Origin of the sequence: Streptomyces sp. NPDC096193 (genome assembly GCF_040302905.1) — a bacterium.
Lineage (GTDB): Bacteria > Actinomycetota > Actinomycetes > Streptomycetales > Streptomycetaceae > Streptomyces.
In genome coordinates this window covers 1-57,671 of sequence record NZ_JBEOSJ010000011.1, presented here as the reverse complement: position 1 = coordinate 57,671, position 57,671 = coordinate 1, and the positions used below count along the sequence as shown (strand labels likewise).

Here is a 57,671-nt window from a genome sequence, read left to right as displayed (position 1 = left end):
GCTGATGTTCCTCATGCTCACGGTGGTCAGCGACACCGGCGCGTACGCCGTGGGCTGGCGCTTCGGGAAGCACAAGCTGGCACCCCGTATCAGCCCCGGGAAGACGCGCGAGGGGCTGCTCGGCGCGGTCACGTTCGCGATGGCGGCCGGTGCGCTGTGCATGCAGTTCCTCATCGACGACGGCACCTGGTGGCAGGGCCTGCTGCTGGGCTTCGCGGTCGCGGCCAGCGCCACCCTCGGCGACCTGGGCGAGTCGATGATCAAGCGGGACCTCGGCATCAAGGACATGGGCACGCTCCTGCCGGGGCACGGCGGCATCATGGACCGGCTGGACTCCCTCCTGCCGACGGCACCCGTGGTGTGGCTCCTGCTGGTGATCTTCGTGGGCAGCGGCTGACCGCCGCCGACCCCTGTTGTTCTGAGGCAGTGACGGGCCCCCATCCGGAACGTTCCGGAAGGGGGCCTCTCGCATGTCCGCGCGGAATTCCTCGTCAACGGAGAAATTCCTTCCCGGCTCACTCATACGGGGACGGCGTGCGTCCCGTCCCTTCCCCGAGCGGAATCACTGGCCTCCTTCCCGATTGCGAGGACACCTCTCCCGAGACCAAGGGCCGTGGCGACGCAACAAACAGGTCACCGGACTGCGGAAGTCGTCGCAGGCAGTCCGGTAACAGTCGTGTCCGGCACGTTCTCACCGAATATCGTTGGCACCGCAAGTGAGGGGCCGCGACATCGGAGGACGACGTTGGAGGTGCGCCTTCTGGGCCCCGCCGAGGTGTGGGACGGACATCGGCGCATTCCGCTGAGCGGCCCCAAACCGACGGCGATTCTCGCGGCTCTCGTCGTCAATCTCGGTGAGGTGCTTTCCACCGACCGCCTCGTGGACCTGGTCTGGGAGGAACAGGCGCCCGTCACCGCGCGGGCCCTCGTCGCCTCGCATGTGTCGGCACTTCGCCGGGCGCTGGCCGGGGCGGGGGACGACACCGCGATCCGGACCCGTTCACCCGGTTACCTCGCCGCCTTCCCGCCGAACCGGATCGATGCCCACCGGTTCGAGGAGGCGCTCGCGCTCGGTCGGCGTACGGCCTCCGAAGGGCGGTCCGCCGAGGCCGTCGAGATCCTGCGGGACGCGATGGGTCTGTGGCGGGGACAGGACGCGCTGGAGGGCCTCGACCAGTCCTTCGCACGGATCGAGGCCGCGCGTCTTGCCGAACTGCGGCTGGTCGCTCAGGAGGCGCGATTCGCCGCGGAACTGGCCCTCGGGTGCCGGGCGGAGCTCGTCGCGGAACTGCTCGCGCATGTGGCCGCGCACCCTCTGCGGGAGCGGCCCCGGGGGCAGCTGATGACCGCGCTCTACCGGACCGGGCGGGTGCCCGACGCGCTGCGGACCTACCAGGAGGGGCGCGAACTGCTGCGTACGGAGCTGGGGATCGACCCCGGTCCGGACTTGCGCGCGCTGCACCAGGCGTTGCTCACCGGGGACACGGCGCTGCAGGCCGTGGGGCAGGAGTCCGCCCCCGCCGGGACCGGGCCGGGCGCCGAGCGGGCGCCGCGCGAGGCAACGTCGGGGGAGACCGTCCCGCGCGAGGGCTTACGCCGTCAGGCCGGGCCTCGCGAGCCCGTAGCGCGGGCTGGCGTACGCCGCGAGACGGTGCCGGACGCGTCCGGACACCCCACGCCCTCCCATCTGCCGCCCGATGTCTCCGACTTCGTCGGCCGGACCGAGCAGATTGCCTGGGCCACCGCCCTGCTGGACAGAGTCAACGACCCGGCGAGCACAGCGCCGCCGATCGGAGTGATCTCGGGGCGTTCCGGTATGGGCAAGACGACGCTCGCCGTGCACATCGGCCACCGCCTGGCGGCGCTCTTTCCGGACGGGCAGCTGTTCCTGGACCTGCGGGCGTCGGACTCCGCGCCCGTACAGACCGCCGACGCCCTCGCCAGGCTGTTGCGGGCTCTCGGGGTCGATCCCGACGCAATGCCCGCTGACCTGGAGGATCTCGTCGGGCTGTATCGCACACACATCGCCCGCCGCCGGATACTCCTCATCCTGGACAACGCCGTCGGCGAGACCCTGTTGCGGCCTCTTCTGCCGCCGGGATCCGGATCCGCCGTGCTGATCACCAGCCGGCGGCGGCTCGTCGCGCTCGAAGGGGCGGCCCATCTGGACCTCGCGGCACCCGGAGAGCAGGAAGCGCTGGCCCTGATGGCCAAGGTCGCCGGACCCGGGAGAGCCACCGCCGAGCCGGGACAGGTCGCCGAGATCGTCGCCCTGTGCGGCAGGCTGCCGCTGGCGGTACGGATCGCGGGCGCCCGGCTCGCCGCGCGCCCCCACTGGACACCCGCACGTCTCGCTGCCCGGCTGCGCGACGAGCACCGCCGGCTCGACGAACTCCAGGCCGGTGACCTGGAGTTGCGGGCGAGCCTGGAGCTCGGTTACGCGGACCTCGGCGAGCAGGAGCGCCGCGCGCTGCGCCGACTGGCGCTGATGGATCTGCCGGACTTCGCCGCATGGGTCGCGGCCCCGCTCCTGGACGTGGGTGTCGACGAGGCCGAGGAGGCCGTCGAACGCCTGGTGGACTGCCACTTCATCGACCTCGTCGGGGTCGACGAGACGGGGCAGACCCGCTACCGCATCCACGATCTGGCCCGTGAGCACGCCCGTGAGCGCTGTCTGACCGAGGAGACCGGGCAGGACCGCCAGGATGCCGTCCTGCGGCTGGTCTCCTGCTGGTTGTCGCTGGCGAAGGAGGCGGCGGCGCGCGGGCCGGGCGGGGCCGCGCGGCTCTTCGCCGGCAAGAGCGCGGATGTGACCCTGGACCCGTTCGTCGTACGGGAACTGCTGGCCAGGCCCGCCGCCTGGTTCGCGTCCGAGCAGCCCTGTCTGGTCGCGGCCGTCACGCACTGCGCGGATCACGGACTGGCCCGGGCGGCGCGTGATCTCGCGGCCGTGCTGATGGCGAGCTCGGCGGCGCTCTACAACCAGTTCGACGCCTGGTCGCGTTCACACACCGTGGCCCTGGAGGCGGTCCGCCGGGGCGGTGACGCCGAGGGCGAGGCGTGGTTGCTCAGCGGGCTGGGCCAACTCCGCCTCGAACAGGACAGCTTCGAGGCGGCGTACGCGTACTTCAAGGATGCCCTGCGGCTGTTCGAGGAGACGGGTGACGCGCGAGGTCGCGCGGGCGGCCTGGCCGGCATGGGCTCGGCGCGACGCGAACAGGCGCGGTTCGCCGAGGCCCTGGACCTGCTGGGACGGGCGCTCGTGCTGTGCGGTGAACTGGCCGACACCACCGCCGTGGCCCAACTGCACTACGGCGTCGGCGCTGTGCACCGCGATCTGGGACGGTACGCCGAGGCCTGGGACGAACTGTCCCTGGCGCTGCAGCTGTACCGGGAGATGAACGACCGGCACGGCGAGGGGCTGACCCTGCGCTCCCTCGGACTGTGGCACCGGGCCAGGGGCGAACTCAATGACGCCGAGCGGTTGTTGTCGCACTCTCTGGACATCTTCGAGCAGACCGGGGACACGTTCGGTTCGATGTACGCCGGCCAGTCGCTGGCCAAGGTCCATCTGCGGCAGGGCCGGCTGCCCGAGGCGCGGGAACGGCTCGAACGGTGCCTGGAGGTGACGCGCGAGCGCCAGGACCTGTTCGGCGAGGCGCTGGTCCTGCGGTCGCTCGGCGAGTGGCACCTCGCGGCGGAGCAGTGGGACGCGGCGGAGTCGGAGCTTCAGCGCTCGATCGTCCTGTGGGAGAAGCTCCAGTTGCCACTGTGGCGGGCCCGTACGGTGAGGGACCTGGGGGCGGCGGCGGCCGGCAGGGGCGACGGGCAGGCGGCCCGGGCCGCGCGGGCCGAGGCGCTCGAAGTGTTCCGCGACCTCGGCAGCCGGGAAGCCACCGAGGCGGTCACCGCGGAGACGGTCGATACGGGGGAGGCCGGTCGGGACCAGTCTTCCTGACCGGAGCCGACACCGTGTAAGGGCCCTTCGGGAGGTCCGGCACGGCGTCTTCTGCATGACCTCGTGCAGGAGTGCCCAGACGTATACACCGTGATGCAGAGGGGCCTGCAGAGGATCTGCATCGCTTCTGCAGCGCCCCGGGGCACGCTGATGAGCGTGACAGAGATCATCCTGCTCTCGGACCGCCGAGTCGCCGCAACGCCCGTCGTGGACAACGGCGAGCCGCTGGTCGACGTGCGCGAGGTCGCCGGGCTGCGCGTCGACACCCGGCAGGCCGACGGCGACGGCTCGTACGCCCATCTGCGGGTGGACGTGGTGCGCCGGCTGCTCATCGCCCAGGACGAACTGCCCGCGGGCATCCGCCTGCTGCTGGTGGAGGGCTTCCGTCCGCCTCAGCTCCAGGGCCGCTACTTCCAGGAGTACGCCGCCGTCATGCGGGCGGCCGAACCGGACGCGTCACCCGACCGGGTGCGCGAGCTGACGAGCGCGTACATCTCCCCACCGGAGGTCGCCCCGCACGTCAGCGGAGGCGCGGTGGATCTGACTCTGTGCACCGAGGACGGCGTCGAACTCGCGCTGGGCACCGAGGTGAACGCCACCCCGGAGGAGAGCGAAGGCGGCTGCCGTACGGCCGCGCCCCGCATAACCGGTGAGCCCCGCGCCAACCGGGATCTGATGTGCCGTGCCATGACAGCAGGCGGCTTCGTCAACTACCCCACCGAATGGTGGCACTGGTCGTACGGCGACCGGTACTGGGCGCTGCTCAGCGGAGAGCCGGCGGCCAGATACGGGCCCGTCGCGCGGGGCTGACGCACTCCGCGCATCCGGCGATCGTCCGAGGACCTTCTTCACATCACCACGCACCACCACGCATCGAGCCGATGAACCACACCGGCAGACGCCGGAACGCACCGTGACGACACCACCCGGGGGAAGTACGTGGAAAGCAGCACCTGCATCTCGCCTTCACCGACCACCGCGACGACGACCGCGACGGTGACGACCACCGCCTCGAAGACCGCGGGGACAACCGCGCCGACCGCCACCACCACCGACGCGGCCAACGCGGTGCGGACGGACGCGGTGACGACGACCGCCCCGAAGCCCACCCGGGCCGAGCAGCTCGCCCCGGAACTCCTCGCGGGCGCCGACCGGATGACCGCCGCCGAGTTCGACGAGGCCTTCACGGCCGTGATGCCGAAGCTGCGCCGCCGGCTGCTGGCCCTGACCGGCAACCCGCACGACGCCGACGACCTCCTCCAGGAGACGTATCTGCGGCTTTCCCGCCGCGCCCGCGCCCAGACCCTGGCCCGTCAGCGGCACCCGTACGCCTATACCTGCGCCGCCGCGCTGAACCTGCTGCGCGACGCCTGGCTGCACCCCTCCCGGCGCGAGCGGTGCACCGACCGGCTGCCCGAGCAGAGCTGGGACGGCGGGCTCGCCTCACGCGAGGCGGAGGCGGTGACGGTCGCGCTGCTGCGGCATCTGTCACCCAAGGAGGCGGCCGCCGTCATCCTCGTCGATCTCGACGGCCTGAGCCACGACGTCGCAGGTGAGCGGCTCGGCGCACACCGCGGAACCGTGCAGCGCAACCGGATGCGGGGGCTCGCCAAAATTCGTGCCGCTCTCGACGCATACACAACGGTCCCCGATCCCGTCCCCTCACTGAAGGCCGGTGCCACGAACCGCGCACCGGCACCGGCCACGACGAACGACGGCAGCGGGACCGCATGCTGCCTCCAGTTCAGCCGCAAGCAGTGGAACCGAAACGAGGGGGAACACACGTGCGCCGCATGAATCGGACGCTGGTGACGGTGGCGGGCGGAGTGCTTCTCGCCGCCGTCGGGACCACCGGCGTGGCGGTGGCCGACGCCTCACCGCAGCAGGCCCGTGCTCTGACCGCCGCCGCTGATTGCCGCCCTCTGACCGGCGCGTCCGCCCAGGCCACGGCCATCGTGAACGCCGCCTGCTCGCAGTTGGGGGTGCCCTACTCCTGGGGCGGAGGATCGATCCACGGCCCGACGTTCGGCCAGGACTATCCCGGCGGCGGTCCCGGTGCGCACGACAGCAAGGTGAAGGGCTTCGACTGCTCGCACCTGGTGCAGTACGCGGCCTGGCAGGGAGCGGGGATCGCGCTGCCCGAGGGCTCGTGGAACCAAGCCAAGTGGAGCGGTGCCAGTGCCCGCTTCACCCGTGCGCAGGGCCTCGCCCCGCTGGAGCCGGGCGACCTGCTCCTGTGGGCGTCGAGCCCCGGTAACCACGACACCGTGCACCACATCGCCATCTACCTCGGCAACGGCAAGATGGTCGAGGCCCGGGAGTCCGGGACCGTGGTGATGGTCAGCGACGTACGGCTGAACGCCCAGTACGCGGGTGCCCTGCGCATCACCAACCACGAGCAGCCCCCCGCGAACACCAAGCGCTTCATGACCTGGGGCACGGGCGTGGGCCTTCGTCCGGAGGCCGGCACGGGCAAGCCGCCGGTGACCCGTCTGCCCGGCCCCACGGCCGTCGACGTCCTGTGCCAGGCCTACGGGGAGACCGTCACCGCCGAGGGCTACACCAACAACGTCTGGTCGTACCTGCCCACGTACAAGGCGTGGATCTCGAACATCTACATCGACGACCCGGCCGCCTGGCTGCCCGGCGTGCCCGCGTGCTGAGTGACGCCCGCCGACGTCACTGAACCTCGACCCACCTTTTCCCGTCCCTGTTCGGAGGAAGATTCGCCATGCCCGTGATCAACCGCACCAAGTCACTCGGTCTGCTCGCAGCCGCGGCTGTCGCGTCCGCGCTGGTCCCCCTCTCCGCCGCGACGGCGGAGGCCGCGCCGGCAGGGCCCGCCGGTTACGCCGGTTCCTGCCCGACCGCCGGCACCGTCACCCAGGGCTGGCACTCCGGCCACGACGGCGTCGACATCGCCAACACCCGGGGCACGCCGATCTACTCCACCGGCGCGGGCACCGTCATCGTCTCCGGTACCGCCAGCGGCTACGGCCAGTGGATCCGGATCAGGCACGACGACGGCACGGTCACCGAGTACGGCCACATGTACGAGCGGCTCGTGTCCGTCAACCAGCGGGTGAGCGGCGGGCAGTTGATCGCGCGGATGGGCTCCGAGGGCCAGTCCACCGGTCCGCACCTCCACTTCGAGGCGCACAGCTCCACGTCCAGCACCCGTGGCATGAACCCCGTGCCGTATCTCGCGGAGCGCGGCGTGAGCCTGCCGTGCACCCCGGGCGGGAGCAACCCCGGCACCAACTTCACGACCTGGGGCACCTCCGTACGCGTACGGGCCGACGCCAAGCTGAATGCGGCCGTCGTCCGCACCCTGACCGGGCCGACCCCCGTCAACGTCACGTGCCAGAAGCGCGGCGACATGGTCACCGCCGAGGGCTACAGCAATGACGCCTGGGCCTACATCCCGGCGCTCGGCGGCTTCATCACCAACATCTACATCGACCACAAGGACGCCTGGCTGCCGGGAGTTCCCACGTGCTGACCGGCACCAAAGCCGGTTCGAGGGGCATCGCGGCGGCGGCTCTGGCCGCCGTGATGCTCCTCGCTCCCGGTTTCACCGCACCCGCGCACGCCGCCGACTCCGCGCCCTGCACCCCCTATCCCGGGTACCCGGGCACCTACAAGTGCCCGATGTGGGGAACGGACGTCAATCTGCGATCCCACCCCGATCCGAATGCCCCGGTGAGCGCGAAGTCCCCCGATGACGGGTTCATCCGGGCCGTCTGCCAGGTCAAGGGCGGCCGTGCCACCTACGACGGCTACTGGCACACCTGGTGGATCAAGACCCCGGCGGTGGGCATGGCGCCGTCGTCGTACATGAGCGAGATCTTCCTCGTCGGCGGCGGCGACGACGAGCGCGACTCAGGTCTGCCGATCTGCTGAACAACCGCTGTGTCTAGAGCACTTCGCCCCCGGAACCGTTGGACACGGTGCCGGGGGCGAGGTATGTGACGGGGTGGGGTCAGGTGGGGCAGACCTCGATGCCGGGGGCGGGGTCGGCGCCGACGTTGACGTTGCCTCCCCAAGCCCACACGAAGTAGTACGAAGGCCCCGGGAACTGGACATTGACCTGGTACCAGACGTCCGTGGTGTAACCGCCGGCCGTGACGCGTTCACCGCGCCCGTAGCACTTCGCCACTCCGGGGGCTCCCTCCGGTCCGCTGGTGTTGAGGATCCTGTAGGACGTACCGGGCCCGGTCCTGATGTTGCTGTTCGGCTGCAGGATCGGGGAGGACCGGACGGTGCCGGGAGCCGGCTCGGAGGTGCTGGGGCTGCCTGGGAGCTACCGGTCCCGCCGAACAGGGTGAACGCGGTACCGACCGCGAGACCGGCGGCGGTGACGGGCACGGGGCTTGAACATGGCGGACTCCCTGGTAGGCCGGTGTGGGGCAGCGCCCGTGAGACCGGGTGCGGCGCCCACGCCATATGAGGGACCGGGACACGAAGTCGCCCCCGGTGCCGCCGTGAACGGCGGCACCGGGGGCACGTGTTCCTCACCGCCCGCAGGCGGGCGCAGGTCAGATGTACTCGCAGTCGATGGTCGGGTCGTTCAGCGAGTCCACCGGGGCGCCGGGCACCGGGCCGTTGTTGTTGCCCCCGCTGACGTACACGGCGGAGATCCAGCCCAGGCTCCTGCCGGGCGTGATGATCTGCACCCAGTAGGTGTTGGTGTACGGCCCGTCGGTCACTCGTCCCTTCTCACCGTTGTCGATCTGGCAGTACGCCTTGACCCGCACATTGGTGAGCCGCTCCGTCGTCGCGAGGTCGCACGACGTGCTCTGGCAGGTGCGCACCCGCACGTCGCTGCCCCACACGTGGACCGACCCCGACGGCGGGTGGGCCGCGGCGGGCTGAGCCCCCATCAGGAACGCCGTCGGAATGACCGCGGCCACTCCCGCCGCCCGCAGTCCCCGGCGGGCGATCGTGCTGCCGCGCCGGTCCGTGCTCTTGCGTGACCACATCATGGTGAACCCCTCGTCAGGTCAGAACCGGGCTCGTCGCTCGCGGCCCGGTGGCATCCGCTTCCGCTCCACAGACGGGACTCGGCGCCTCGGCGTATGACCGTCCCGGAAGCACATACTTCTCCGCCCTGTTCTCATACGGCGCGCCGGGCGCGCCCGTCCCCTCGGTGGTGCGGGCAACGCACCCGACCGACCACGAACCCGTGACGGGCACGCGTCCGAACGGTCCGAAGGGGACGAGATGTTGAACAAGTCAGCAAGGCGCGGCGCCCGACTGGGCGGCGCGGCGGCGGTGTTGTGCGCGCTCGCCATGACCGTGGGCGCCGCGCCCGCCCAGGCCACTGCCGAACAACGGCCCGCGGGACCGGTCTTCACCACCTGGGCGACGGATGTGAACGTCCGCAAGGACTCGGCCCCGGGCTTCCGCTGCCCCGAGTTCCCCTCGCCCGGCAACTGCCCGCGGGTGATCGGCAAGGCACAGCCGGGCGATCAGCTCGAAGTGACGTGCCAGACGCGGGGCGAGACGGTCGGCGGCAACCCGAACTGGGTCTTCGTGGACAACCGGACCCGGGGCTTCGACGGATGGATGGCGAGTTACTACATCTCGCACCCGGACAACTGGCTGCCCGGCGTCCCGCAGTGCTACGGGCCGTGACCCATCGATACGACGCGGCCCGGCCCGGCCCCTCGGGCGGCGCTGCCCGAGATCTCACGCAGGGGACCGTCCCCGACCGTCCGGGCGACCCGACGCACGGTCCCGCTGCGGAGCGCCGCCGCAGGGCCCCCGAGCTCGCGAACACCCCGTCCCCCGATCCCGCTTTCCAGCGGCTTCACCTCTCGGAGGTACCACCACCATGGCTCGTCATCTCGGATCCGGACTCGTCCGCGCTCTGCCATGCCGCTCACACCGCACCGGGGACACCAGAGCCCCGGGATCCCGTACGGTCCGCCGCGCCACCTGGGCCGGGCTGCTGTCGGTGGGCCTGGCGGCGCTGATGTCCACCACCTCGGCGGCGTCCGCCGCGCCGCCGCCAGAGAAGCCCGCGCCCCGCGCGGCCCAGGTCGATGTGCCCGCGGGTGTCACGGCCGGTGTCGCGGTCTTCGACCGGCACACGGGCACCTTCACCGAGCAGGTGAACAGCGCCGGCCAGTTCCGGTCGGCGTCCGTGGTGAAGCTGCTCATCGCCCTGGACCTGCTGTGGAACCGCCAGCCCGGCGACCTCTCGGCGACCGACCGGGCCCGTGTCGACGCGATGCTGCGGAGCAGCGACGACAACGCGGCCAGCACGTTCTGGGCGAACAACGGCGGCGGCGCCATCATCGACCGCATGGTGCCGCGCCTCGGCCTCACCGACACCGCCCGGCCCCCGACGAGCCACCCCGGATTCTGGGGTTACACCGCTCTGTCGGCCCGCGACACCGTGAAGATCTACCGCTATCTGCTGGACTCCGCACCGGCGTCCGTACGCGACTACATGATGGGCAACCTGCGCCAGTCGACCCGCTGCGCCACCGACGGCTACGACCAGCACTTCGGTATCGCCGGCGCATTCAACCGGCCCTGGGCCGTGAAGCAGGGCTGGTCGGGCTTCAGCTCGGGCGGCTGCACGGCACCCGCGGGCACGGCGGCGAAGGCACCGGCCGGCGCCGGCAAGAAGACGGCCGCGGCGGCGACCGCCGTCCGGTCGGCCGCGGGGATCAACGCCGTCGACCTGTCCCGCCCGGCGCTGCACACGACGGGCGTCGTCGGTGCCGGTGACCGTTCCATCGTCGCCGCCTTCACCCTGCACCCGGGCGGCACCGGGTACGGCAAGGCCTACACCGACCTGGGCCGGCTGACCCGGTCACTGAACGTGCCCGGCACCTCACGCCCGGCCGGCACCTGGATCGGCACCTGGGGAAGCGGCGTCCGGCTCCGCACCCAGGCGACCACCGCGGCATCGCCGCTCACCACGCTCCCGGCCGGGGTGGAAGTCCTCGTCGGCTGCCAGAAGCGCGGCCAGCAGGTCAGCGTGCCGCCCTACCTGAACGACTGGTGGGCGTTCCTGCCGCAGTACGGCGGCTACATGACCAACATCTACCTGAGCTCGCCGGACAACCAGGTCCCGGGAGTGCCTGTCTGCTGAGCGGACGGTCGGCGCACCGGGGGGAAGGCCAGGTCGTACGGGGGTGCGACCTGGCCTTCTCGCGTGTCCGCGTTCCCCGGCGTGCCGTACGCCCGGCCCCGGCACGACAAGCCCAGGAGCCGCTCGGGTGCCGCCGGAGGGGCGGCCGACGGCGGGTGGCCGTTGTCCTGCGCGGGCGACAGCCCGGGCCACTGCAACCCGTCTGCGACACTGGTACCACCATGCCCAAGCCCGGAGAACTCACTTTCGTCGCGCCCCGCGGAGCCAAGAAGCCCCCGCGGCACCTTGCCGACCTCACGCCCACCGAGCGCAAGGACGCCGTCGCCGCGATCGGCGAGAAGCCCTTCCGCGCCAAGCAGCTCTCGCAGCACTACTTCGCCCGGTTCGCCCACGAACCCGCCCAGTGGACCGACATCCCGGCCGCCTCGCGCGAGAAGCTCGCCTCCGAGCTGCTGCCCGACCTGATGTCCGTCGTGCGGCACATCTCCTGTGACGACGACACCACCCGCAAGACCCTGTGGCGACTCCACGACGGGACGCTCGTCGAGTCCGTGCTGATGCGCTACCCGGACCGCGTCACCATGTGCATTTCGTCGCAGGCCGGCTGCGGTATGAACTGTCCCTTCTGTGCCACCGGGCAGGCCGGGCTCGACCGCAACCTGTCGACCGCCGAGATCGTCCACCAGATCGTCGACGGCATGCGCGCCCTGCGCGACGGCGAGGTGCCGGGGGGCCCCGCGCGGCTGTCGAACATCGTCTTCATGGGGATGGGCGAGCCGCTCGCGAACTACAACCGTGTCGTCGGCGCCGTACGGCGGCTCACCGACCCCGAGCCGGACGGGCTCGGGCTGTCGCAGCGCGGGATCACCGTGTCGACCGTCGGTCTGGTGCCCGCGATGCTGCGCTTCGCCGACGAGGGCTTCAAGTGCCGTCTCGCCGTCTCGCTGCACGCCCCGGACGACGAGCTGCGTGACACGCTCGTCCCGGTCAACACGCGCTGGAAGGTGCGTGAGGTGCTGGACGCCGCCTGGGAGTACGCCGAGAAGTCGGGGCGCCGCATCTCCATCGAGTACGCGCTCATCCGCGACATCAACGACCAGGCGTGGCGCGGTGATCTGCTCGGCCGGATGCTCAAGGGCAAGCGGGTCCATGTGAACCTGATCCCGCTCAACCCGACGCCCGGGTCCAAGTGGACCGCCTCCCGTCCCGAGGACGAGAAGGCGTTCGTCGAGGCGATCGCCGCACATGGTGTTCCGGTGACCGTCCGTGACACCCGCGGTCAGGAGATCGACGGAGCCTGTGGACAGCTCGCGGCCTCCGAGCGGTGACCTTGTAGGCTGGGCTCGGACATTTTCATATTCCGACAGGGGAGCGCCACAGCGCTGAGAGTGCGGCACCGTCAGGCCGCAGACCCTCTGGACCTTGCCCAGGTCATTCTGGGTAGGAAGTTCGGTCGTTACTCAAGCTGTTGCGCCCTGCCCGGATCTCCTCGGAGACCGGGCAGGGCCGCGTCTCTTCCTGGTCACCCCCAGGAGGAATTCAGTGAGCACCACCAGGAAGATCACGGTCACCGCGCTGGCCGCGGCGATAGGCGTCAGTACCCTCGCGGCCTGCGGCGGCGAGTCAGGGGACTCCTCGTCAGACGCCACGAAGTCCAAGACCGTGACCCTCGTCAGCCATGACTCCTTCGCCGCGTCCGACGCCGTGCTGAAGGAGTTCACGCGGCAGACCGGCTACACGGTCAAGGTGCTCAAGAGCGGCGACGCCGGCGCCGCGCTCAACAAGGAGATCCTGACCAAGGGCTCCCCGCAGGGCGACGTCTTCTTCGGCGTCGACAACACCCTGCTCTCGCGGGCGCTCGACAACGGTCTCTTCACGCCGTACGAGGCCAAGGGCCTCGGCCAGGTGCGGGACGAGGTGCAGCTCGACAAGGACAAGCACCGTGTCACGCCGGTCGACACCGGCGACATCTGCGTCAACTACGACAAGAAGTACTTCGCGGACAAGAAGCTGGCGCCGCCGCAGTCGTTCGACGACCTGATCAAGCCCGCGTACAAGAACCTGCTCGTGACCGAGAACGCGGCGACGTCCTCGCCCGGTCTGGGCTTCCTGCTCGGCAGTGTCGGGAAGTACGGCGACGCCGGCTGGCAGGACTACTGGAAGAAGCTCAAGGCCAACGGCGTGAAGGTCGTCGACGGTTGGGAGCAGGCGTACAACGAGGAGTTCTCCGGCTCGGCCGGCGGCAAGAAGGCCAAGGCGGACCGGCCCCTCGTCGTCTCGTACGCCTCCAGCCCGCCCGTCGAGGTGCTGTTCGCGAAGCCGCAGCCGAAGGAGGCGCCCACGGGTGTCGCCACGGGGACCTGCTTCCGTCAGATCGAGTTCGCCGGACTGCTCGACGGCGCGAAGAACGAGGAGGGCGGCAAGGCGCTGCTGGACTTCCTGGTCTCCCGGCAGTTCCAGGAGGACATGCCGCTGAACATGTTCGTGAACCCGGTGGTCGAGGGGGCGAAGCTGCCCGAGCTGTTCACCACCTTCGGCGCGGTCGTCGACAAGCCGGAGACCGTCGCCCCCGACACGATCGCCGAGAACCGTGAGCAGTGGGTCCAGTCGTGGTCCTCGCTCGTCGTGAAGTAGCGAAGCCCGACCGCGGGACAGGCGACTGCGGGACTGGCGACCGCGGGACTGGCGACCGCGGGTCGCGGGCCCGCGGGACGGCGCTGCGCGGGAGCGCGACACGGCTCGGTCTGATGGCCGTGCCTGTCGCGTTCTTCGCGCTCTTCTTCGCCTACCCCGTAGTCGCCATCGTCGGACGCGGCCTGGAGATCGACGGAGTCTGGCAGTTCGGACGGATCGGCGAGGTGCTCGGTCGCGCCGACATGCAGCGCGTGCTCTGGTTCACCACCTGGCAGGCGCTGGCGTCGACCGCGCTCACGCTGCTGATCGCGCTGCCCGGCGCGTATGTCTTCGCGCGGTTCGACTTCCCCGGCAAGGGGGCGCTGCGAGCGGCGGTCACGGTGCCGTTCGTGCTGCCGACCGTCGTCGTCGGCACCGCGTTCCTGGCGCTGCTCGGCCGCGGCGGACTGCTGGACGAGCTGTGGGGCATCCGGCTGGACACCACCGTGTGGGCCATCCTCCTCGCGCACGTCTTCTTCAACTACGCCGTCGTCGTACGCACGGTGGGCGGGCTGTGGGCGCAGCTCGACCCGCGGCAGGAGGAGGCCGCGCGGGTACTGGGCGCCGGACGCTTCGCCGCCTGGCGGCGCGTCACCCTGCCGGCGCTCGCTCCCGCCCTGGCGGCGGCGGCCCTGATGGTCTTCCTCTTCACCTTCACCTCCTTCGGTGTCGTCCAGATCCTCGGCGGGCCCTCGTACTCCACCCTGGAGGTGGAGATCTACCGGCAGACCGCGCAGCTGCTGGACCTGCCGACGGCGGCCGTGCTGACGCTCGTCCAGTTCGCCGCGGTCGGCGTCGTCCTCACCGTGCACGCGTGGACGGTGAGGCGCCGGGAGGCCGCGCTGCGGCTCGTGGACCCGGCACGGACCGCGCACCGCCCGCGCGGCGCGGGCCAGTGGGCCCTGCTCGGCGGGGTGCTGGCCACCATCGTGCTGCTCCTGCTGGTCCCGCTCGGCGTCCTCGTCGAGCGTTCCCTCGACGGGCCCGGAGGCTACGGCTTCGACTACTACCGGGCGCTCGGCTCCCTCGACGCGTCCGGCGGCACCTTCCTCGTGCCGCCCGTCGAAGCCGTGTGGAACTCCCTGGAGTACGCGCTCGTCGCGACCGTCATCGCCGTGACCGTCGGCGGCCTCGCCGCGGCCGCGCTCACCCGAAGGGCGGGCCGGCTGGTCCGCGGCTTCGACGCCCTGCTGATGCTGCCTCTCGGCGTCTCGGCCGTGACCGTCGGTTTCGGCTTCCTGATCACGCTCGACGAACCGCCGCTGGACCTGCGGGCGTCGTGGATCCTGGTCCCGCTCGCGCAGGCCCTGGTCGGCGTCCCCTTCGTCGTACGGATCATGCTGCCCGTCCTGCGGGCGGTGGACGGACGACTGCGCGAGGCCGCCGCCGTGCTCGGCGCGTCCCCCCTGCGGGTGTGGCGCGAGGTCGATCTGCCGCTGGTGCGCCGGGCGTTGCTGATCGCCGCGGGCTTCGCCTTCGCCGTGTCCCTCGGCGAGTTCGGCGCGACCGTCTTCATCGCGCGGCCGGACCATCCGACGCTGCCGGTGGCCGTGGCCCGTCTCCTCGGGCGGCCGGGCGAGTTCAACTACGGTCAGGCGATGGCCCTGAGCACGCTGTTGATGGTGGTGTGCGCGACCGCGCTGCTGCTGCTGGAGAGGATGCGCCCCCGGACGTCGTCCCGGGGTGCGCCCATCGACCGATCCGCCGGGGAGTTCTGATGGCCTTGCTGCGACTCGAGGACGTGACCGTACGGTTCGGGACCCATGTGGCGCTCGACGCCGTGGACCTGGAGGTCACCGAGCACGAGATCGTGTGCGTGCTGGGCCCCAGCGGCAGCGGCAAGTCCACGCTGCTGCGGATCGTCGCCGGGCTGCAGAGCGCGGACTCGGGACGGGTACTGCTCTCCGGCGCGGACCAGGCGGGAGTGCCGGTGCACCGGCGCGGGGTCGGCCTGATGTTCCAGGACCACCAGCTCTTCCCGCAGCGCGACGTCGGCGGCAATGTCACCTTCGGGCTGCGGATGCACGGTGTCGCGCGCGCCGAACAGGAGCGCCGCGTTGCGCAGTTGCTGGAGATGGTCGGACTGCCCGGTGCGCAGCGCCGCGCCGTCGCCTCGCTCTCGGGCGGTGAGCAGCAGCGGGTCGCACTCGCCCGGGCCCTCGCCCCCGAGCCCCGACTGCTGATGCTCGACGAACCGCTCGGCCAGCTGGACCGCGGTCTGCGCGAGCGCCTGGTCCTCGAACTCCGTGGCCTGTTCGGCCGCTTGGGCACCACCGTGCTCGCCGTCACCCACGACCAGGGAGAGGCCTTCGCGCTCGCCGACCGGGTCGTCGTCATGCGGGAGGGCCGGATCGCGCAGGCGGGCACACCGCTGGAGGTCTGGCAGAAACCGGCTGACGAGTTCGTGGCCCGCTTCCTCGGCTTCGACAACGTGGTGGGCGCGACCGTCAGCGGCACCGCCGCGGACACACCGTGGGGGAAGATCCCGGTCCCCGACGGGTCGCGTCAGGGCGAGGCCCGGTTGCTGGTACGGCCCACGGGGGTGCGGCTCACGGACGCCGGCGACGGGATGCGCTGCACGGTCGCGAGCCGTTCCTTCCGCGGAAACCACGTCGCCCTGCGGCTTCGGCCGGCCGACGGCCCGCCGCTGGAGGCCGAGTGCGCACCGGCCGACGCGCCGCACGAGGGTGCCGAGGTGAGTGTGGTCTTCAGCGCCGACGACGTGGTGGTGCTGGGCTGACCCCATGACGGCGGTCGCCCGCGGCAGGACGGCGAGCCGTGGCGTATGGGGCATGATCGACCGGCCCTCTGCGGTGATCACCCCCGATGCCCGACCTCTCGGATATGTCGAGAACGCCTAAAATGACCATGTAGCCTCCCGGGCGCGGGGTCTGGGACCGCCGAGCGCACGCACGAGGGGTGTGACGCCGATGAGGACCACCCGAGCCTTCTGGCGCAGGCCCCACGGCGCCGACGCCCCGAATCCCGGCACCGACGCCCCGAACCCCGGCACCGCCCCGAACCCCGGCACCGCCCCGAACCCCGGCACCGCCCCGAACCCCGGCACCGACGTCCCGGACCCCCCGCGCCCCGCGCGAGCCGGCTCCGGGGCGTCACGTACCGTCCGGCGCACTGCCCTGGTGGGCGCGTGCGCGGCCGTGCTGGTCGCGGGCGGTGTCCTGCCCTCGGGGACGGGTTTCACGGCGGTCGCCGACACGTCGGCCGTCTCCGCGGCGGCGAGCGCCCGGGCCCCCAGCCCGTCGGCCCTGAGGACCATCGATCCGGCCGCCCTCCGGTCCGCCGTGGACAGTGCGGCGAAGAAGCTCATGATTCCCGGCACCGTGGTCCTGCTCCGCACCCCGCAGGGAACGTTCAGTGCGACCACCGGCACCACCGAGTCGGGCACGTCCGACAGGCCCACGACGAACGACCACTTCCGGATCGCCTCCAACACCAAGACCCTGACCTCGGCGCTGATCAACCTCCTTGCCCAGGACGGCAGACTCCGGATGACCGACCCGGTGTCCGACTACGTCGCCGATGTGCCCGACGGCGGGAACATCACCATCGCCGAACTGCTGAAGATGCGCAGCGGCCTCTACAACTACACGAGCGCGCCCGAACTCGCGGCATCCCTGGACGCCGAACCCCAAAAGGCCCGCACACCGCAGCAGATGCTCGACATCGCGTTCCGCCGCCCGCCCAACTTCGCGCCCAACGCGTCCTACGAGTACAGCAACACCAACTACGCGCTGCTGGGCCTCGTCGCGGAGAAGGCCGGCGGCCGCCCGCTGTCCGAGCAGTTCCGAACCCGGCTGCTCGCACCGCTCGGACTGGCGGAAACCTCGCTGCCCGGCACCAGCGACGTGTCCCTCCCGGCCCCCTACTCGCACGGCTACATGTACGGCGGAACGAAATACGCCCTGGTCGACAAGCCCTACCCCGCCGATCTGCGGGCCGCGGCCAGGTCCGGGAAGCTCGCGCCGGTGGACTACACCCACCAGAACCCCTCCTACGCCACCGCCGCGGGCGGCGCCATCTCCACCGCGGAGGACATGGCCACCTGGATCCGGTCCCTGGTGACGGGCAAGGTCCTCGCCCCCGCGGCCCAGAAGCAGTGGCTGAACAGCCTGCAGGCGGAGGACCCGGCCGCGCCGGACGGGCAGAAGTACGGCTACGGCATCTCCTACCAGCACTTCGGTCCACGGGCGGCGATGTACTACCACGGCGGCGAACTGCCCGGCTTCAACTCCTTCATCGGCCACGACCCGGAGAACGACGTCACGCTGGTCCTGTGGGCGAACCTGACGCTGTCGCCCGACGGAAAGACCACGGCCAACGCCCTGCTGCCCTCCGTCCTCAACCAGATCTACGCCGGCCTCTCCCTGCCCACCGTGTAGGGGTCAGGGCTGATTCACCGCGCCGACCCGCTGTGGGCCAGCAGGTCCGGTCCCGCCGCCGCTTCCGGGTCCTCGGGCAGCTGCTCCGACTCCTGCCCGGTTGTCCCGTGGGCCTCGGGAGCGCCGTACCAGGCCACCGCCACCGCACCGGCCACCGCCAGCAGGAACCCTGTCATCGCCACCCAGGCGAAGCCGGGCCGGGAGGTGTCGCCCAGCCACAGGACGCCGATCATGCCGGGCAGCACGGTCTCGCCGACCACGAGTGCCGCCGTCGCGCCGTTCACCGAGCCGATCTGCAGGGCGACCGTGTGCAGATACATGCCGCCGATGCCGGCGACGAGGATCGCGTAGAGCGCGGGGTCCGTGAGCAGCGCGCCCGGGTCGAAGGGGTCGATGCCGTTCAGGATGCGCACCCCGACCCCGAGGGCGCCGAAGCCGAGGCCCGACAGCAGACCCGCGAGGATCGCGGCGCGCGCTCCGAGGAGCCGTACGGCCACGGTGCCACCGGCCATCAGCAGCAGCGAGATCGCCAGCAGCCACCAGTGCGTGGCGATGGGGGTGTGACCGCTGCCTTCCGGGCCCGCCGCCGTGGCGAGCAGCACCAGGGCCGAGCAGACGACGGCGATCGACGTCCACTCGGCGCGGTTCAGCCGGATGCCGAGCAGCTTCACACTCAGCACGGCCGTGACCACCAGGTTGGCGCTGATGACGGTCTGCGAGAGGAACAGCGGAAGCATCCGCGCGGCGAGGGCGCCGAGCCCGAAGCCCACGAAGTCCAGGATGGTGCCGACGATGAACTCCCAGGTCATCGCGGCTTTCGCGGTGGACGACAGATTGGGGCCGCCATGCTGCGTGACACCGGCCGCGGCCGCCTCGCGCCGTGCGGACCTGCGGGAACCGACGGCTTGCAGCACCGACCCCGTGCCGTAACAGATCGAGGCCGCGACAGCGGTCAGAAGGCCGATCAGCACCAAGGGCTCCATTCACGTGGGTCGGTTCAGCTCCGGCTGGACTGCCAGACGTGAATTCGGCGGTTGGCGTTGCTTTCCGGTGTCTTGTGCTGCGAGGCCCCGGGGCCTTGACGGTCCTCGGGGGCCGCACGGAACGCGGGGAAGTGTGCGCGGACTACGGGAGGCCGCCGCCCAGCAGTGCCAGTGCGGCCGGTGCCTCCTCGACGGATTCGACGAGGGCGATACGGGACTCCATCGATCGGCCCGCCGCGAGGGCCTGGAGCAGCGGCCAGGCCGGCAGCTTCTCCGTCCAGTGCGCCTTGTTCACGAGGACCATCGGGGTCGGTTCGCCGCGGGACTCGTAGTAGTTGGGCGTCGCGCTGTCGAATATCTCCTGGAGCGTGCCCGCGGCGCCCGGCAGGAAGATCACGCCCGCGTTGGACCGTGCCAGGAGGCCGTCCTCACGGGTGGCGTTGGCGAAGTACTTGGCGATGTGACCGGCGAAGGCGTTGGGCGGCTCGTGACCGTAGAACCAGGTCGGGATGCCGACGGAGTCCCCACCGCCCGGCCAGCGGTCCCGGATGTCGAGTGCGGCGGCGGCCCAGTCCGAGACCGACGGCACGAACGAGGGTGTCTTGGAGAGGAGTTCAAGTGCCTCGGTCAGCATCTCGTCCGGGTGCGGTGCGGCGTACGCACCGAGGTTCGCCGCCTCCATCGCGCCCGGACCGCCGCCGGTGGCGACCGTGAACCCGGAGCGGGTGAGCGCCCGGCCGAGCCGCGCGGCGCCCTCGTACGCGGAGGTGCCCCGGGCCATCGCGTGACCGCCCATCACCCCTACCACGCGGGCGCTGACGAGGTGTTCGTCCAGGGCGTCGGAGATCGCGTCGTCGTGGACCGCGCGGAGCATCGAGGCGAAGATGTCGCCGTCGGCCTTGGTCTGCTGGAACCAGGCGTACGCGCGGGCGTCGGGGGTGGCCTCGTATCCGCCCCGGGCGAGGTCCGCGAAGAGTTCGTCCGCGGTGTAGAGCAGCCCGCGGTACGGGTCGAAGGGGAGATGGGGCACGGGCGGGAAGACGAGCGCGCCCTCCGCGCGGACCTTGGCGGCCGCGTCGGGCTGCATCGGGCAGCCGAGGAACACGGCGCCGGTGCAGTCGAGGGAGAGGAGCGGGAACGTGCGATCCGTCAGATCCACGGACTGGACGCGGTAGCCGGCGAGGGAGCCGTGGCCGACGATGTCGTCGAACTCCTCGATGGTCTCGATCTCGCGGTCGTTGCTGTGCCCGCTGCAGTCGGGCCCTGATCCGTGCGCCATGCCGCCACGATAGGGGGTGGGCCGGGACGACGGCCCCACCCCCTGTACGGCCGCCGGCGAACCCCGGCGGCCAGGCGGGCTCAGCCCGAGAGCGGAATCGCCGCCAGCGTGGCCACGATCCAGGTCAGGGGACCGAAGACCACCAGCAGGGCCGCCAGGCGCAGTCCCGCCGCCGCCCGGAGCATGGCCGCGGGGGTGCCGAGCTTGCGCAGGTTCGCGGTGGTGATCGCGCGGGCGTGGCGGGACTCGGCCACCGAGGTCAGCAGGGTCGCCGTCGTGCACGCGATGACCAGCGCGGCGCCCAGGCCGGTGAGCGGTCCGAAGGGGCGCGGGCCCGTGTCGTACAGCGTCGAGGCCGTGATCACCGCCGACGCGACCGCGGACACCACCCCCAGCGGACGGCCGATGCCGCGGGCCTCGTCCATCAGCGTCCGTCCGGCGAGCAGCCGGATCGCGCCGGGCCGCAGCATCTGCAGGAGACGGCCGCAGAAGTGGGTGATCGCCGGTCCCGCGAGGGCCAGGCCGAGGGCGGTGAGCGTCCAGCCGGCGAGGACACCGACGGGGTTCGACTCGAAGGAACCGGCGAGCGGGAAGGACGAACCGGGGCTGGTCCGGGCCGTGTACGTCTCGATGGCCAGTCCCGCCGTGGTCAGCGCACAGCCCCAGGGCAGACCCCCGGGCGGGCCCTTGGGCTCCTCGACGGGCTCCGGGTCGAGGCCCGACGGCGTCCGCCGCGGACGCAGGGTCAGAGCCGTCGCGGCCGTCGCGCTCAGCGGCGCGATCGCCAGCAGCATCAGCATGGCCGCCAGGGGCAGCGGCCGGTCGGCGGCCAGCAGCTCGGAGGCGGCACCGTCGAACGGCAGCCCGGTCAGATCGCCCCGCAGATGCAGGAAGAACAGCAGCGCGACCATGCTGCCGAGGGCGCCGGACATGGCCGTGGAGACGGCGGCGAGCGCCGCCAGCCGGCCGGGTCCGAGACCGATCGCGGACAGGCCGGGCCGCGGCCGGGTGCTCGGATCCGCGCGGGCCACGGCCACGGCGAAGTGCACGGTCGCGGCGAGCGGGATCACACACCAGGTGAGGCGGGCGACGGACGCGGCGGAGCCGGGGTGGGCGAGCGCGTACGACAGCGTGCACAGCAGCAGGAAACCCACCCCCGCCGAGGCCGCGGCCACCAGCAGCCGGCGCAGTAGGGCCAGGGGGTGGGAGCCGCGGGCTAGACGGAGAGCGAGCACTCGGCCCGGCCTTCCGCCTCGGCCGTGAGGGAGTTGACGCGACGGCCGTCCAGGAGCGAGATCGAACGGTCCGCGAGCGCCGCCACCTCCGTGTCGTGCGTCGCGAGCACCACCGTGATCCGGTGCGAGCGCGCCGCCGCCGTGATCGTACGGAGCACCTGGGCCCGCTCGGCCCGGTGCAGCGTGGCCGTCGGCTCGTCCGCGAACAGCACGGACGGCTCGCTCACGAGTGCCCGGGCGGTGGCGATCCGCTGCCGTTGTGCCTGGTCGAGGGCGCGCGGGCGCTTCCGGGCGCACGCGCCGATGTCGAGGCGCTCCAGCCACTCGGTCGCGGCCTTCTTGGCCTTGCGGTGGGAGGTGCCGCGCAGCAGGAGCGGCAGTGCGGCGTTCTCCCACGCCGTGAGCTCGGGCACGAGGGTGGGCTCCGGGTCGATCCAGCCGAACCGCTCACGGCGCAGCCGCTCCCGCTGAAGCGGGGCCAGTGTGTGCACGGGGGAGCTGTTGAACCACACCTCGCCCTCGTGCGGGACGAGTTGGCCCGACAGACACTGCAGCAGTGTCGTCTTCCCGCTGCCGCGCGGGCCGCTCACGGCGAGGATCTCGCCGTCCCGCACACCCAGCGAGACACCTGCCAGCGCGGGGGAGCCGCTGTGCGAATGGTGCAGGGAGCGTGCCCAGATCACATCGTTGTCCGGCGGGGCCACCATGGTGTCACCTCGGTTCTGATCAGATTTGTCCTCCCCCGTACGGGGGAACGACGGCAGGGCCGATCGGTCACTCGCACGCTAGGTAGTCGGATGCGGGGTCCTGGGAAACACACGGCCCGGGCGCCCCCATCTCACTCGGATGGGCGCACCCGGGCCGTGTCGGCGCCGGAAGGCGGGAGGACTAGAGCTTCGTCCAGGCCTCCGTGAGGACGGTCCGCAGGATGCCCTCGATCTCGTCGAAGGTCTCCTGGTTGGAGATCAGCGGCGGCGCCAGCTGGACGACCGGGTCGCCCCGGTCGTCGGCGCGGCAGTACAGGCCGTTGTCGTAGAGCGCCTTCGAGAGGAAGCCGTAGAGCACGCGCTCGGTCTCCTCGTCGGTGAAGGTCTCCTTGGTGGCCTTGTCCTTCACCAGCTCGATGCCGTAGAAGAAGCCGTTGCCGCGGACGTCGCCGACGATCGGCAGGTCGTGCAGCTTCTTCAGGGTGTCGAAGAAGGCGCCCTCGTTGTCCAAGACGTGCTGGTTGAGGCCTTCCTTCTCGAAGATGTCGAGGTTGGCCAGGCCCACCGCGGCGGAGACCGGGTGGCCGCCGAAGGTGTAGCCGTGCAGGAAGGTGTTGTCGCCCTGGTAGAACGGCTCGGCGAGGCGGTCGGAGATGATGCACGCGCCGATCGGGGAGTAGCCCGAGGTCATGCCCTTGGCGCAGGTGATCATGTCCGGTACGTAGCCGAACTTGTCGCACGCGAACATCGTGCCGAGGCGGCCGAAGGCACAGATGACCTCGTCGGACACGAGCAGCACGTCGTACTGGTCGCAGATCTCACGGACCCGCTGGAAGTACCCGGGCGGCGGCGGGAAGCAGCCGCCGGCGTTCTGCACCGGCTCCAGGAAGACGGCGGCGACCGTCTCGGGGCCCTCGAAGAGGATCTGCTGCTCGATCTGGTCGGCGGCCCAGCGGCCGAAGGCCTCGGGGTCGTCGCCGTGGATCGGGGCGCGGTAGATGTTGGTGTTCGGCACCTTGTGCGCGCCGGGGACCAGCGGCTCGAAGGGGGCCTTCAGCGCCGGCAGACCGGTGATGGAGAGCGCGCCCTGCGGGGTGCCGTGGTAGGCGACCGCGCGCGAGATGACCTTGTACTTGGTGGGCTTGCCCTGCAGCTTGAAGTACTGCTTGGCCAGCTTCCACGCGGTCTCCACGGCCTCGCCGCCACCGGTGGTGAAGAAGACCTTGTTCAGGTCGCCCGGAGCGTGCTGGGCCAGGCGCTCGGCGAGCTCGACGGCCTTCGGGTGGGCGTAGGACCACACCGGGAAGAAGGCGAGCTCCTGAGCCTGCTTGTAGGCGGTCTCGGCGAGCTCGTGACGGCCGTGGCCGGCGTTGACGACGAACAGGCCCGACAGGCCGTCGAGGTAGCGCTTGCCCTTGTCGTCGTAGATGTAGGTGCCCTCACCGCGCACGATGGTGGGCACGGGTGCGTTCTCGTACGACGACATACGTGTGAAGTGCATCCACAGGTGGTCGTACGCGGACTTTGAGAGGTCGCTGCGGTCCTGGCTCACGGCTATCGGGTTCCCCACATGTAGGTCTGCTTCTTGAGCTTGAGGTAGACGAAGCTCTCGGTGGAGCGCACGCCGGGGAGCGCGCGAATCCGTTTGTTGATCACTTCGAGAAGGTGGTCGTCGTCCTCGCAGACGATCTCCACCATCAGGTCGAACGAGCCCGCGGTCATCACCACGTACTCGCACTCGGCCATGGCTGTCAGCGCCTCGGCAATGTCGTCGAGGTCGCCCTCGACGCGGATACCGACCATCGCCTGGCGTCGCAGACCCACGGTGAGCGGGTCGGTGACGGCGACGATCTGCATCACGCCCTGGTCGAGCAGCTTCTGGACGCGCTGGCGCACGGCCGCTTCGGACAGGCCCACGGCCTTGCCGATCGCGGCGTACGGACGGCGCCCGTCCTCCTGGAGCTGCTCGATGATCGCGAGGGAGACGGCGTCGATCGTCGGGGACGATCCGTTCGTCTTCCTGGATTCTGCGCTTCGACTGGCCACGAGGTCACTGTGCACCGGGACTCGTCTGTCTTGCAAGCCCTGAGCGATGATATTCGTTGTTCGAGGGATCGGATATAACCGAATCCGAAGATGGGGAGGGTCGGGGCTGTTGAAAGCGTCGGCCGTGCGATTAGGGTGGGTTGTCTCACCCATCGGAATCTGACAGGAGGGGTGGCAACAGTGACCACCGAGCTGCGTCGTCTGCGCAACTACATCAACGGGGAGTTCCGGGACGCCGCCGACGGGCGGACGATCGATGTCATCAACCCCGTCACCGGCGAGGTGTACGCCACGTCGCCGCTCTCCGGGCAGCCGGATGTGGACGCCGCGATGGACGCTGCCGCGGCGGCCTTCCCGGCCTGGCGCGATGCCACGCCCGCCGAGCGCCAGAAGCTGCTTCTGAAGATCGCGGACGCGTTCGAGGAGCGGGCCGAGGACCTCATCGCCGCCGAGTCGGAGAACACGGGCAAGCCGCTGGAGCTGACCCGTACCGAAGAGATCCCGCCGATGGTGGACCAGATCCGCTTCTTCGCGGGCGCCGCTCGCATGCTGGAGGGCCGCTCGGCCGGCGAGTACATGGAGGGCCTCACCTCCATCGTCCGCCGCGAGCCGGTCGGCGTCTGCGCGCAGGTCGCGCCGTGGAACTACCCCATGATGATGGCGGTGTGGAAGTTCGCTCCGGCGCTCGCGGCGGGCAACACCGTCGTGCTGAAGCCGTCGGACACCACCCCCGCCTCCACGGTGCTGATCGCCGAGATCATCGGCTCGATCGTGCCCAAGGGCGTCTTCAACGTCATCTGCGGCGACCGTGACACCGGCCGCACGATGGTCGAGCACCCGACGCCGGCGATGGCGTCGATCACCGGTTCCGTACGCGCGGGCATCCAGGTCGCGGCCTCCGCGGCCAAGGACGTCAAGCGGGTCCACCTGGAGCTGGGCGGCAAGGCGCCGGTCGTCGTCTTCGAGGACACCGACATCGCCAAGGCCGTCGAGGACATCTCGGTGGCGGGCTACTTCAACGCCGGCCAGGACTGCACGGCCGCGACCCGCGTGCTCGTGCAGGAGTCGATCCACGACGAGTTCGTGGCGGCGCTGGCGAAGGCGGCGTCGGAGACGAAGACGGGCGCTCCGGACGACGAGGACGTGCTCTACGGCCCGCTGAACAACGCCAACCAGCTCGCCCAGGTCACCGGCTTCATCGACCGGCTGCCGGCGCACGCGAAGGTGGAGGCGGGCGGCCACCGGGTCGGTGACAAGGGCTACTTCTACGCTCCCACCGTCGTCTCCGGCCTGAAGCAGGACGACGAGATCATCCAGAACGAGGTCTTCGGGCCCGTGATCACCGTGCAGTCCTTCACGGACGAGGCACAGGCCCTGGAGTGGGCGAACGGCGTCGAGTTCGCGCTGGCCTCGTCGGTGTGGACGAAGGACCACGGCCGCGCGATGCGGATGTCGAAGTCGCTGGACTTCGGCTGCGTGTGGATCAACACCCACATCCCGCTCGTGGCGGAGATGCCGCACGGCGGCTTCAAGAAGTCGGGCTACGGCAAGGACCTGTCGGCGTACGGGTTCGACGACTACACCCGCGTCAAGCACGTGATGACGTCGCTGGACGTCTGACGGTCGTCATTCACCGGCCTCGACAGCCCCCGCGCCCGGACGGGCGCGGGGGCTGTCGTCTGCCCGGAGTCACGCCAGCGGGGTCCCGTGGAGCGCGATGAGCAGCCGCCAGGCCTGGCCGGCCATCTCCGCGGGGTCCGCCTCGATCGCGCCGTGCAGCCAGTCGGCGAGCAGGCCGGCGAAGGTGGCCGCCACGGCCGTGGCGATCAGATCCGGACGGGGAGCGCCGACCAGTTCCCGTTCGCGGCGGCTGCGGGCGCGCAGCTCCGTGTGGAGCAGATCGCCGAGCGGGCCGCTGCCGCCCTCGCGCAGGAGCGGGCGGTAGAGATGCGCGCGGGCGGACAGGCCGGTGAAGAAGTCCGTCAGCGGCGGGGGTGGGGCCGCCGGGTCGGGGACGCCGCGCCAGGCGTGCAGTGCCTCCACCGCCTCGCGCACGACCTCGGCGCAGGCGTCGACCGCCAGTGCCTCCAGGTCCGCGTAGTGCAGATAGAACGTGGCGCGGCCGAGCCCGGCCCTGCGGACCACCGCGGCCACGCTGACCTCGTCGAGAGCACGGCCCGCGCCCTCCTCCAGCAGCGCGGCCCGCAGCCTGGCCCGGGTGCGTTCCGTCCTGGGGTCGGTCATCCGGCCACCAGGACCGCAGTCAGGGCGAGCGCTCCCGGCAGCGCCTGCGCGAGGAGGATGCGGCGGTTCGCGGTGAAGCCGCCGTACAGGCCCGCGACCACCACGCACGCGGTGAAGAAGACCTGCACCCGGTAGCCGGTCGGGTCCGAGGCGATCAGGCCCCAGACGAGGCCCGCCGCGAGAAAGCCGTTGTAGAGGCCCTGGTTGGCGGCGAGCGGGGCGGTGGCGCGGGCCATCTCGGCGTCGAAGCCGGAGAGTTGGCGGCCGGGTCTGCGCTCCCAGAGGAACATCTCCAGCACCAGGATGTAGAGGTGCAGCGCGGCCACCAGGCCGACCAGGACGTGGGCCGTTGCGTTCATGACCGGCTCGTTTCTGTTGCGTGGACGGATTTCATGGACAAGTGTCCATGAACTATTGACGCCTGTCCATGATCGACAGGGTGTCCCCTCCTGCTCCCAGGGGTCGACGCACCGTCCATTGCCGCCCGCACGCGCCGCCCGCCATCCTGCGGACGTGCCCGCGATCCGGATGAACCCCATGTCACGGCGGACCCTGCTGCGCGCCATAGGCGCGGGCTCCGCTCTCGCCGGCCCCGCCGTGCTCGCCGGGTGCGGGGTGCCCGCGGCCTACGTCGAGCCCGGCGACCGTGCGGCCCGCGACGACTCGGGCCACGACCGCACTCTCGACTTCGCCAACTGGCCCCTCTACATCGACACCGACGACGAGAACACCTCCGAGCGGCCCACCCTCGACGCCTTCACCGAACGCACCGGGATCTCCGTCACCTACACCGAGGAGATCAACGACAACGACGAGTTCTTCGGGAAGATCAGCCCAGCCCTGATGAACCATCAGGAGACCGGCCGCGATCTGATCGTCGTCAGCGACTGGATGGCCGCGCGCTTCGTACGCCTCGGCTGGGTGCAGGAGATGGACCGGACGAAGCAGCCCAACGTCACCCGCTACCTGGACCCGCAGCTGCGCTCACCCGCATTCGACAAGGGACGGCTGCACAGCGTCCCCTGGCAGTCGGGAATCACCGGCATCGCCTACAACCGCAGGAAGCTCGGCCGCGAACTGCGGCGTACGAGCGACCTGTGGGCGGACGATCTGCGCGGCCGGGTCACGCTGCTGTCCGGGCTCGACGAGTCCTTCGCCCTGCTGATGCAGGCCGACGGCGTCGACATCACGCGGTGGACCGCGGACGACTTCCACGCCGTGTGCGACCGGCTGGAGAAGCTGGTGCGGCGCGGTCACATCAGGCGGTTCACGGGCAACGACTACATCAAGGACCTCGACACCGGTGACGTTGTCGCCTGCCAGGCGTACTCCGGCGATGTCATCCAGCTCCAGGCGGACAACCCCGACATCGAGTTCGTCGTGCCCGAGGAGGGCGGCGAGCTGTGGGCGGAGAGCCTGATGATCCCCAACCTCGCCCGCCACAAGCGCAATGCGGAGGCACTGGTCGACCACTACTACCGGCCGGAGGTCGCCGCCGAACTCGCGAGCTGGGTCAACTACGTCTGCCCGGTGCCGGCCGCGCGTGACGTACTGGCCTCGTCCAAGGACGAGGAGACGGCCGCGCTGGCGGAGGACCCACTGATCTTTCCGGACGACGTGATGCGCAGACGGCTCGCGATCGCCCGGGACATCGCCTCGGAGGAGCGCGCCGACTTCGCCCGGCGATGGAACTCCCTCGTCGGGTTGTAGCGGGCTCCTCCTGAGCGGGTGCGACGAGTCTCCGGGTGGGCCGAGTCTCCGGGTAGGCCGAGTTGTCGGGCGCACCCGAGGGGACCATGGGCGTCAAGCGGGCGCCGGTCAGCGGGGGTTCGCCGTCGCGGTCAGGGTTTGCGGGCGACCGCGCCGAACTGCGCCACCTGCGGGAACATGCTCTCCCGCGCTACGTCGTGCCGCCAGCGGGAGCACGAGACGATGCCGGGCTCCAGCACCTCCAGGCCGTCCAGGAACGAGGCGAACTCCGTGCCGCTGCGCGCCGTGATCGGGGGAGTGGCGTTCTCGTTCCAGAAGCGCATCGCTTCCTCGTTGCCCTCCCCGCCCAGTTCGAGGGTGGGATGGGTGAGGACCAGATAGCTGCCCGAGGGCACGGCGTCCATCAGCGTGCGCACGATGGTGCGGGCCTCGGCGGTGTCCATCACGAAGTTCAGGATGCCGAGCATCATCACGGCCACCGGCTTGCGCAGGTCCAGCGTCGGCTCGACGGCCCGCACGATCCCCGCCGGGTCGTGGGCGTCCGCGTCCAGATACTCCGTCGTACCGCCGGGTGAGCTGGTGAGCAGGGCGCGGGCGTGCGCCAGGACGATCGGGTCGTTGTCGACGTAGACGATCCGCGCGTCGGAGGCGATGCGCTGGGCGACCTCATGGGTGTTGTCGACAGTCGGCAGCCCGGTGCCGATGTCCAGGAACTGCCGTACGCCCGCCTCACCGGCGAGGAACTCCACCGCGCGGCCCAGGAACGCCCGGTCGGCACGGGCCACTTCGCCGATGCTGGGGTACAGGCCGGTGACGTGGTCACCCACCGCGCGGTCGACCGGGTAGTTGTCCTTGCCGCCCAGCCAGTGGTTCCAGACCCTGGCGTTGTGCGCTACGTCGGCACGGATCCTGTCGGTCACTTCTGCTCCTCCGCCGGGTGAGTGGGTCCATCATGCCGGAACGATCAAGAAGGCGGACCGGCGAGGGAGTTGTCCCGGAGGACGGATGCCAGCGCGTCCACCCGGTTGGTGGTGACGGAGTCCACGCCGGACCGGATCAGCCGGCGCATGGTGCGCCGGGTGTCGGCCGTCCAGGCGGAGACCAGCATGCCGTCCTTGTGCACACGGTCCACGAGCTCCCGACCGACCAGCCCGAAGCGGTAGTTGAGGAACCGCGGACGTACGGCGTCGATGAGGACCGGCCGCGGCGGCGCCAGCGAGGTCCACGTCAGGGCTGTCTCGGCCGCCGGGTCCTCGTTCCGTACCGCGAGCATGGTGGCGGGGCCCGCGCAGTAGTACACGCGCTCGGCCGCGCCGCAGTCGCGGACCAGGCCGACCACAGCCCGTACCGATTCCTCGGTGGCGCCGGGCAGGTCGATCAGCAGACGGTGCGCGCCGACGTCGAGCAGCGCGTCCCGCAGGGGCGGCACACCGCCTCGCGTGAGCTCCTCGACCTGGGCACGGGTCAGCCCCGACAGCGGGCGGTCGTGCCCCCACAGCCGCTTCAGCGTCGCGTCGTGCAGCAGCACCGGCACACCGTCGCGCGTCAGTCGTACGTCGACCTCGACCGCGTCCGCGCCCCGTTCGACGGCCGAGCGGAGCGAGGGCAGGGTGTTCTCCCGCACGCGGTAGGGATCGCCGCGATGGCCGACGACACTGACGGTGCGCACGAGACCGTTCTCCACGGGGCTCAACGCGCGAGCCATGCCGTGGTGTACGCGTCGATCTCCTCGGCGATGCGCGCCTTGCCCGCCGGGTCGAGGAACGAAGCCTCCACGGCGTTCTTCGCGAGCGCGGCGAGACCGCGCTCGTCGAGGCCGAGCAGCCGGCCGGCCACCCCGTACTCGTTGTTGAGGTCGGTGCCGAACATCGGCGGGTCGTCGCTGTTGACGGTCACCAGGACGCCGGCCGCGACCATCTCCTTGATGGGGTGGTCGTCGAGAACGGTGACGGCCCGGGTCGCGATGTTGGACGTCGGGCAGACCTCCAACGCGATCCGCCGCTCGGCGAGATGGGCGAGCAGCGCCGGGTCCTGGACGGAGCTGGTGCCGTGCCCGATCCGCTCGGCCCGCAGATCGTTCAGCGCGTCCCAGACGGTCTGCGGTCCGGTCGTCTCACCGGCGTGCGGCACGGAGTGCAGTCCGGCGGCCAGAGCGCGGTCGAAGTACGGCTTGAACTGCGGGCGCGGCACACCGATCTCCGGTCCGCCCAGACCGAAGGCCACCAGGCCCTCGGGGTGCAGCTCCACCGCGAGCCGGGTCGTCTCCTCCGCCGCCTCCAGGCCCGCCTCACCGGGAATGTCGAAGCACCAGCGCAGCACCACGCCCAGCTCGGCCTCGGCGGCCGTGCGGGCGTCCTCGATCGCGGCCATGAAGGCCTTCTCGTCGATACCGCGACGGGTCGAGCTGAACGGCGTGACGGTCAACTCGGCGTAGCGGATGTTCTGGCGGGCCATGTCGCGGGCGATCTCGAAGGTGAGCAGCCGGACGTCCTCGGGGGTGCGGATGAGATCCACGACCGAGAGATAGACCTCGATGAAGTGGGCGAAGTCCGTGAAGGTGAAGTAGTCGGCGATCGCCTCGGGGTCGGTCGGCACCTTGGAGTCCGGGTGCCGGGCGGCGAGTTCGGCGACGATGCGCGGCGAGGCCGATCCGACGTGGTGAACATGCAGTTCGGCTTTGGGGAGCCCGGCGATGAAGGGATGCAGATCGGTCATCGGGGTCCTCCGTGTGCTGTACGGCCGCTGGTGTCAGGGATCATCGTAGGCGGCCGTTCCGCGACAGGGGGCAGGCCGTAGCATGAGCGCGAACCACGATGGGGGAGAACCATGGCAGAGAACCAGGCCCAGCCGCCGGGCGGACCCGAGCCCCGTGACCGCGACCCGTGGGCTCCCCCGGCGAGCAGCGCGCCGCAGGACAAGGTTCCGCTGCACAAGCCCGTCACCCCGGCACCGCCGGTCCCGCCGGTGCACGACCAGATGACGGTCACCTCGATGCCCGGCGTCGGGGACACCGGCTCGGTGCCGCCGCCCCCGATAGCCCCGGGCGGACCCGCCCGGCCCGCTCCCGGCCCGTACGGCTACCCCGCGGCCCCTCCGGTGACCGGGCCCGGCGCCGGTGATCCGTTCGGCCACGCCGGATACCCGGGGTATCAGACCTACGGTCAGCCCGGCTGGCAGGCCGCCCCGGCGAACGGCATGGGCACCACGGCGATGGTGCTCGGCATCCTGTCCGTCTGCCTGTTCTGCCTCTACGGCGTCGTCGCCATCGTCCTCGGCGTCCTGGCCCTGATCTTCGGCATCCTGGGCCGCAAGCGGGTCCAGCGCGGTGAGGCCACCAACGGCGGGATGGCGCTCTCCGGGATCATCCTCGGCTCCGTCGGCATCGTCATCGGCCTGGTGGTCGTCGGCCTGCTGGCCTGGGGCATCACCGAGGCGATCAACGACGAGCGGAACAGGAACGACGACTTCGGCAACACGCTGGTGATCGACAGCGCCGCGCCGCCGGCCGTGCTCTCGGCCGCGCGCTGACCGGACCACACCTACCCGGAGCGGTTCGCGCCCGCAGGTGTCCCCGACCGGTTCACACCGGGGGCAGTCCCCGGTGCCGGGGCCCGCACCGCAGCCCGGCTGCCGGGCGCGCCTGGCGCCTGGCGCCTGGCGAGCCTGTTCCCCGCGCCGTGCCTCGGCCGCCGGCTTCTGGGCCGGTCGAGCCGGTCGCGTCCTCAGGTGCCCTGGCCGGTTCATGTCCGGCAGGCTCCTGACGAGAAGTCCGTTGCGCGAGGAAGACCGCTTTCCGGGTCCGGGTATCGGCCGTGTGTCCTTGCCGGTCGCGTCCGCAGGCTCCCGTGCCCACTCACGTCGGACAGACGCAACCTGGCTCGCCTCACGCCCCGCGGCTTTCGGAGCCCCCCGCTGGGAAGTCCGGCCTCCAAAGAACCCTGCCCCCCCCGGGGCCGACTCGCGGGGGCAGACTCCCGGCCGGGTCCCCCCACCCGCAGCCCCGACCCCCCGGCCGGCGGAAGGTCCGGCGTCCGGGCGGCGTGCTCCTCCGGCCCGGCTCGCCTCCGCCGGCTCCTGGTCCGGGTCGCATCCATAGGTGCCCCGCCCGGCTCATGTCGAGAGGCCCCGTGACCGCGTCCCGTGCCCATAGCCCCGGCCGCCGCTGGGAGGCCTGGCTCCAGGGGCCCTGCTCCTCGGGCCGTGACCGCGTCCGCCGGCTCCTGGTCCGGGTCGCGCCCGCAGGTGTCCCCGACCGGATTCACGCCCGGCAGGGCCCGGGCCGCGTCCCGCACACGCAGCCTCGACCCGCTCCGAGGCGCGGCCCCTAGGCGCCCTGCGCCCCCGCGGCCCTGAGCTCCTCGCGCGCCTCCATCAGCGCGAACCCCAGCAGGTTCTGCCCGCGCCAGCGCGTGGGGTCCTGTGCCCGCTCGTCGTCCGCGGCCAGACCGATACCCCAGATCCGGTCCAGCGGGCTGGCTTCGACGAGCACCCGGTCTCCCGTGGTCAGCAGAAAATCCCGCAGCGCCGCATGCTGCGCGAACTTGTGCACGCTGCCCGAGCGGACGATCGCGAACCGCTCCCGCTTCCAGAGCGTGTCGTCGAAACCCCGCACCTCTCGTCCGGCCCGCTTCGCCGCTCCGGGATTCGGCGCTTCGAGCGCCTTTCGCTCCGCCTCCGCGTCACCGAACAGCCGCGCCTTGTGGGCCATCATCCAGTGCTCGGCCGTCGCATACCGCACCCCCTCCACCTCGAAGGGCGCCTCCCACCACTGGCTGAGACAGCTCGGACCGACGCTGCCGTCCTTGCGCGGTGCGTGCCCCCAGAAGTGCAGATACTTGACCTGTCGACCGCTGCTGACCTGCCCGATCAGCTCATCCATCCCCATGCACGCGAGTCTCGCATCCACCACTGACACTCCGTACGGGGATGAGGGCCGCAACGCGACACATGGTCGACCGAATCCGTCGCGTAATCAAAAGGCAACTACGGAATCACTTGTTGGGTAACAGGTGCTCTGCCAGGATCGGCACTCAAATCGAGCTGGGACAACGGAGAGCGTCATGGGCAACCGCTTCCAGGTGCAGGACCGCTTCGCGGACGGCGCGCAGTACATCGGCGGCCGGCTGCGGCCCGGCACCTCAGGACGTACACAGGACATCGTGGACCCCGCGACGGGTGAGACGGTCCACAGCTATGAGCTCGCCGGGGCCGCCGACGTCGACGCGGCCGTCGCCGCCGCGCGCGAGGCGTTCCCCGCATGGTCGGGTGCCACGCCCGGTGAGCGTTCGGACGCTCTCCACCGGTTCGCGGCCGTGCTCGCCGAGCAGTCCGAGGACCTGGCCGGCGCGGAGTCCCTCCAGTGCGGGAAGCCGATCAAGCTCAGCACCGAGTTCGACGTGCCGGGCACCGTCGACAACACCGCTTTCTTCGCCGGGGCCGCCCGCCACCTCCAGGGTCAGTCGGCCGGTGAGTACAGCGGCGACCACACCTCCTACGTACGCCGGGAGGCCATCGGCGTCGTCGGCTCCATCGCGCCCTGGAACTATCCGCTCCAGATGGCCGCCTGGAAGATCCTGCCGGCGATCGCCGCCGGCAACACCATCGTGCTCAAGCCCGCCGAGATCACCCCACTGACCTCGCTGATGTTCGCGGCGGCGGCGACCGAGGCGGGCATCCCCGACGGTGTCGTCAACGTCGTCAGCGGCGCGGGCCGGGACGCGGGCGAGCACCTGGTCGGGCACCCGGACGTCGCCATGACGTCCTTCACCGGCTCCACCGCCGTCGGTAAGCGCGTCGCCGAGATCGCCACCTCCACCGTGAAGCGGCTCCACCTCGAACTCGGCGGCAAGGCCCCCTTCCTGGTCTTCGACGACGCCGACCTGGAGTCGGCGGTGCACGGCGCGGTCGCCGGCTCGCTCATCAACACCGGCCAGGACTGCACCGCCGCCACCCGCGCCTACGTACAGCGCCCGCTCTACGACGCGTTCGTCAGCGGAGTCGCCGATCTGATGGCCACCGTGCGGCTGGGCGACCCCTTCGACCCCGCGACCGACCTCGGCCCGCTCGTCTCCCACCTCCAGCGCGACCGCGTCGCCGCCTTCGTGGACCGGGCGCGCGGCTACGCCACCGTCGTGACGGGCGGCGAAGCCCCGCAGGGGATACTCAAGAGCGGTGCCTACTACCGGCCCACTCTGGTCGCCGGCGCCGCCCAGGACAGCGAGATCGTGCAGGCCGAGATCTTCGGCCCGGTCCTCGTCGTCCTCCCCTTCGACTCGGACGACGAAGGCATCGCGCTGGCCAACGACACCCCGTACGGCCTCGCCGCCTCCGCCTGGACCCGGGACGTCTACCGCGCCGGCCGGGCCACCCGTGAGATCAAGGCGGGCTGCGTGTGGGTCAACGACCACATCCCGATCATCAGCGAGATGCCCCACGGCGGCTACAAGGCCTCCGGTTTCGGAAAGGACATGTCCGTCTACTCCTTCGAGGAGTACACGCAGGTCAAGCACGTGATGTTCGACAACACCGCGGTCGTCCGCAAGGACTGGCACCGCACCGTGTTCGGGGACCGATAGCCAGCACCGTCCGACCAGCGGCACCCATCCCGAAAGGGCACTGTTCATGGACCACAACGAGCCCGACGGCCTGTCCGCGGCCCAACTGGCCGCGGTGCGGCGCAGTCTGACCAATGGCCGGGGAGCCCTCACCCGCCGTTCGATGCTGCGCGCCACCGGCGTCGGAGCCCTCACCGTCGGCGGCATCGGCACGCTGAGCTCCTGCGGAATCCCGCCCGCCAAGCGCGAGGGCGAAGCCGCCTCCGACGACCACTCCGCGCAGGAGAAGCAGATCACCTTCTCCAACTGGACGGAGTACATGGATGTCAGTGAGGACGAGAAGAGCCGTCCCACACTGACCGAGTTCACCCGGCGCACCGGGATCAAGGTCAAGTACACCGAGGACATCAACGACAACGTCGAGTTCTTCGGCAAGATCCAGCCGCAGCTCGCCGCCGGCCAGGACACCGGCCGCGACCTGATATGCGTCACCGACTGGCTGGCCTCGCGGATGATCCGCCTCGGCTGGGTGCAGAGGCTCGACCCGGCGCTGCTGCCCCACGCGTTCGCGAATCTCTCCGCCCAGTTCCGCAGCCCCGACTGGGACCCGGGGCGCTCGTTCTCCTATCCCTGGACGGGCATCTCGACGGTCATCGCCTACAACACCAAGGCGACCGGCGGGAAGAAGGTGGACTCCGTCACCCAGCTGCTCGACGACCCCACCCTCAAGGGGCGCGTCGGCTTCCTCACGGAGATGCGCGACACCGTCGGCATGACACTGCTGGACATCGGCAAGGACCCGGCGAAGTTCACCGACGCCGACTACGACGCGGCCATCGGCCGGCTCCAGAAGGGCGTCGACAAGAAGCAGATCCGCCGCTTCACCGGCAACGACTACACCTCGGACCTGGACAAGGGCGACCTCGCGGCCTGTCTGGCCTGGGCCGGTGACGTCATCCAGCTTCAGGCCGACAACCCCGCGATCCAGTACGCGATCCCGGCCCCCGGCTACATCACCTCCAGCGACAACCTGCTGGTCCCGGCGCAGGCCAGGCACCAGCGCAACGCCACCCGGCTCATCGACTACTACTACGAACTCCCGGTGGCGGCCCAGCTCGCCGCGTACATCAACTACGTCTGCCCGGTGGAGGGTGTCGGCGCCGAACTGGCGAAGATCGACCCCGAGCTGGCGTCGAACACCCTGATCCTCCCGGACAAGGCCATGGCCGCCAAGTCCCACGCCTTCCGCTCCCTCACCAGCGCAGAAGAGAAGGCCTACGAAGAGAAGTTCGCCAAGCTCATCGGCGCCTGACCTCCTCCGCTCCACCGACACCACCGGGATCGCGACCCATGACTGAAAAGACTGCGGGCGGCGAAGTCCGCCTCTCCGGGATCGGCAAGACCTACGGCTCCTTCACCGCGGTGCACCCGCTGGACCTGACCGTCCCGCAGGGCTCGTTCTTCGCCCTGCTCGGAGCGTCCGGCTGCGGCAAGACCACCACCCTGCGGATGATCGCCGGTCTGGAGGACCCGACCACCGGATCCGTCTTCCTCGGCGACAGAGACGTCACCGGCCTGCCGCCGCACAAACGCCCCGTCAACACCGTCTTCCAGAGCTATGCGCTCTTCCCGCACCTCGACATCTACGAGAACGTCGCCTTCGGCCTGCGCCGCCGCGGCATCAAGTCGGTGAAGAAGCAGGTGGGCGACATGCTCGACCTCGTGCAGCTCGGCGACTTCGCCCAGCGCAAGCCGCACCAGCTCTCCGGAGGACAGCAGCAGCGCGTCGCCGTGGCCCGCGCGCTCATCAACCACCCCCAGGTCCTTCTGCTCGACGAGCCGCTCGGCGCCCTCGACCTCAAGCTGCGCCGCCAGATGCAGCTGGAGCTCAAGCGCATCCAGACCGAGGTCGGCATCACCTTCGTCCATGTCACCCACGACCAGGAGGAGGCCATGACCATGGCCGACACCGTCGCGGTGATGAACGGAGGACGCGTCGAGCAACTGGGCGCGCCCGCCGAGCTCTACGAGAACCCGCAGACCACCTTCGTCGCCAACTTCCTCGGCACCTCCAACCTCATCGAGGCCGAGGTGGCGTCGAACACCGGCGGGGAGGTCGTCGTCACCGCCGCCGACGCCAAGCTGCGGCTGCCCGCGCAGCGCTGCGCGACAGCGCCCACCACCGGCGGAAAGCTGCTGGTCGGTGTGCGGCCGGAGAAGATATCGCTGGCGCACGCGGACGACGCGGGCAGCATCGCGGACGGCCGCAACCGCTTCACCGGCACGATCGCCGACTCCAGCTTCATCGGTGTCTCCACGCAGTACGTCATCGACAGCCCGGTCTGCCCGGAGCTGGAGGTGTACGCGCAGAACATCGAGCGGGACCCCCGACTGGTGCCCGGCGCGCGGGTCGTCCTGCACTGGAACCCCGAGCACACCTTCGGCCTCGACGCCGGCCAGGACATCGACGCCGGTGTGGAGACGGTGGAGGCGACGCCGTGACCGTCACCGCGGCGCCGCCCGCGCCACCCGCCCCCGAACCGGTCGTCCACAAGCCGTCGGTGCGCCGCAAGCTGGTGCCGTACTGGCTCCTGCTGCCCGGCATGCTGTGGCTGCTGGTCTTCTTCGCGCTGCCGCTGGTGTACCAGGCGTCGACCTCGGTGCAGACCGGCTCACTGGAGGAGGGCTTCCAGGTCACCTGGCACTTCCAGACGTACTGGGACGCGCTCACCGAGTACTGGCCGCAGTTCCTGCGCTCGGTGCTGTACGCGGGCACGGCCACCGCGCTGTGTCTGCTGTTCGGCTACCCGCTGGCGTATCTGATCGCGTTCAAGGCCGGCCGCTGGCGCAATCTGCTGCTGGTCCTGGTCATCGCGCCGTTCTTCACCAGCTTCCTGATCCGCACGCTCGCCTGGAAGACGATCCTCGCGGACAGCGGGCCCGTGGTGGAGACGCTCAACTCCATCGGTTTCCTCGACGTCACCAACTGGCTCGGGATGACCGACGGCAGCCGGGTGCTCGCCACACCGCTGGCGGTGGTCACCGGTCTGACGTACAACTTCCTGCCGTTCATGATCCTGCCGCTCTACACCTCGCTGGAGCGGATCGACCCGCGGCTCCACGAGGCGGCGGGGGACCTGTACGCGAAGCCGTCCACCACGTTCCGCAAGGTGACCTTCCCGCTGTCCATGCCGGGTGTGGTCTCCGGGACGCTGCTGACCTTCATCCCGGCGAGCGGCGACTACGTGAACGCCGAACTCCTCGGCTCCACCGACACCCGAATGGTCGGAAACGTCATCCAGTCGCAGTTCCTGAGGGTGCTCGACTATCCGACCGCGGCCGCGTTGTCGTTCATTCTCATGGCAGTCGTGCTGATCGTGGTCACGGTCTACATCCGGCGGGCCGGGACGGAGGATCTGGTCTGATGCGTTGGATACGGCGCAACCTCGTGGTGATCGCGGGCCTGCTCACGCTCGCGTATCTGATCCTGCCGAACATCGTCGTGATGGTGTTCTCGTTCAACAAGCCGGCCGGACGTTTCAACTACTCCTGGCGTGAGTTCTCCACCGACGCGTGGCGGGACCCGTGCGGCGTCGCCGACATGTGCGGCTCGCTGTCCCTGTCTCTCCAGATCGCCCTGTGGGCGACGATCGGCGCCACCGTGCTCGGCTCGATGATCGCCTTCGCGCTGGTCCGCTACCGCTTCCGGGCGCGTGGCGCGATCAACTCGCTGATCTTCCTGCCGATGGCGATGCCCGAGGTCGTCATGGCCGCCTCGCTGCTCACGCTCTTCCTCAACCTGGGGGCAGAGCTGGGCTTCTGGACCATCCTCATCGCGCACACCATGTTCTGCCTCAGTTTCGTGGTCGTGGCGGTCAAGGCGCGCGTGCTGTCGATGGACCCCCGTCTCGAGGAAGCCGCCCGCGACCTGTACGCGGGACCCGTGCAGACGTTCCTGCGGGTCACGCTGCCGATCGCGGCACCCGGCATCGCCGCCGGCGCGATGCTCGCCTTCGCTCTCTCGTTCGACGACTTCATCATCACCAACTTCAACTCGGGCAACACCGTCACCTTCCCCATGTTCGTGTGGGGCTCCGCCCAGCGCGGCACGCCCGTCCAAATCAACGTCATCGGCACGGCCATGTTCGTCATCGCCGTACTGATCGTCGTGGCCGGCCAGCTGATCAGCGGCCGGAGAAAGAACGGTGCCGCGGCCGAGTAGGCCCGTGGCACGGCCCACAAGGTCCTCGAAGGAGTGGAAACCATGGCCCCAGATGCCATGACCTTTGCCTCATCCCTTTCCGACGCCCAGCCCGTCGCCTTCTGGCTGGACGACCCCGCCAAACCCGCCGCCCTGCCCGCGCTCACCGGCGACGAGCACTGCGACCTCCTCGTCGTCGGCGGCGGCTACAGCGGACTGTGGACCGCGCTGCTCGCCAAGGAGCGCGACCCCGGCCGGGACGTCGTACTGATCGAGGGGCACGAGGTGGGCTGGGCCGCCTCGGGCCGCAACGGCGGCTTCTGCGCCGCCTCGCTCACCCACGGCCTCGGCAACGGTCTCGCCCGCTGGCCCGGCGAGCTCGCACGACTGGAGGAACTCGGCGACCGCAACCTCGACGCCATCGAGGAGGCGGTCGCACGCCACGGCATCGACTGCGACTTCGAGCGCACCGGTGAGATCGACGTCGCCACCGAGCCGTACCAGGTCGCCGAACTGGCGGAGATGCACGAGGAGGCGCAGCGGCACGGCTTCGACGGCCTCGAACTCCTTGACGCCGACGCGGTGCGCGCCGAGGTGAACTCCCCGACCTTCCTCGGCGGGCTGTGGGACCGCCGCGGTGTCGCCATGCTGAACCCGGCGAAGCTCGCCTGGGGCCTCAAGGACGCCTGCCGCGGCCTCGGGGTCCGCATCTACGAGAACACCCGTGGCCTGGAACTCGCCGCGTCCGGCGCGGGGATGGCCGTCCGCACCCCCTACGGACGGGTCTTCGCCCGCCGGGTCGCGCTCGGCACCAACGTCTTCCCCTCGCTGGTGAAACGGGTGCGCCCGTACACCGTCCCGGTGTACGACTACGCCCTGATGACCGAGCCGCTCAGCGAGCAGCAGCGCGCCGAGATCGGCTGGGAGGGCCGGCAGGGCCTCGGCGACGTCGCCAACCAGTTCCACTACTTCCGGATCACCGCCGACCACCGCATCCTGTGGGGCGGTTACGACGCGATCTATCCGTACGGCGGCAAGGTCAGCGCGGAGCTGGACCACCGTCCCGAGACCTATCTGAAGCTCGCCGGCCATTTCTTCCGCTGCTTCCCGCAGCTGGAGGGGCTGCGCTTCAGCCATGCGTGGGGCGGGGCGATCGACACCTGTTCGCGTTTCTCCGCGTTCTTCGGCACGGCGCACGGCGGTAAGGTCGCCTACGCCGCCGGCTACACCGGCCTCGGGGTCGGCGCCACGCGCTTCGGCGCCGATGTGATGCTCGACCTGCTGTCGGGGGAGCGCACCGAACGCACAGAGCTGGAGATGGTGCGCAGCAAGCCGATGCCCTTCCCGCCCGAGCCCGTCGCCTGGGCCGGTATCGGGCTCACCAAGTGGGCGCTGGCCAGGGCGGACGCACAGGGCGGGCGGCGCAACGCATGGCTGCGGGCCATGGACCGGATGGGTCTCGGCTTCGACAGCTGACCCGGCGTGACCCAGATCACTGTCAACTGGTAGCCCCAACTCGCGTCATGCGACGGCCCCGGGCCGCTCTCCCCTGTGAACGCACCGTCGGTGCGCAGGGAAGGGAGACCGGTCATGAACGACTCGGGGGCCAGGACCGCGGTGGAGTGGCTGGCAGCGGTCGCACCGGACCCGGATGCCTGCCGGTGGGAGTGGGAGCGCAACCCCCTCGGGGTCGCGCTGCTGCCCGCCGGCAGGCGCTGGGACGTACTGATCCTGCCGTCAGCACTGGGCTATCCGACGCTCGATGTGCTGAGCAGGCTGATCGACAGGCCGGGGCCGGTGCTCGCCGACTTCGGCGACTCCCGCATGGGGTTCTTCGTGCCGCCCGGCACGGCCGCACGGTGGCTCGGCACCGGTGTGCGCAGCGCGGGCGCCGGTACCTGGATCGTCGTGCCGTACCCGGGGCGAGCCGGTGGCGGCGGGGTGCGCTGGCTCGTCGTGCCGGACGGCTCGGGCACGCTCACGGATCCGACGCTGCTGGAGCTCGCGATGCACGAGGCGGCGGGGGCCATGGCGCGCCGCGAGGGGGAGTGAGGGGCCGGGTGCTGTCAGAGGTCTTGACAACCGCATTGGTCTGGACCAAATTGCGGGAGCTCCCACCCGAATCCCCCCATGCCCGGAGGCAGTTGTGGACCGCACCAGACTCTCGGCCGCCCTGACGGCGGCCGCGCTCGCCCTCGGCGGACTTGTCGCCATGTCCACCGCCGCCGAAGCGGCCGACGCCGAAGTCGCCCGCAACGGCGGCTTCGAGGCCGGTCTCACCGGCTGGAGCTGCACCGCGGGCAGCGGAGCTGTCGTCAGTTCGCCCGTGCGCAGCGGGAGTTCGGCGCTGAAGGCGACCCCGGCCGGCAGTGACAACGCCAAGTGCAGCCAGACCGTCACCGTCAAGCCCAACTCCGACTACACCCTCAGTGGCTGGGTCCAGGGCGGCTACGTCTACCTCGGCGCCTCCGGCACCGGCACCACCGACGTCTCCACCTGGACACCGTCCGCGTCCGGCTGGCAGAAGCTCTCGACGAGCTTCCGCACCGGTGCCTCGACCACCTCGGTGACCATCTACACCCACGGCTGGTACGGCACCGCGGCCTACCACGCGGACGATGTCTCCCTGTTCGGCCCGGGCGGCGACCCGGTGCAGCTGCCGGCCGCCCCCGCCGGCCTCACCGCGGGATCGCCGGGCTCCACCTCCGTACCGCTGAGCTGGTCGCCCGTCTCCGGCGCCACCGGCTACAACGTCTACCGCGGCGGCACCAAGGTCATCTCCGTGACCGGGACGTCGGCCACCGTGACAGGGCTGGCCCCCAGCACCACGTACAGCTTCCAGGTCGCCGCGACCAACAGCGCGGGCGAGTCCCCGAAGTCCGCGGTCGTGAGCGCGACCACCACCGGCGGGGGCGGCAACCCGGGCACCGGCCTCCCGGCCCACGCCCTCGTCGGCTATCTGCACGCCAGTTTCGCCAATGGCTCCGGCTACACCCGCATGGCGGACGTCCCCGACTCCTGGGACGTCATCAACCTCGCCTTCGGCGAACCCACCTCGGTCACCTCGGGCGACATCCGCTTCAGCCTCTGCCCGGCGGCCGAGTGCCCGAACGTCGAGTCCGTCGCCGACTTCAAGGCCGCCATCAAGGCGAAGCAGGCCGCCGGAAAGAAGGTCCTGATCTCCATCGGCGGCGCCAACGGGCAGGTGCAGCTGGCCAGTACGGCCGCCCGCGACGCCTTCGTCTCCTCCGTCTCGAAGATCATCGACGAGTACGGTCTCGACGGCCTGGACATCGACTTCGAGGGCCACTCCCTCTCACTGAACACCGGGGACACGGACTTCCGCTCGCCCACCTCACCGGTGATCGTCAACCTCATCTCGGCGATCAAGACCCTCAAGGCGAAGTACGGCCCGGACTTCGTCCTCACGATGGCCCCGGAGACGTTCTTCGTGCAGCTGGGATACCAGTACTACGGCTCCGGCCCCTGGGGCGGCCAGGACCCGCGCGCCGGCTCCTACCTCCCCGTCATCCACGCCCTGCGGGACGACCTCACCCTGCTGCACGTCCAGGACTACAACTCCGGCCCGATCATGGGCCTGGACAACCAGTACCACTCCATGGGCGGCGCGGACTTCCACATCGCCATGACCGACATGCTGCTCACCGGCTTCCCGGTGGCCGGTGACCAGTCGAGGTTCTTCCCGGCGCTGCGGCCCCAGCAGGTCGCCATCGGCCTGCCGGCGTCCACCCAGGCGGGCAACGGTCACACCTCGCCCGCCGAGGTGAACAAGGCGCTCGACTGTCTGACGAAGAAGGTGAGCTGCGGCTCGTACGCGACCCACGGCAGCTGGCCCGCCCTGCGCGGACTGATGACGTGGTCCATCAACTGGGACCGCTTCAACCAGTGGGAGTTCTCCAGGAACTTCGACGCATACCGCTGGAGCTGATCAGCAGCAGCGTCCCGCACAGGCACCAGCTGCCGACGACGTCCAGCGGCCAGTGGTAGCCGCGCAGCACCAGACCGATGCCCGTCGCCAGGGTGAGCACCAGGGCGACGGGCATCGACCGTCGCAGCCGCAGATAGGGGGCGAGGAGCAGCGAGGCCGTGCCGTAGGCGACCATCGCGGTCGCCGTATGGCCGGAGGGGTAGTAGCCGCCCGCCTCGGTGAGCGGTCCCTGACGGTCGATCAGTACCTTGAGCGGCATCACCAGCGCGGGCACGGCGGCCACGGTGAGGAGGGCGACGAGAGCGTCACGGCGCGCGGCCCGTCTGTCGCGCCACAGGGCGTACGCGAGGGCGGCGGCCGGCACCGGCAGTGCGAGGGCCATGCCGCCGAGGTCGGCCAGCGCCTCGGTGAGCAGCCGGGGTCCGTGACCGGCGATGCGGAGTTCGATGTGCTCGTCCAGCGAGCGCAGGGGTCCGCCGGCGGCGACCTGCCAGGTGATCAGGGAGAAGAGCACGGCGCACAGGACGGCCGGCCACATCCGACGAGGAAAAGCCGGCCACCTCGGAACAGGGGGGGTAGTTCCGAAGCGGCCGGCCTGACCGGTTTGCCGCGCGCCCCGGGGGGTTTGGGGCGGGCGGCCATCCGATCGGTGAGGAGTTCCGGAGCCAGAAGCTCCAGTGGTGTGCGCGAGGGCACGGCCAGGACGAAGCTGGGGAGGCCTCGGCCTGGAGTCGCCCGCAGTCTCCTGCGAGCGGGGTGTTTCTCTCATCTGCAGAAACCGTACGGCAGGGGCCGGGGGGACCGACAGACGGATCTCCATCCCGCCATCGGCCCCGCACACCTTCTTCACAGGCCCCGACCGTTCCGGCTGCTCCGCCGCTGATCACCCATGGTTCCGGTCACGCTCGGGCCCACGGTCCGAGCACTGGTCAGACGCCCGCGAACGCCTGCTCGAGGATGTCCAGGCCCTCGTTGAGCAGGTCCTCGCCGATCACCAGAGGCGGCAGGAAGCGCAGCACGTTGCCGTAGGTGCCACAGGTCAGGACCAGCAGGCCCTCGGCGTGGCAGGCCTTGGCGAGCGCGGCGGTCGCGGCCGCGTTCGGTTCCTTGCTCTCGCGGTCCGTCACCAGCTCGATGGCGATCATGGCGCCGCGCCCGCGGATGTCGCCGATGATGTCGAACTTCTCGGCCATCGCGCCCAGGCGGCTCTTCATGACCTCCTCGATGCGCTTGGCCTTGCCGTTGAGGTCGAGCTCCTTCATGGTCTCGATGGCGCCGAGCGCGCCGGCACAGGCCACCGGGTTGCCGCCGTACGTACCGCCGAGGCCGCCCGCGTGCGGGGCGTCCATGATTTCGGCGCGGCCCGTCACGGCGGCGAGCGGCAGGCCGCCCGCGATGCCCTTGGCGGTGGTGATCAGGTCCGGGACGATGCCCTCGTCCTCGCACGCGAACCACTCGCCGGTACGGCAGAAGCCGGACTGGATCTCGTCCGCGACGAAGACGATGCCGTTGTCCTTGGCGAACTGCGCGATCGCCGGCAGGAAGCCCTTGGCCGGCTCGATGAAGCCGCCCTCGCCGAGGACCGGCTCGATGATGATCGCGGCGACGTTGTCGGCGCCGACCTGCTTGTTGATCATGTCGATGGCCTGCGCGGAGGCCTCGGCGCCGGCGTTCTCGGCGCCGGTCGGCCAGCGGTAGCCGTACGCCACCGGGACGCGGTAGACCTCGGGCGCGAACGGACCGAAGCCGTTCTTGTACGGCATGTTCTTGGCGGTCAGCGCCATCGTCAGGTTGGTACGGCCGTGGTAGCCGTGGTCGAAGACGACGACGGCCTGGCGCTTGGTGTACGCGCGGGCGATCTTGACGGCGTTCTCGACGGCCTCGGCGCCCGAGTTGAACAGCGCGGACTTCTTCGCGTGGTCGCCCGGCGTCAGCTCGGCGAGGGCCTCGGCGACCGCGACGTAGCCCTCGTACGGCGTGACCATGAAACATGTGTGGGTGAAGTCGGCGAGCTGCGCGGACGCCCGGCGTACGACGGCCTCGGCGGAGGCGCCGACGGAGGTCACGGCGATGCCGGACCCGAAGTCGATGAGGCGGTTGCCGTCGACGTCCTCGATGATCCCGCCGCCGGCGCGCGCGGTGAAGACGGGCAGCACGGACCCCACGCCACCGGCGACCGCGGCGGTGCGGCGGGACTGAAGCTCCACGGACTTCGGTCCGGGAATGGCGGTGACGACGCGGCGCTCCTGCGGGATTGCGGTCATGAGGGGCTCCTGGGGTGCTGTGGGACGCTTCGTGTTTCTTTCTCCGCAGGCTAGGCGCGGGGGAGGGGGGCGGGCATGCGCCGTTCGGGAGTGTTGGGGGTGTGTCGTTGTCCGTGCCGGACATAGGCGGGGTCCGCGCCCGGACATGGGCGGGGTCCGCGCCCGGACATGGGCGGGGTCCGCGCGCGGGCGTGGCGGGGTCCGCGCGGACGTGGATGGCTGCGGAAGAGCCCTTCGCGCACGCCGGGCGGGGCGAATCAGTGAACTACCCCCACCGGGGCACTAGATTGACCGTGCACAGAGCGGGCCTGGCTGGTCAGGGGGCAGCGGTTTCATGGAATCCGAAGGCACATTCGACGCACGCGGCACACGGGCCAACCCGGTGCCACGGCCCGCAGGGCCGCCGAGCCTTCCCGGGGTTCCCGCCGTACCCGGCCACGCGCCGACCACCCGTCCCGCCGTCGCCGACTGGCTGCGCATCCCGCGCCCCGGTGCCGAACCGGGTGTGTGGCGCCTCGGCCACCGCGCCCGGCCGGCGGAGGAGCCCGAGCTCGTACCCGCCCGCCGCCTCTTCGCCGGGGCACTCATCTCCCTGCTCGCGGGCTGGCTCCTGTGGTCGCTGCTCTGGAACGGTTACCTCGGCCGGTACTGGATTTGGCCCCTGCTCGTCCTCACCCCGGACTCCTGGCGCTCCGACCCGCCCACCTGGGCCACGGCCAGCTACGTCTACTACGCGATCGTCGGCGGCGCCCTGCTCGTCTTCTGCGCGCGGATCGGCCATGTGCCGGAGATCTGGCACCGCTACGTACGCCGCACCGACAAGCCGGCCCCGGTGCCCGTGCCGCCGCCCGAGGCCGACCCCGCCGAATGGCCCGAGCTGCGCGGCGCCGGACTGGTGGAGGCCGCACAACGGCTCACCGAGGCCACCCGCGCCGGCGCTCTCGGGGACGTCGACTACGCACGGATCAAGCGTGCCTGGCAGGGCGTCCACGCCCGGCCTGACCGGCTCGCCGCGTTCAGCGAGACCGTCCGTACGGATGCCGCGGCGGCCTGCGCCCATCCCTCGGGCGTACGGGACCTGCCCGTCCGCACCGCCACGCACGACCTGGCCACCGGACAGGTGAAGATCGGCACGGTCGTCGACGACGAGCGGAACCCCTACCCCCGCCGCACCACCGGCGTCGCACTCGAACCCGCCCTCCTCGGGACCTCCCTCCTCGCGGTCGGGCCCTCCGGGTCCGGCAAGAGCGTGCGGCTCGTGCGGCCCGTCGTCGAGTCGATGTGTCTGCTCGCGCTCGCCAACCGCGCCGCCGTCGTCGCCGTCACCGCCCACGGCACGGGCCTCGCCCCCGACGACTCCTTCGACCTGGTCATCTCCGTCGGACGCCCCGACTCCACCCACGATCTCGACCTCTACGGCGGCGCCGACGACCCCGACGAGGCCGCTCGCGTGCTCGCCGAGGCGCTCGTCGGGGATCTCGCCGCCACCCTGCCCGGCGGCGACAGCAGACGGGCCGCGACCGCGCTGGCCCAGCTGATCGGGCCGTACCGCTGTGTCCACGGGCGCTTCCCCGCCGTACCCGAGTTGCGGGAGCTGCTCAGCGGCGCCCCCGTCGCCGTCGGAGCGCTGCGGGCCGCGCTGGAGGCGCGAGGCGATCCGGTCGCCGCGGCGCAGCTGCGCGAACTGGACGCCCGCGAGCGGCAGTCCGCCCGCGCCGACGACATCGGCGTCCTGCTCGCCGAGCGGATCGCCTTCCTGGACCGGCCCGCCTTCGCCACGTTCTTCCGCACCGACGGCGGCGGGCGGCAGTTCTCGCTGCGCGCCATCGAGCACCCCCTGCGCGTCCGCGTCGACCTGCCCGAGCGGGGTCACGCCGAGGCCTCGCGGATCGTCGCGCGGCTGATCCTCGCGCAGTTCACCGAAGCGGCGCTGACCCGTTCCGACCGTTCGCTGTTCGCCGCGCTCGTCCTCGACGACGCGACCTACACCGTCACCGCGGACTCGGTGCGCGCCGTCCAGCGGCTGCGTTCCGCCAACGCCGGTGTCGTCTTCGCGCTGCGGACCCTGGAGGACGTGCCCGAGCCGCTGCGGGGACCGCTGCTCGGTGCGGTCGGCTGCCGGATGGCGTTCGCCGGGCTCGCGCCGTGGGACGGCGGACGGTTCGCCGAGGCCTGGGGCACCGAATGGGTCCAGACCCGCGACGTCACCAACCGGCAGATCATCTCGGACGAGCCGCTGACGAAAGCACTGCACATGATGCGCCGCCTGGTCACCGGCAAGGCTGCCACCGCGGAGGCGATCACGGTCCGGGAGGTGGAGCGCGCCCGCTGGTCCGCATCGGACCTGGCGCACGCGGTCCCGGCCGGCCACGCCGTGCTCTCCCTCACCAGCGTTCGCGGTGAGCACGCGCCGCCCCTGCTGGTGGACCTGCGCACCTGAGGCCGGTGGCCCGGCGCAATCGAGAGGTACGGGCTCCCGCCGCGGAGCCCGTACTGCTACGCCCTGGCAGAATCGAAGCACGCCGTTCATACGGGACGGCGAAATTCATCGCTGCTCGAAGGGCCGAGAAGTCCCATGCCGCCCACGCTCGCCTCGCTCGTCCAGCACTCGGCGCTCAAACTCACCGTGCGCTCCGGGGAGGACCGGCTCGAGACGCCCGTGCGCTGGGCACACGTCAGCGAGCTCGCCGACCCCGTGCCATACATGGAGGGCGGCGAACTGCTGCTCGTCACGGCGATGACCCTGGACGCCGAGGACCCCGAGGCGATGCGCCGCTATGTGCGCAGGCTGGTGGGCGCCGGTGTCGTCGGGCTCGGCTTCGCGGTGGGCGTGTACTACGAGGACATCCCGGACGCGCTGCTCGACGCGGCGAAGGAGGAGGGCTTCCCGCTTCTCGCCGTACCCCGCCGCACGCCCTTCCTCGCCATCAGCAAAGCGGTCTCCGCGGCGATCGCGGCCGACCAGTACCGCGCGGTGACCGCCGGCTTCGAGGCCCAGCGGGAGCTGACCCGGGCGGCGCTGGCCGAGGGCCCCGCCGCGGTCGTCGCCAGACTGGCCGCCCACGTCGACGGCTGGGCCGCGCTGTACGACGCCTCGGGCTCCGTCGTCGCGGCCTCGCCCGAGTGGGCCGCACGGCGGGCGGCCCGCCTCACCGGGGACGTGGAACGTCTGCGGGAGCGGGCGGCGCCCGCGAGCGCGGTCGTCGGTGACACCGACGACGACCGCGTCGAACTCCAGTCGCTCGGCAGCGGCCGGCGGGTGCGCGGCGCGCTCGCCGTCGGCACCGGCGCGCCGCTGGGCACCGCGTCCCGGTACGCCGTGCACTCGGCCGTCGCCCTGCTCACCCTGTCCACGGAGCGCTCGCGCGCGTTTCAGGAGGCGGAGCAGCGACTCGGCGCCGCGGTGCTGCGGATGCTGCTGTCCGGACAGCCCGACCATGCCCGCGCGGTCGCCGGAGATCTCTACGGCGGGCTGCTCGACGCCCCCTTCCGGCTGCTGATCGCCGAGCCGGCGGGGGAGCAGGCGACGGGCGCGGAGCAGCCGCTCCAGGCCTTCGCCGACATGCTGGAATCGGCCGCGGCGCGGGCGGCCGAGCCGGTGCTCGCGGTGCCGGACACCGAGGACCGGCTGGTGGTGCTGGCCGCGGACGGCGGCGCCGTGGCCGCCGCCTGCACGGCGGCGTACGGCGAGCAGGAGGCCGACGACGCCGCGCTGGTCGTCGGGCTGTCCGCACCCACCGGACCGATAGCGGCCGCGGGCGCCTACAAGCAGTGCGAGCAGGCGCTCTCGGTCGCCCGGCGGCGCGGGCGGGCCTTCGTCGAGCACGAGGAACTCGCGGCGGGATCGATCCTCCCGCTGCTCGCGGACGACGCGGTGCGGGCGTTCGCGGACGGCATGCTGCGGGCGCTGTACGAGCACGACGCGACCGGACGGGGCGATCTGGTGGCGTCGCTGCGGGCGTGGCTCTCGCGGCACGGCCAGTGGGACGCGGCAGCGGCGGACCTGGGCGTGCACCGGCACACGTTGCGCTACCGGATGCGGCGGGTGGAGGAGATCCTCGGGCGGTCGCTGGACGACCCGGACGTCCGGATGGAGTTGTGGCTGGCGCTCAAGACGTCGGCGGGTTCTGTCTGATCCCTCCCTTCGGCAGGTCCGGGCGAGCCGGCGGGCCGCACCACGGACTTCCCGCCTCCCGAACTCCCGGGATCCGGTCACTTCCTGAAGGATTTTCCGTTTCAGTGCCCGAACTCGGGCAGAAATCTGGCACTTGCTCGCCGGAATGCCTAGTGTCCTGCTTCGTGGTCGCCGGCGTCGGGGGGGTCCCGTGCGCCGTCCAGGGACGAGAAGGACCGATGACACGACGCGCTGCCTCATCCGGCACATCCGCCTCCGGCACATCCGCTTCCGGCACGTCCGGTGCCTCGCCCCTCTCCGGTGCGGCCGGCCCCGGCCCCGGCCCCGGTGCCGGGACCGGGGTCGACGGGGTCTCCGGTCCCGACCGCCGGATCTCGGGAGCCGTCTGGGCGGCGCTCGCCATCGTGTACGTCGTCTGGGGCTCCACCTACCTCGGCATCCGCATCGTCGTCGAGACGATGCCGCCCTTCCTGTCCGCCGGCGCGCGCTTCGTCGTCGCGGGCCTCGTCCTCGGGGCGCTCGTGGCCTGGCGGCAGGGCGCGGCGGCGCTCAAGGTCACCCGCAGACAGCTCGCCTCGGCGGCGATGGTCGGTCTGCTGCTCCTGCTGGGCGGCAACGGCCTCGTCGTTCTCGCCGAGACCTCGGTTCCCTCGGGCCTCGCGGCGCTGCTGATCGCCGTGGTACCGGCCTGGGTGGTCGTACTGCGCAGAGCGTCCGGCGAGCGCCCGGGCCTCGGGGCGTACTGCGGCGTCCTTCTCGGACTGGCGGGCCTCGCGGTCCTGACGCTGCCCGGACTCAGCGGTGACGTACGGCTGTGGGGCGTTCTCACGGTGATCGTCGCGACCGTGATGTGGTCGGTCGGCTCGTTCTCCTCCTCGCGCATCCCGATGCCGGCGAACCCGTTCGCGGCGAGCGCGTACGAGATGGTGGCGGGCGGCATCGGCTGCGCGCTGGTGGGTCTCGGCCGGGGCGAGCAGCACGGCTTCGTCATCGGCGAGGTCTCGGCCCGCTCCTGGACGGCGCTCGCGTACCTGGTCGTGTTCGGCTCCATCGTGGCGTTCACGGCGTACGCGTGGCTGCTCCACTCGGCCCCGCTGTCGCTGGTGGCCACGTACGCGTATGTCAACCCGGTGGTGGCGGTGCTGCTGGGCGCGCTGATCCTGAACGAGGAGCTGTCGTGGCCGATCGCGCTGGGCGGAGGGGTGGTGGTGGCGGGGGTGTTCCTGATCGTGTCCACGGAACGGCGGCGGTGAGGTGGGGGTGGGGGGGGGCGGTACGGGGCGGGTGGTGCGGCCGGCCGATCCCCGGGGCCGGTTGGGTCGCGTCCCGCGTCCTCGATCGCCGGACGAGCTGTCTGCCCGCACGCTCCGCGAAACCGGTTTCGGCGCGTCCACCGTGCAGGGCCCCCACCCGCACGACAAAGCGGCGGGGGCGGGCCCGGCAACACTCCATCGCGGACAAACGCCCTGACCGCCTCCCGCCCCTACCGTGGGGCGCAGACATCCCCATCTATCTCGGAAGGGCCGGGACATGACTTCCACCCACGCCTTCTGGCTCGCCGGCCGTCAGGCCACCGGTGAGGCCACCTTCGACGTCACCTCCCCCTGGGACGGACGGCTCGTCGGTCAGGTCTCCGTCCCGACCGAGGCTCAGGTCGAGGAGGCGGTCGCCGCCGCGTACGCCGTGCGCGACGAGTTCGCCGCCACCCCCGCCCACGTACGCGCCGCCGCCCTCGACCACGTGTCGCGCCGGCTGGTCGAGCGCACCGAGGAGATCGCCCAGCTGATCTCCGCCGAGAACGGCAAGCCCGTCAAGTGGGCCCGCGGCGAGGTCGGCCGTGCCGTGTCCGTCTTCCGGTTCGCCGCCGAGGAGGCCCGCCGCTTCAACGGTGGCGAGGCCCAGCGTCTGGACACCGACGCCGGCGGCCAGGGCCGTCTCGCGCTCACCCGCCGCTTCCCCAAGGGTGTCGTCCTCGGCATCGCGCCGTTCAACTTCCCGCTGAACCTCTGCGCGCACAAGATCGCCCCGGCGATCGCCGTCGGCGCGCCGATCATCCTCAAGCCGGCGCCCGCCACCCCGCTCTCCGGCCTGATCATCGGCGAGCTGCTCGCCGAGACCGAGCTGCCCGCGGGATCCTGGTCCGTGCTGCCGGTGCCGAACGACAAGATGCCTGCCCTCGTCCAGGACGAGCGGCTGCCGGTCATCTCCTTCACCGGTTCCGACAAGGTCGGCTTCGCGATCATGGACTCCGTGCCGCGCAAGCACTGCACCCTGGAGCTCGGCGGCAATGGCGCGGCCGTCGTCCTCGGCGACTTCGCCTCCGAGAAGGACCTGGACTGGGCGGCGACCCGTATCGCCACCTTCTCCAACTACCAGGGCGGCCAGTCCTGCATCTCCGTGCAGCGCGTGATCGCCGACGCCTCCGTCCACGACCGCCTGGTCCCCAAGATCGTCGCGGCGGTCGAGGCCCAGGTCACCGGTGACCCGTCCGACAGCGCCACCGACGTCGGCCCCCTCGTCAGCGAGGACGCCGCGAAGCGGGTCGAGGCCTGGGTCGACGAGGCCGTGCAGGCCGGCGCCACGCTCCTCGCCGGCGGCAAGCGGGACGGTGCGTCGTACGCCCCGACCGTCCTCGCCGACGTCCCCGCCGACTCCACCATCGCCTGCGAGGAGGTCTTCGGGCCCGTCCTCACCATCCGCAAGGTGGACGGCGAGGCCGAGGCCTTCGCCGCGGTCAACGACTCCAAGTACGGCCTTCAGGCAGGCGTGTTCACGCACGACGTACAGACCGCCTTCCGCGCCCACCGCGCCCTGGTGGTCGGCGGCGTGATCATCGGCGATGTGCCGTCCTACCGCGCGGACCAGATGCCGTACGGCGGAGCCAAGCAGTCCGGTGTCGGCCGCGAGGGTGTGGCCTTCGCGATGGACGACTACACGTACGAGCGGGTTCTGGTCCTCACTGGACTGGCCCTGTAGCGCCCGTACGTCACCGACCACGGCCGGAGCCCACTGTGCGGGGGCTCCGGCCGTACCCGTACCCCCTCCGACGGGGCTTTCGGTGCGGCACGCGGACTGGTGGAGCGCGCGGTAATCAGGTACTACGAACGAGTAGCACCGGCCGGTAAAGGCACTTCCGTGCCCCGGCCCATGCCCCCGGCCCCGACTCGCGGCGAGGTGAGCCTCATGACCGCACCACTCGAAAAAAACCGTCCCAAGGTCAGTGAGCGTGAAGCACGACAGGTCGCCGAAGCCGCGCGCGAGAAGGACTGGCGCAAGCCGAGCTTCGCCAAGGAACTCTTCCTGGGCCGCTTCCGGCTCGACCTGATCCATCCCCATCCCATGCCCGCCGGCGAGGACGCCCGCCGCGGCGAGGAATTCCTCGCGAAACTGCGCGACTTCTGCGAGACCCGGATCGACGGCGCGCTCATCGAGCGCGAGGCGCGGATCCCCGACGAGGTGATCAACGGGCTCAAGGAGCTCGGCGCCCTCGGTATGAAGATCGACATCAAGTACGGCGGACTCGGCCTCACCCAGGTGTACTACAACAAGGCCCTGGCGCTCGTCGGCTCCGCCAACCCCGCGATCGGCGCGCTACTGTCGGCGCATCAGTCCATCGGCGTACCGCAGCCCCTGAAGATCTTCGGCACGCAGGAGCAGAAGGACGCGTTCCTGCCGCGCCTTGCCCGTACCGATATCTCCGCCTTCCTGCTGACCGAGCCGGACGTCGGCTCGGACCCCGCCCGTCTCGCCACCACGGCCGTCCCCGACGGTGACGACTACATCCTCGACGGCGTCAAGCTCTGGACCACCAACGGCGTCGTCGCCGACCTCCTCGTCGTGACGGCCCGCGTGCCCAAGTCCGAAGGGCACAAGGGCGGCATCACCGCCTTCGTCGTCGAGGCCGCAAGCGAGGGCATCACCGTCGAGAACCGGAACGCCTTCATGGGCCTGCGCGGCCTGGAGAACGGCGTCACCCGCTTCCACCAGGTCCGGGTCCCGGCCGCCAACCGCATCGGCGCCGAGGGCGCCGGGCTGAAGATCGCCCTCACCACCCTCAACACGGGCCGGCTCTCGCTGCCCGCGATGTGTGTCGGAGCGGGCAAGTGGTGTCTGAAGATCGCCCGTGAGTGGTCGGCGGTGCGCGAGCAGTGGGGCAGGCCGGTCGCCAAGCACGAGGCCGTCGGCGCGAAGATCTCCTTCATCGCGGCGACCACCTTCGCGCTGGAGGCAGTGCTCGACCTCTCGTCCCAGATGGCCGACGAGGACCGCAACGACATCCGTATCGAGGCCGCGCTCGCCAAGCTCTACGGCTCCGAGATGGCCTGGCTGATGGCCGACGAGCTGGTGCAGATCCGCGGCGGCCGCGGCTTCGAGACCGCCGACTCGCTGGCGGCCCGCGGCGAACGAGCCGTCCCCGCCGAGCAGTTGCTGCGCGACCTGCGCATCAACCGCATCTTCGAGGGCTCCACCGAGATCATGCATCTGCTGATCGCCCGCGAGGCGGTCGACGCCCATCTCGCCGTGGCCGGGGACATCATCGACCCCGACAAGACGCTCGGCGACAAGGCGAGGGCCGGTGCCAACGCGGCGGCCTTCTACGCCCGCTGGCTGCCGAAGCTGGTCACCGGTCCGGGTCAACTGCCCCGCACGTACAACGAGTTCCACCCGCCCGGACACCCGGACCTGTCCGGACACCTGCGCTACGTCGAGCGTTCCGCCCGCAAGCTCGCCCGCTCGACGTTCTACGCTATGTCCCGCTGGCAGGGGCGCATGGAGACGAAGCAGGGCTTCCTCGGCCGGATCGTCGACATCGGAGCCGAGCTCTTCGCGATGAGCGCGGCCTGCGTACGCGCCGAACTGCTGCGCACCACCGAGGCGCACGGCCGTGAGGCGTACCAACTGGCCGACGTGTTCTGCCGGCAGTCCCGCATCCGGGTCGAGGAACTCTTCACCCGTCTGTGGTCGAACACCGACGACCTCGACAACAAGGTCGTCAACGGTGTGCTGTCCGGCACGTACACCTGGCTGGAGGAGGGCATCGTCGACCCGAGCGGCGAGGGCCCCTGGATCGCGGACGCGACCCCGGGCCCGGCGCAGCGGGAGAACGTCCACCGTCCCATCCGCTGACCCGTGCGCGCCCGGTGCCCCGGCCGTCGTCGATCTCCGGATCCGCGGCGGCCGGGGCACCGTCGCGCCGGCCGGCACACGGCGCCCGGTGGCGCACACCGCCCCCGCTCACCCCGGCCCGCACGCCGGTTCGCGGGACGCACTGTCCGACCGCACAGCGGTTGCGGCCACAATGGGGGGATGAGCGACAGCCCATCCCCTCTCGCCGACCCCCATATCGCCTTCGATCCGTCCGAAGGCCGCCGGGACATCGTCGTCCTCGGCTCCACCGGGTCCATCGGCACGCAGGCCATCGATCTGGTCCTGCGCAACCCCGACCGCTTCCGCGTCACCGCACTCTCCGCCGCCGGCGGACGGGTCGGGCTCCTGGCCGAGCAGGCCCGGCAGCTGCGGGTCGACACGGTGGCCGTGGCACGCGAGGACGCCGTGCCCGCGCTGCGCGAGGCGCTCGCGGGGCAGTACGGCACCGAGCCCCTGCCGGAGATCCTGGCCGGGCCGGACGCGGCCACCCAGCTCGCCGCCACCGCCTGCCACACCGTGCTCAACGGCATCACCGGATCCATCGGGCTCGCCCCGACCCTTGCCGCGCTGGAGGCGGGACGCACTCTCGCCCTCGCCAACAAGGAGTCGCTCATCGTCGGCGGGCCGCTGGTGAAGGCGCTCGCAGCGCCCGGCCAGATCATCCCGGTCGACTCCGAGCACGCCGCCCTCTTCCAGGCACTCGCCGCGGGCACCAGGGCCGATGTACGCAAGCTCGTCGTCACCGCTTCGGGCGGCCCCTTCCGCGGCCGGACCCGCGCGGAACTGGCGGACGTCACCCCCGACGACGCCCTCGCGCACCCCACCTGGGCGATGGGCCCGGTGATCACCATCAACAGCGCGACGCTGGTCAACAAGGGACTGGAGGTCATCGAGGCGCACCTCCTGTACGACATCCCGTTCGACCGCATCGAGGTCGTCGTCCACCCCCAGTCGTACGTCCACTCCATGGTGGAGTTCACGGACGGGTCGACCATCGCCCAGGCCACCCCGCCCGACATGCGCGGCCCGATCGCGGTCGGTATCGGCTGGCCCGAGCGGGTCCCCGACGCCGCCCCGGCCTTCGACTGGACCAGGGCGTCGACCTGGGAGTTCTTCCCGCTGGACACCGAGGCCTTCCCGTCCGTCGGACTCGCCCGGCACGTGGGGCAGCTGGGCGGCACGGCACCGGCGGTGTTCAATGCCGCCAACGAGGAGTGCGTCGACGCGTTTCTCGCAGGGCGGCTGCCGTTCAACGGAATCCTGGATACGGTCACCGAAGTCGTCACCGAGCACGGAGTGCCCGCCGAGGGAACCCGGCTGACGGTGTCGGACGTCCTGGAAGCGGAGACCTGGGCCCGGGCGAGGGCCCGGGAACTGGCAGTGAAGGCTACGGCGGAGGCTCGCGCATGACGATTCTGTTGACGGTCCTCGGCATAGCTCTCTTCGCAGTGGGGCTGCTGATCTCCATCGCCTGGCACGAGCTCGGCCACCTCTCCACGGCCAAGCTCTTCGGCATCCGCGTCCCCCAGTACATGGTCGGCTTCGGCCCGACGATCTGGTCGCGGCACAGGGGCGAGACGGAGTACGGCATCAAGGCCATCCCCATGGGCGGCTACATCCGCATGATCGGGATGTTCCCGCCCGGCGAGGACGGCCGGCTGGAGGCCCGGTCGACGTCGCCCTGGCGCGGAATGATCGAGGACGCCCGCTCGGCGGCCTTCGAGGAACTGAAGCCCGGGGACGAGAAGCGGCTGTTCTACACGCGCAAGCCCTGGAAGCGCGTGATCGTGATGTTCGCCGGGCCGTTCATGAACCTGATCCTCGCCGTCGCGATCTTCCTGGGGGTCGCGATGACCTTCGGCTTCGCGACCCAGACCACCGAGGTCGCCGGGGTCCAGAAGTGCGTGATCTCCCAGAGCGAGAACCGCGACACCTGCGCCAAGGGCGACCCGGTCTCGCCCGCCGAGGCCGCCGGCCTGAAGACGGGCGACAAGATCGTCGCCTTCAACGGCAAGCCGGTCGACGACTGGGCCACCCTGTCGAACCGCATCCGCGAGACCATCGGCCCGGCCACCATCACCGTCGAGCGCGGCGGGCAGGAGCAGGTCCTTCAGGCCACGCTCGCCAAGAACTCGGTCGCCAAGAAGAACGCCGACGGCGAGGTCGTCCCCGGGCAGTACGTCCCGGCGGGCTACCTCGGCTTCGCCGCCAAGACCGAGATCCTGCCGCTGTCCTTCCCCGATTCGGTCGACCGCATGGGCGACATGATCGAGAACGGCGTCGAGTCCATGGTGGCGCTGCCTGCCAAGGTCCCGGACCTGTGGAATGCCGCGTTCAGCGACGGCGACCGCAAGGACGACTCCCCGGTGGGCGTGGTCGGCGCGGCCCGTATCAGCGGTGAGGTGATGAACCTCGACGCACCGGCACAGAACCTGATCGCGATGTTCATGATGCTGCTCGCCGGCTTCAACCTGTCGCTGTTCCTGTTCAACATGCTGCCGCTGCTGCCACTGGACGGCGGACACATCGCGGGCGCCCTGTGGGAGTCCGTACGCCGCAATCTGGCGAAGCTCTTCCGGCGCCCCGATCCCGGCCCCTTCGACGTGGCCAAGCTGATGCCGGTCGCCTACGTGGTCGCGGGCATCTTCATCTGCTTCACCCTGCTCGTCCTGGTCGCCGACATCGTCAACCCCGTCAAGATCAGCTGACCGGATCCGCCGCGGCGGACAGATACGGAGACGGCCGGACACCCCATGTGTCCGGCCGCTCACCTTTTCGGGGTGTTTGCCTGCGCGATGTGCTGACGACAACCCCGGTGCCGTAATCTCGACTGCTGGAGCCCGCCGATCTCGGGACCTCGATCCACTCCTTGGGGTTGCACAGCAGATGACCGCGATTTCTCTCGGTATGCCATCCGTTCCGACCAAGCTCGCCGACCGCCGGGTGAGCCGGAAGATCCAGGTCGGCACCGTCGCCGTCGGTGGCGACGCTCCCGTCTCCGTGCAGTCGATGACGACGACGAGGACGTCGGACATCGGTGCCACGTTGCAGCAGATCGCCGAGCTGACCGCGTCGGG

The 57,671-nt window shown here is 71.0% G+C and carries 50 protein-coding genes (1 of these 50 running past the window's edge); 33 read left to right on the top strand and 17 right to left on the bottom strand.

What is annotated here, in order from left to right:
* From ABTX78_RS17945 to ABTX78_RS17935, 3 genes are all read left to right on the top strand, one after another.
* Positions 1-397, top strand: partial view of a phosphatidate cytidylyltransferase gene (locus ABTX78_RS17945; protein ID WP_352207743.1) — the 3' end only. It extends 722 nt beyond the left edge of the window; 397 of the gene's 1,119 nt are visible here — the last part of the coding sequence; the start codon falls outside the window, past its left edge; its stop codon occupies positions 395-397.
* Positions 398-751: 354 nt separating this feature from the next.
* Positions 752-3,958, top strand: a complete 3,207-nt coding sequence (locus ABTX78_RS17940) for an AfsR/SARP family transcriptional regulator (RefSeq protein ID WP_352207742.1) — start codon at positions 752-754, stop codon at positions 3,956-3,958.
* 156 nt (positions 3,959-4,114) lie between these two features.
* On the top strand, positions 4,115-4,768 hold the full coding sequence (locus tag ABTX78_RS17935; protein WP_352207741.1) for a M15 family metallopeptidase: 654 nt from the start codon (positions 4,115-4,117) through the stop codon (positions 4,766-4,768).
* A 38-nt stretch (positions 4,769-4,806) separates the two neighbouring features.
* Here ABTX78_RS17935 and ABTX78_RS17930 read toward each other — a convergent pair whose 3' ends face one another.
* Positions 4,807-4,965 (bottom strand): hypothetical protein, encoded by a 159-nt coding sequence (locus ABTX78_RS17930; protein ID WP_352207740.1) that lies wholly within the window; start codon positions 4,963-4,965, stop codon positions 4,807-4,809.
* Here ABTX78_RS17930 and ABTX78_RS17925 point away from each other — a divergent pair.
* From ABTX78_RS17925 to ABTX78_RS17910, 4 genes are all read left to right on the top strand, one after another.
* Positions 4,955-5,755 (top strand): RNA polymerase sigma factor, encoded by an 801-nt coding sequence (locus ABTX78_RS17925; RefSeq protein WP_352207739.1) that lies wholly within the window; start codon positions 4,955-4,957, stop codon positions 5,753-5,755. The genes ABTX78_RS17930 and ABTX78_RS17925 overlap by 11 nt on opposite strands.
* Positions 5,752-6,621: a C40 family peptidase gene (locus tag ABTX78_RS17920; protein ID WP_352207871.1), complete on the top strand. Its 870-nt coding sequence runs from the start codon at positions 5,752-5,754 to the stop codon at positions 6,619-6,621. The genes ABTX78_RS17925 and ABTX78_RS17920 overlap by 4 nt, the downstream gene beginning before the upstream one ends.
* 68 nt (positions 6,622-6,689) lie before the next feature.
* A complete protein-coding gene (locus ABTX78_RS17915; protein ID WP_352207738.1) occupies positions 6,690-7,460 on the top strand; it encodes a M23 family metallopeptidase in 771 nt (256 codons plus the stop codon).
* Entirely contained in the window at positions 7,454-7,861 is a 408-nt protein-coding gene (locus tag ABTX78_RS17910; protein WP_352207737.1) for a hypothetical protein, read from the top strand. The genes ABTX78_RS17915 and ABTX78_RS17910 overlap by 7 nt, the downstream gene beginning before the upstream one ends.
* A 79-nt stretch (positions 7,862-7,940) precedes the next feature.
* On the opposite strand, the gene ABTX78_RS17905 is transcribed toward ABTX78_RS17910, so the two are convergent.
* Positions 7,941-8,117 carry a hypothetical protein gene (locus tag ABTX78_RS17905; protein ID WP_352207736.1) on the bottom strand — a complete coding sequence of 59 codons (177 nt, stop codon included), beginning with the start codon at positions 8,115-8,117 and terminating at the stop codon, positions 7,941-7,943.
* A gap of 379 nt (positions 8,118-8,496) precedes the next feature.
* On the bottom strand, positions 8,497-8,943 hold the full coding sequence (locus ABTX78_RS17900; protein WP_352207735.1) for a hypothetical protein: 447 nt from the start codon (positions 8,941-8,943) through the stop codon (positions 8,497-8,499).
* 238 nt (positions 8,944-9,181) lie between these two features.
* On the opposite strand from ABTX78_RS17900, the gene ABTX78_RS17895 reads away from it, so the two are divergent.
* The 7 genes from ABTX78_RS17895 to ABTX78_RS17865 all read left to right on the top strand — a co-directional run bounded on the left by ABTX78_RS17895 (position 9,182) and on the right by ABTX78_RS17865 (position 18,139).
* Complete coding sequence (locus ABTX78_RS17895) at positions 9,182-9,595, top strand: SH3 domain-containing protein (protein ID WP_352207734.1); 414 nt, start codon at positions 9,182-9,184, stop codon at positions 9,593-9,595.
* A gap of 340 nt (positions 9,596-9,935) precedes the next feature.
* Positions 9,936-11,066, top strand: coding sequence for a serine hydrolase (locus tag ABTX78_RS17890; protein ID WP_352207870.1), 1,131 nt, complete (start codon positions 9,936-9,938; stop codon positions 11,064-11,066).
* A gap of 221 nt (positions 11,067-11,287) precedes the next feature.
* Positions 11,288-12,394: a dual-specificity RNA methyltransferase RlmN gene (gene rlmN, locus ABTX78_RS17885; protein ID WP_352207733.1), complete on the top strand. Its 1,107-nt coding sequence runs from the start codon at positions 11,288-11,290 to the stop codon at positions 12,392-12,394.
* Between the two features lie 214 nt (positions 12,395-12,608).
* A complete protein-coding gene (locus ABTX78_RS17880; protein ID WP_352207732.1) occupies positions 12,609-13,700 on the top strand; it encodes a thiamine ABC transporter substrate-binding protein in 1,092 nt (363 codons plus the stop codon).
* Between the two features lie 113 nt (positions 13,701-13,813).
* Entirely contained in the window at positions 13,814-15,457 is a 1,644-nt protein-coding gene (locus ABTX78_RS17875; protein ID WP_352207731.1) for an ABC transporter permease, read from the top strand.
* Positions 15,457-16,479, top strand: a complete 1,023-nt coding sequence (locus tag ABTX78_RS17870; RefSeq protein WP_352207730.1) for an ABC transporter ATP-binding protein — start codon at positions 15,457-15,459, stop codon at positions 16,477-16,479. Before ABTX78_RS17875 ends, ABTX78_RS17870 begins: the two co-directional genes overlap by 1 nt.
* Before the next feature lie 190 nt (positions 16,480-16,669).
* A complete protein-coding gene (locus tag ABTX78_RS17865; RefSeq protein WP_352207729.1) occupies positions 16,670-18,139 on the top strand; it encodes a serine hydrolase domain-containing protein in 1,470 nt (489 codons plus the stop codon).
* A gap of 14 nt (positions 18,140-18,153) precedes the next feature.
* Here the strand turns inward: ABTX78_RS17865 and ABTX78_RS17860 are convergent, their stop codons facing one another.
* From ABTX78_RS17860 to ABTX78_RS17835, 6 genes are all read right to left on the bottom strand, one after another.
* A complete protein-coding gene (locus ABTX78_RS17860) occupies positions 18,154-19,110 on the bottom strand; it encodes a DMT family protein (protein WP_352207728.1) in 957 nt (318 codons plus the stop codon).
* 154 nt (positions 19,111-19,264) lie between these two features.
* Entirely contained in the window at positions 19,265-20,401 is a 1,137-nt protein-coding gene (locus ABTX78_RS17855; RefSeq protein WP_352207727.1) for an LOG family protein, read from the bottom strand.
* 80 nt (positions 20,402-20,481) lie between these two features.
* Complete coding sequence (locus tag ABTX78_RS17850) at positions 20,482-21,636, bottom strand: hypothetical protein (RefSeq protein WP_352207726.1); 1,155 nt, start codon at positions 21,634-21,636, stop codon at positions 20,482-20,484.
* Positions 21,618-22,343: an ABC transporter ATP-binding protein gene (locus tag ABTX78_RS17845; protein WP_352207725.1), complete on the bottom strand. Its 726-nt coding sequence runs from the start codon at positions 22,341-22,343 to the stop codon at positions 21,618-21,620. Before ABTX78_RS17845 ends, ABTX78_RS17850 begins: the two co-directional genes overlap by 19 nt.
* Positions 22,344-22,524: 181 nt before the next feature.
* The gene (locus tag ABTX78_RS17840; RefSeq protein ID WP_352207724.1) at positions 22,525-23,913 is read right to left on the bottom strand and encodes an aspartate aminotransferase family protein; all 1,389 of its coding nucleotides are present in this window, start codon (positions 23,911-23,913) and stop codon (positions 22,525-22,527) included.
* Positions 23,898-24,404 (bottom strand): Lrp/AsnC family transcriptional regulator, encoded by a 507-nt coding sequence (locus tag ABTX78_RS17835; protein WP_352207723.1) that lies wholly within the window; start codon positions 24,402-24,404, stop codon positions 23,898-23,900. Before ABTX78_RS17835 ends, ABTX78_RS17840 begins: the two co-directional genes overlap by 16 nt.
* 165 nt (positions 24,405-24,569) lie before the next feature.
* On the opposite strand from ABTX78_RS17835, the gene ABTX78_RS17830 reads away from it, so the two are divergent.
* A complete protein-coding gene (locus ABTX78_RS17830; protein ID WP_352207869.1) occupies positions 24,570-26,009 on the top strand; it encodes a gamma-aminobutyraldehyde dehydrogenase in 1,440 nt (479 codons plus the stop codon).
* A 69-nt stretch (positions 26,010-26,078) separates the two neighbouring features.
* On the opposite strand, the gene ABTX78_RS17825 is transcribed toward ABTX78_RS17830, so the two are convergent.
* Together ABTX78_RS17825 and ABTX78_RS17820 are read right to left on the bottom strand one after the other, a co-directional pair.
* Positions 26,079-26,633 carry a TetR/AcrR family transcriptional regulator gene (locus tag ABTX78_RS17825; protein ID WP_352207722.1) on the bottom strand — a complete coding sequence of 185 codons (555 nt, stop codon included), beginning with the start codon at positions 26,631-26,633 and terminating at the stop codon, positions 26,079-26,081.
* Entirely contained in the window at positions 26,630-26,992 is a 363-nt protein-coding gene (locus tag ABTX78_RS17820; RefSeq protein WP_352207721.1) for a DUF1304 domain-containing protein, read from the bottom strand. The genes ABTX78_RS17825 and ABTX78_RS17820 overlap by 4 nt, the downstream gene beginning before the upstream one ends.
* A gap of 178 nt (positions 26,993-27,170) precedes the next feature.
* On the opposite strand from ABTX78_RS17820, the gene ABTX78_RS17815 reads away from it, so the two are divergent.
* On the top strand, positions 27,171-28,343 hold the full coding sequence (locus tag ABTX78_RS17815) for an ABC transporter substrate-binding protein (protein WP_352207868.1): 1,173 nt from the start codon (positions 27,171-27,173) through the stop codon (positions 28,341-28,343).
* A 131-nt stretch (positions 28,344-28,474) separates the two neighbouring features.
* Here ABTX78_RS17815 and ABTX78_RS17810 read toward each other — a convergent pair whose 3' ends face one another.
* Genes ABTX78_RS17810 through ABTX78_RS17800 form a run of 3 tightly spaced genes read right to left on the bottom strand, consistent with a single transcriptional unit; the run spans position 28,475 to position 31,058 of the window.
* Complete coding sequence (locus ABTX78_RS17810) at positions 28,475-29,263, bottom strand: SAM-dependent methyltransferase (RefSeq protein WP_352207720.1); 789 nt, start codon at positions 29,261-29,263, stop codon at positions 28,475-28,477.
* Between the two features lie 44 nt (positions 29,264-29,307).
* A complete protein-coding gene (locus ABTX78_RS17805) occupies positions 29,308-30,048 on the bottom strand; it encodes a glycerophosphodiester phosphodiesterase (protein WP_352207719.1) in 741 nt (246 codons plus the stop codon).
* Complete coding sequence (locus ABTX78_RS17800) at positions 30,033-31,058, bottom strand: adenosine deaminase (RefSeq protein ID WP_352207718.1); 1,026 nt, start codon at positions 31,056-31,058, stop codon at positions 30,033-30,035. Before ABTX78_RS17800 ends, ABTX78_RS17805 begins: the two co-directional genes overlap by 16 nt.
* Before the next feature lie 111 nt (positions 31,059-31,169).
* On the opposite strand from ABTX78_RS17800, the gene ABTX78_RS17795 reads away from it, so the two are divergent.
* Positions 31,170-31,871: a DUF4190 domain-containing protein gene (locus ABTX78_RS17795; protein WP_352207717.1), complete on the top strand. Its 702-nt coding sequence runs from the start codon at positions 31,170-31,172 to the stop codon at positions 31,869-31,871.
* Positions 31,872-32,667: 796 nt separating this feature from the next.
* Here ABTX78_RS17795 and ybiA read toward each other — a convergent pair.
* The gene (gene ybiA, locus ABTX78_RS17790) at positions 32,668-33,228 is read right to left on the bottom strand and encodes a riboflavin biosynthesis intermediates N-glycosidase (RefSeq protein ID WP_352207716.1); all 561 of its coding nucleotides are present in this window, start codon (positions 33,226-33,228) and stop codon (positions 32,668-32,670) included.
* A 175-nt stretch (positions 33,229-33,403) separates the two neighbouring features.
* Here ybiA and ABTX78_RS17785 point away from each other — a divergent pair, with 175 nt between their 5' ends.
* The 8 genes from ABTX78_RS17785 (at position 33,404) to ABTX78_RS17750 (ending at position 43,047) form a co-directional block, all read left to right on the top strand.
* Positions 33,404-34,918 carry a gamma-aminobutyraldehyde dehydrogenase gene (locus ABTX78_RS17785; protein ID WP_352207715.1) on the top strand — a complete coding sequence of 505 codons (1,515 nt, stop codon included), beginning with the start codon at positions 33,404-33,406 and terminating at the stop codon, positions 34,916-34,918.
* A 46-nt stretch (positions 34,919-34,964) separates the two neighbouring features.
* Entirely contained in the window at positions 34,965-36,209 is a 1,245-nt protein-coding gene (locus ABTX78_RS17780; RefSeq protein ID WP_352207714.1) for a polyamine ABC transporter substrate-binding protein, read from the top strand.
* A 38-nt stretch (positions 36,210-36,247) separates the two neighbouring features.
* Positions 36,248-37,399 carry an ABC transporter ATP-binding protein gene (locus ABTX78_RS17775; RefSeq protein WP_352207713.1) on the top strand — a complete coding sequence of 384 codons (1,152 nt, stop codon included), beginning with the start codon at positions 36,248-36,250 and terminating at the stop codon, positions 37,397-37,399.
* Positions 37,396-38,322, top strand: coding sequence for an ABC transporter permease (locus tag ABTX78_RS17770; RefSeq protein WP_313943797.1), 927 nt, complete (start codon positions 37,396-37,398; stop codon positions 38,320-38,322). Before ABTX78_RS17775 ends, ABTX78_RS17770 begins: the two co-directional genes overlap by 4 nt.
* Positions 38,322-39,119, top strand: coding sequence for an ABC transporter permease (locus tag ABTX78_RS17765; protein WP_352207712.1), 798 nt, complete (start codon positions 38,322-38,324; stop codon positions 39,117-39,119). The genes ABTX78_RS17770 and ABTX78_RS17765 overlap by 1 nt, the downstream gene beginning before the upstream one ends.
* Before the next feature lie 42 nt (positions 39,120-39,161).
* On the top strand, positions 39,162-40,574 hold the full coding sequence (locus ABTX78_RS17760) for an NAD(P)/FAD-dependent oxidoreductase (RefSeq protein ID WP_352207711.1): 1,413 nt from the start codon (positions 39,162-39,164) through the stop codon (positions 40,572-40,574).
* Positions 40,575-40,688: 114 nt separating this feature from the next.
* Complete coding sequence (locus ABTX78_RS17755; protein ID WP_352207710.1) at positions 40,689-41,150, top strand: hypothetical protein; 462 nt, start codon at positions 40,689-40,691, stop codon at positions 41,148-41,150.
* A gap of 94 nt (positions 41,151-41,244) precedes the next feature.
* Positions 41,245-43,047, top strand: a complete 1,803-nt coding sequence (locus ABTX78_RS17750) for a chitinase (RefSeq protein WP_352207709.1) — start codon at positions 41,245-41,247, stop codon at positions 43,045-43,047.
* On the opposite strand, the gene ABTX78_RS17745 is transcribed toward ABTX78_RS17750, so the two are convergent.
* Together ABTX78_RS17745 and gabT are read right to left on the bottom strand one after the other, a co-directional pair.
* A complete protein-coding gene (locus ABTX78_RS17745) occupies positions 42,998-43,816 on the bottom strand; it encodes a phosphatase PAP2 family protein (protein ID WP_352207708.1) in 819 nt (272 codons plus the stop codon). The two genes, ABTX78_RS17750 and ABTX78_RS17745, sit on opposite strands and share 50 nt — an antisense overlap.
* A gap of 160 nt (positions 43,817-43,976) precedes the next feature.
* The gene (gene gabT / locus ABTX78_RS17740; RefSeq protein WP_352207707.1) at positions 43,977-45,311 is read right to left on the bottom strand and encodes a 4-aminobutyrate--2-oxoglutarate transaminase; all 1,335 of its coding nucleotides are present in this window, start codon (positions 45,309-45,311) and stop codon (positions 43,977-43,979) included.
* Between the two features lie 334 nt (positions 45,312-45,645).
* On the opposite strand from gabT, the gene ABTX78_RS17735 reads away from it, so the two are divergent.
* The 8 genes from ABTX78_RS17735 to ABTX78_RS17700 form a co-directional block, all read left to right on the top strand.
* On the top strand, positions 45,646-47,751 hold the full coding sequence (locus ABTX78_RS17735; protein ID WP_352207706.1) for a type IV secretory system conjugative DNA transfer family protein: 2,106 nt from the start codon (positions 45,646-45,648) through the stop codon (positions 47,749-47,751).
* A 135-nt stretch (positions 47,752-47,886) separates the two neighbouring features.
* Entirely contained in the window at positions 47,887-49,446 is a 1,560-nt protein-coding gene (locus ABTX78_RS17730; RefSeq protein WP_352207705.1) for a PucR family transcriptional regulator, read from the top strand.
* Positions 49,447-49,664: 218 nt separating this feature from the next.
* A complete protein-coding gene (locus tag ABTX78_RS17725; protein ID WP_352207704.1) occupies positions 49,665-50,699 on the top strand; it encodes an EamA family transporter in 1,035 nt (344 codons plus the stop codon).
* Between the two features lie 277 nt (positions 50,700-50,976).
* Positions 50,977-52,422, top strand: a complete 1,446-nt coding sequence (locus ABTX78_RS17720; protein ID WP_352207703.1) for an aldehyde dehydrogenase family protein — start codon at positions 50,977-50,979, stop codon at positions 52,420-52,422.
* Between the two features lie 207 nt (positions 52,423-52,629).
* The gene (locus ABTX78_RS17715; protein WP_352207702.1) at positions 52,630-54,573 is read left to right on the top strand and encodes an acyl-CoA dehydrogenase family protein; all 1,944 of its coding nucleotides are present in this window, start codon (positions 52,630-52,632) and stop codon (positions 54,571-54,573) included.
* A gap of 180 nt (positions 54,574-54,753) precedes the next feature.
* On the top strand, positions 54,754-56,004 hold the full coding sequence (gene dxr, locus ABTX78_RS17710) for a 1-deoxy-D-xylulose-5-phosphate reductoisomerase (protein ID WP_352207701.1): 1,251 nt from the start codon (positions 54,754-54,756) through the stop codon (positions 56,002-56,004).
* Positions 56,001-57,302, top strand: a complete 1,302-nt coding sequence (locus ABTX78_RS17705; protein ID WP_327679660.1) for a M50 family metallopeptidase — start codon at positions 56,001-56,003, stop codon at positions 57,300-57,302. The genes dxr and ABTX78_RS17705 overlap by 4 nt, the downstream gene beginning before the upstream one ends.
* 178 nt (positions 57,303-57,480) lie before the next feature.
* On the top strand, positions 57,481-57,671 hold a 191-nt coding region (locus tag ABTX78_RS17700), incomplete at its 3' end, for a flavodoxin-dependent (E)-4-hydroxy-3-methylbut-2-enyl-diphosphate synthase (RefSeq protein ID WP_352207700.1).

What these genes read in the sequence shown, in the direction of transcription:
- ABTX78_RS17920 (WP_352207871.1), top strand. Translation starts at nt 5,752, where the DNA reads ATGAATCGGACGCTGGTGACGGTGGCGGGCGGAGTGCTTCTCGCCGCC.
- ABTX78_RS17915 (WP_352207738.1), top strand. Translation starts at nt 6,690, where the DNA reads ATGCCCGTGATCAACCGCACCAAGTCACTCGGTCTGCTCGCAGCCGCG.
- ABTX78_RS17900 (WP_352207735.1), bottom strand. Translation starts at nt 8,943, where the DNA reads ATGATGTGGTCACGCAAGAGCACGGACCGGCGCGGCAGCACGATCGCC.
- ABTX78_RS17895 (WP_352207734.1), top strand. Translation starts at nt 9,182, where the DNA reads ATGTTGAACAAGTCAGCAAGGCGCGGCGCCCGACTGGGCGGCGCGGCG.
- ABTX78_RS17890 (WP_352207870.1), top strand. Translation starts at nt 9,936, where the DNA reads ATGTCCACCACCTCGGCGGCGTCCGCCGCGCCGCCGCCAGAGAAGCCC.
- rlmN (WP_352207733.1), top strand. Translation starts at nt 11,288, where the DNA reads ATGCCCAAGCCCGGAGAACTCACTTTCGTCGCGCCCCGCGGAGCCAAG.
- ABTX78_RS17875 (WP_352207731.1), top strand. Translation starts at nt 13,814, where the DNA reads ATGGCCGTGCCTGTCGCGTTCTTCGCGCTCTTCTTCGCCTACCCCGTA.
- ABTX78_RS17870 (WP_352207730.1), top strand. Translation starts at nt 15,457, where the DNA reads ATGGCCTTGCTGCGACTCGAGGACGTGACCGTACGGTTCGGGACCCAT.
- ABTX78_RS17865 (WP_352207729.1), top strand. Translation starts at nt 16,670, where the DNA reads ATGAGGACCACCCGAGCCTTCTGGCGCAGGCCCCACGGCGCCGACGCC.
- ABTX78_RS17855 (WP_352207727.1), bottom strand. Translation starts at nt 20,401, where the DNA reads ATGGCGCACGGATCAGGGCCCGACTGCAGCGGGCACAGCAACGACCGC.
- ABTX78_RS17845 (WP_352207725.1), bottom strand. Translation starts at nt 22,343, where the DNA reads ATGGTGGCCCCGCCGGACAACGATGTGATCTGGGCACGCTCCCTGCAC.
- ABTX78_RS17825 (WP_352207722.1), bottom strand. Translation starts at nt 26,633, where the DNA reads ATGACCGACCCCAGGACGGAACGCACCCGGGCCAGGCTGCGGGCCGCG.
- ABTX78_RS17820 (WP_352207721.1), bottom strand. Translation starts at nt 26,992, where the DNA reads ATGAACGCAACGGCCCACGTCCTGGTCGGCCTGGTGGCCGCGCTGCAC.
- ABTX78_RS17815 (WP_352207868.1), top strand. Translation starts at nt 27,171, where the DNA reads ATGTCACGGCGGACCCTGCTGCGCGCCATAGGCGCGGGCTCCGCTCTC.
- ABTX78_RS17805 (WP_352207719.1), bottom strand. Translation starts at nt 30,048, where the DNA reads ATGGCTCGCGCGTTGAGCCCCGTGGAGAACGGTCTCGTGCGCACCGTC.
- ABTX78_RS17800 (WP_352207718.1), bottom strand. Translation starts at nt 31,058, where the DNA reads ATGACCGATCTGCATCCCTTCATCGCCGGGCTCCCCAAAGCCGAACTG.
- ABTX78_RS17795 (WP_352207717.1), top strand. Translation starts at nt 31,170, where the DNA reads ATGGCAGAGAACCAGGCCCAGCCGCCGGGCGGACCCGAGCCCCGTGAC.
- ybiA (WP_352207716.1), bottom strand. Translation starts at nt 33,228, where the DNA reads ATGGGGATGGATGAGCTGATCGGGCAGGTCAGCAGCGGTCGACAGGTC.
- ABTX78_RS17785 (WP_352207715.1), top strand. Translation starts at nt 33,404, where the DNA reads ATGGGCAACCGCTTCCAGGTGCAGGACCGCTTCGCGGACGGCGCGCAG.
- ABTX78_RS17780 (WP_352207714.1), top strand. Translation starts at nt 34,965, where the DNA reads ATGGACCACAACGAGCCCGACGGCCTGTCCGCGGCCCAACTGGCCGCG.
- ABTX78_RS17775 (WP_352207713.1), top strand. Translation starts at nt 36,248, where the DNA reads ATGACTGAAAAGACTGCGGGCGGCGAAGTCCGCCTCTCCGGGATCGGC.
- ABTX78_RS17765 (WP_352207712.1), top strand. Translation starts at nt 38,322, where the DNA reads ATGCGTTGGATACGGCGCAACCTCGTGGTGATCGCGGGCCTGCTCACG.
- ABTX78_RS17760 (WP_352207711.1), top strand. Translation starts at nt 39,162, where the DNA reads ATGGCCCCAGATGCCATGACCTTTGCCTCATCCCTTTCCGACGCCCAG.
- ABTX78_RS17755 (WP_352207710.1), top strand. Translation starts at nt 40,689, where the DNA reads ATGAACGACTCGGGGGCCAGGACCGCGGTGGAGTGGCTGGCAGCGGTC.
- ABTX78_RS17745 (WP_352207708.1), bottom strand. Translation starts at nt 43,816, where the DNA reads ATGAGAGAAACACCCCGCTCGCAGGAGACTGCGGGCGACTCCAGGCCG.
- gabT (WP_352207707.1), bottom strand. Translation starts at nt 45,311, where the DNA reads ATGACCGCAATCCCGCAGGAGCGCCGCGTCGTCACCGCCATTCCCGGA.
- ABTX78_RS17735 (WP_352207706.1), top strand. Translation starts at nt 45,646, where the DNA reads ATGGAATCCGAAGGCACATTCGACGCACGCGGCACACGGGCCAACCCG.
- ABTX78_RS17730 (WP_352207705.1), top strand. Translation starts at nt 47,887, where the DNA reads ATGCCGCCCACGCTCGCCTCGCTCGTCCAGCACTCGGCGCTCAAACTC.
- ABTX78_RS17725 (WP_352207704.1), top strand. Translation starts at nt 49,665, where the DNA reads ATGACACGACGCGCTGCCTCATCCGGCACATCCGCCTCCGGCACATCC.
- ABTX78_RS17720 (WP_352207703.1), top strand. Translation starts at nt 50,977, where the DNA reads ATGACTTCCACCCACGCCTTCTGGCTCGCCGGCCGTCAGGCCACCGGT.
- ABTX78_RS17715 (WP_352207702.1), top strand. Translation starts at nt 52,630, where the DNA reads ATGACCGCACCACTCGAAAAAAACCGTCCCAAGGTCAGTGAGCGTGAA.
- dxr (WP_352207701.1), top strand. Translation starts at nt 54,754, where the DNA reads ATGAGCGACAGCCCATCCCCTCTCGCCGACCCCCATATCGCCTTCGAT.
- ABTX78_RS17705 (WP_327679660.1), top strand. Translation starts at nt 56,001, where the DNA reads ATGACGATTCTGTTGACGGTCCTCGGCATAGCTCTCTTCGCAGTGGGG.